The following is a 47,319-nucleotide window of genomic DNA, read 5'->3' as shown; positions in this document are numbered from 1 at the left end:
GGGCGTAGCTCAGTTGGTAGAGCGCTGGATTGTGATTCCAGTTGTCGTGGGTTCGATTCCCATCGTCCACCCCATATTCTTCAAAGGCGCCTCGATAGCTTCTGGCGCCTTTGTTTTAAGCGTTACGCGGACGTGGTGAAATTGGTAGACACACTGGATTTAGGTTCCAGCGGCGCAAGCTGTAAGAGTTCGAGTCTCTTCGTCCGCACCATGCTTCTGTAAAGCTGTACCGCAACATCGCAAGACCGCAATATGGTGGGCGTAGCTCAGTTGGTAGAGCGCTGGATTGTGATTCCAGTTGTCGTGGGTTCGATTCCCATCGTCCACCCCATATTTCAGAAAAGGCGCCTTGATCGTGAGATCGGGCGCCTTTTTGTTTTGGCGCTCGGCCTTCCATGCGCTGAAAATGTCGTGGCGAACGCCCTCGCCGCCAATTCACATCCGCCCCCTTGCAATCCTCTAGTGGCATCCCAATAAAAGCTGTTAGATTTCAGCCGGTTGAAACACCGGTCTTTTGGCCGGCAGAGGAACAGCCGAATGATCGCAAAAGAATCCCGTCAGGCCCTGGCGCTACAGCGCTTCGCAGAGGCCAACCCGCAGTTGCTCGAGGAGATCCGCGAGCTGGATGCGCGCGAGCAGGCCCAGCAAATCGAGTGGGCGTTCGAGGACGCGGCCGAGGAGCAGGGCGTTCAGCCCTGGGAATTGGCGCTGCAATTGATTGCCGAAACCCCGGAGCAGCTGCAGGCCATGCGCCTGGAGACGCACCGCGAGGTGGCCGAGGCGCTGGGGATGGAGTGGGAAGAATATTGCCAGTTCAACGAAATCGAACCTGAATAAAGGCAGCGATTTCGCCACTGGCAGTTGTTTGACAAGGTATTTCGGCTACAGGGCGCTACGGGCGCCGTGCGGCCCCTATTGGAAGCAGGCCTGGCGGTATGCCGTGCGGGCCATGAAAGTTAATCGACCGGCGTGGTTTCCCGTCGTCCCGAGTGGGGTGACTTCTGCTGCGCGACTCACTAGAATGCTTGCCCTTGATTCTGGAGTCGGGCTAACGCCGGCTAACGTCTGTGCAACGAGGAATATCCATGCAAGTTTCTGTTGAAAACACTTCCGCTCTCGAGCGCCGCATGACCATCGCCGTTCCGGCCGAGCGCGTCGAGAACGAAGTCAACAAGCGTCTGCAGCAGACTGCCAAGCGCGCCAAGATTGCGGGCTTCCGTCCTGGTAAAGTGCCGATGAACGTGATCCGTCAGCGTTTCGAAGCTGACGCCCGTCAAGAGGCTTTCGGTGACCTGGTCCAGGCATCCTTCTACGAAGCCATCGTCGAGCAGAAGCTGAACCCGGCCGGCGCCCCTGCTGTAGAGCCGAAGTCCTTCGAAAAGGGCAAGGACCTGGAATTCGTCGCCATCTTCGAAGTGTTCCCTGAGTTCACCGTTGCCGGCCTCGAGTCGATCAGCGTCGAGCGCCTGAGCGCCGAAGTGGCTGACGCCGACCTGGACAACATGCTGGAAGTGCTGCGCAAGCAGAACACCCGTTTCGAGGCTGTCGAGCGCGCCGCGCAGAACGACGACCAGGTCAACATCGACTTCGTCGGCAAGGTCGACGGTGAAGTGTTCGCGGGTGGTTCGGCCAAGGGCACTCCGCTGGTGCTGGGTTCCGGCCGCATGATCCCGGGCTTCGAAGAAGGCCTGGTTGGCGCCAAGGCTGGCGAAGAGCGCGTTGTCAACGTGACCTTCCCAGAGGACTATCAGAACCTGGACCTGGCTGGCAAGGCTGCCGAGTTCACCATCACCGTCAACAGTGTTGCCGCCCCTGTGCTGCCAGAGCTGAACGAAGAGTTCTTCGCCCAGTTCGGGATCAAAGAGTCGACCCTGGAAGGCTTCCGCACCGAAGTTCGCAAGAACATGGAGCGTGAACTGCGCCAAGCGATCAAGACCAAGGTGAAGAACCAGGTCATGGACGGTCTGCTGGCCGCCAACCCGATCGAAGTGCCAAAGGCTTTGCTGGAAAACGAAGTCAACCGTCTGCGCGTGCAGGCCGTTCAGCAGTTCGGTGGCAACATCAAGCCTGAGCAGCTGCCAGTTGAGCTGTTCGAAGAGCAAGCCAAGCGCCGCGTAGTGCTGGGCCTGATCGTGGCCGAAGTGGTCAAGCAGTTCGAGCTGAAGCCGGATGACGCCAAGGTTCGCGAGATGATCGAAGAAATGGCTTCGGCTTACCAAGAGCCTGAGCAGGTCATCGCCTGGTACTACAAGAACGACCAGCAGATGAACGAAGTCCGTTCGGTTGTGCTGGAAGAGCAAGTTGTAGATACTGTCCTGCAGAAAGCGACTGTGACCGACAAGTCGGTCTCGTACGAAGAAGCCGTAAAACCAGCTGAGGCACCTGCCGCTGCTGAGTAACGGGCTTCTCTCGTAGGAAACCCCCACAAGCCAGCCTTCGAGCTGGCTTGTGCGTATTCAAGCCATGACTATTTGGGAGTGAGCGCAGGACATGTCCCGCAATTCTTATATTCAGCAGAGCTCTGACATCCAGGCCGCAGGCGGCCTGGTCCCGATGGTTATCGAGCAGTCCGCCCGTGGCGAACGTGCCTACGACATTTATTCGCGCCTGTTGAAGGAGCGAGTGATCTTCCTGGTCGGTCCTGTAGAAGACTACATGGCCAACCTGGTAGTGGCGCAGATGCTGTTCCTGGAAGCGGAAAACCCGGACAAGGATATCCATCTTTACATCAACTCCCCAGGCGGCTCGGTGACTGCTGGCATGTCGATCTACGACACCATGCAATTCATCAAGCCGGATGTCTCGACCATCTGCATCGGCCAGGCCTGCAGCATGGGTGCCTTCCTGTTGACCGCCGGTGCCAAGGGCAAGCGTCATTGCCTGCCTAACTCGCGGGTGATGATTCACCAGCCGCTGGGCGGCTTCCAGGGCCAGGCTACCGACATCCAGATCCACGCCCAGGAAATCCTCAGCATCAAGGCGCGTCTCAACGAGCTGCTGGCCTATCACACCGGCCAGGACCTCGAGACCATCCAGCGTGACACTGAGCGTGACAACTTCATGAGCGCCTCGCGCGCGGCCGAGTACGGCCTGATCGACTCGGTCTACGACAAGCGGCAACTGGCCTCCTGAACCGGGGCGCCAGAGCAGGCAGGCGCGCAAACCGCCTGCCTGCGGACTTGAAAAAGCCCGCAATTGCCTTCATCTTGTGTTGCAAGCCTACCGGATTGGATCGATCGAATGACTGACACCCGTAACGGCGAGGACAGCGGCAAATTGCTCTATTGCTCCTTCTGCGGCAAAAGCCAGCATGAAGTGCGCAAATTGATTGCCGGGCCCTCGGTATTTATCTGCGACGAGTGCGTCGACCTGTGCAACGACATCATCCGTGAGGAGGTGCAGGAAGCCCAGGCCGAGAGCAGCGCGCACAAATTGCCTTCGCCGAAAGAAATCAGCGGCATCCTTGACCAGTATGTGATTGGTCAGGAGCGCGCGAAGAAGGTGCTTGCCGTAGCGGTGTATAACCACTACAAGCGCCTGAACCAGCGTGACAAGAAGGGTGACGAAGTCGAACTGGGCAAGAGCAACATCCTGCTCATCGGGCCGACCGGCTCGGGCAAGACCCTGCTCGCCGAAACCCTGGCACGCCTGTTGAACGTACCGTTCACCATTGCTGACGCCACCACCCTGACCGAGGCCGGTTATGTGGGTGAGGACGTCGAGAACATCATTCAGAAGCTGTTGCAGAAGTGCGACTACGATGTGGAAAAGGCCCAGATGGGCATTGTCTACATTGACGAAATCGACAAGATCTCGCGCAAGTCGGACAACCCGTCCATCACCCGTGACGTCTCGGGCGAGGGCGTGCAGCAGGCGCTGTTGAAACTGATCGAGGGCACTGTGGCCTCAGTGCCGCCGCAAGGCGGGCGTAAACACCCGCAACAGGAATTCCTGCAGGTTGATACCCGCAATATCCTGTTCATTTGCGGTGGCGCGTTCTCGGGTCTGGAAAAAGTCATCCAGGGCCGCTCCACCAAGGGTGGCATCGGTTTTGGCGCAGAAGTGCGCAGCAAGGAAGAGGGCAAGAAGGTTGGCGAGTCCCTGCGTGAGGTCGAGCCGGACGATCTGGTCAAGTTTGGCCTGATTCCGGAATTCGTCGGCCGTCTGCCGGTGCTGGCTACCCTCGACGAGCTGGACGAGGCTGCATTGATGCAGATCCTCACCGAGCCGAAGAATGCTCTGACCAAGCAGTATGCCAAGCTGTTCGAGATGGAAAGCGTCGACCTCGAGTTCCGCAGCGATGCGCTCAAGGCCGTTGCCCGCAAGGCCCTGGAGCGCAAGACTGGCGCCCGTGGCCTGCGTTCGATCCTCGAAGGCGTGCTGCTCGACACCATGTACGAGATCCCTTCCAAAAAGGATGTCAGCAAGGTGGTGATCGACGAGAGCGTCATCGAAGGCACCTCGCAGCCGCTGATGATCTACGAAAACAGCGAGCCGCAAGCCAAGGCCGCGCCAGACGCCTGATTCAGGCAATGGCCGGTGGCGGTTGCAAGCAAGAAGGGGGCCTACGGGCCCCTTTCTGCTTTTCCTGCGCTAGCGCTTGTAATTTCCCAGGCATGCCCCCACATTAGGTCCAAGCATCATTTCCACCGGTTTCCGGCCATAAGGCCGCTGTAGAGGCGAAATCATGAAGACAACCCTCGACTTGCCTCTTTTGCCATTGCGCGATGTCGTTGTTTACCCGCACATGGTTATCCCGCTGTTCGTGGGGCGCGAAAAGTCCATCGAAGCCCTCGAGGCAGCGATGACGGGCGAAAAGCAGATCCTCCTGCTTGCCCAGAAAAACCCGGCCGACGACGACCCGGGCGAGGACGCCCTGTATCGTGTCGGTACCGTTGCCACCGTACTCCAACTGCTGAAACTGCCTGATGGCACCGTCAAGGTGCTGGTCGAGGGCGAGCAGCGCGGCGCCGTCGAACGTTTCACCGAAGTAGAAGGGCACATCCGTGCCGAAGTCTCCCTGATCGACGAAACCGACGCCGCCGAGCGCGAGTCGGAAGTGTTCGTGCGCACCTTGCTGTCGCAATTCGAGCAGTACGTGCAACTGGGTAAGAAAGTCCCTGCCGAAGTGCTGTCTTCGCTGAACAGCATCGAGGAGCCAGGGCGTCTGGTCGATACCATGGCCGCCCACATGGCCCTGAAGATCGAGCAGAAGCAGGAAATTCTCGAAATTGTCGATCTGACTACCCGTGTCGAGCACGTATTGGCGCTGCTGGATGCTGAAATCGACCTGCTGCAGGTTGAAAAGCGCATCCGCGGCCGGGTCAAGAAGCAGATGGAGCGCAGCCAGCGCGAGTACTACCTGAATGAGCAGATGAAGGCCATTCAGAAAGAACTCGGTGATGGCGATGAAGGCCACAACGAAGTCGAAGAGCTGAAAAAGCGCATCGAAGCCGCTGGCCTGCCCAAGGATGCTCTGGCCAAGGCCCAGGCAGAGCTGAACAAGCTCAAGCAGATGTCGCCAATGTCGGCCGAGGCCACTGTGGTGCGCTCGTACCTCGACTGGCTCGTGCAGGTGCCTTGGAAAGCCCAGAGCAAGGTGCGTCTGGACCTGACAAAGGCCGAGGAAATCCTCGATGCCGACCACTACGGCCTGGAAGAGGTCAAGGAACGCATTCTCGAGTACCTTGCCGTGCAGAAGCGCGTCAAGAAAATCCGCGGCCCGGTGCTCTGCCTTGTTGGCCCGCCTGGCGTCGGCAAGACCTCGCTGGCTGAATCGATCGCTGCTGCCACCAACCGCAAGTTCGTGCGCATGGCCCTCGGTGGCGTGCGTGACGAGGCAGAGATCCGTGGCCACCGCCGTACCTACATCGGCTCCATGCCTGGCCGTCTGATCCAGAAGATGACCAAGGTGGGGGTGCGCAACCCGCTGTTCCTGCTCGACGAAATCGACAAGATGGGCAGCGACATGCGTGGCGACCCGGCCTCGGCACTGCTTGAAGTGCTCGACCCGGAGCAGAACCACAATTTCAACGACCACTACCTGGAAGTCGACTACGACCTCTCGGACGTGATGTTCCTGTGCACCTCGAACTCGATGAATATCCCGCCGGCGCTGCTCGACCGGATGGAAGTCATCCGCCTGCCGGGCTACACCGAAGACGAGAAGATCAACATCGCGGTCAAATACCTGGTGCCCAAGCAGGTCAAGGCCAACGGCCTGAAGAAGGACGAGCTGGAGGTCGATGTCTCGGCGATCCGCGACATCATCCGCTATTACACCCGCGAAGCCGGTGTGCGTGGGCTGGAGCGGCAAATTGCCAAGGTCTGCCGCAAGGTCGTCAAGGAACATACCGGGCAGAAGCTGGTCAAGGTCAAGGTGGCCAGCGAGCAGCTGGAGCACCTGCTGGGTGTGCGCAAGTTCCGTTACGGCCTGGCCGAGCAGCAGGACCAGATCGGTCAGGTCACCGGCCTGGCCTGGACCCAGGTGGGTGGCGAGCTGCTGACCATCGAGGCCGTGGTCATTCCTGGCAAGGGCCAACTGATCAAGACCGGCTCGCTGGGCGATGTGATGGTCGAGTCGATCACCGCCGCACAGACCGTGGTGCGCAGCCGCGCCCGCAGCCTGGGGATTGCCGCCGACTTCCACGAGAAGCGCGACGTGCACATTCACATGCCGGAAGGCGCCACGCCGAAGGACGGCCCAAGCGCGGGTATCGGCATGTGCACTGCACTGGTGTCGGCGCTGACGCAGATTCCGGTACGTGCCGACGTGGCCATGACCGGCGAAATCACCCTGCGTGGCCAGGTACTGGCCATTGGCGGGTTGAAGGAAAAACTGCTGGCGGCACACCGTGGCGGCATCAAGACGGTGATCATTCCAGAGGAGAATGTTCGCGATCTGAAGGAGATTCCGGAAAATATCAAACAGGATCTTCAGATCAAACCGGTCAAATGGATTGACGAAGTCCTGCAAATTGCGCTGCAATACGCCCCGGAGCCCTTGCCAGATGTGGCTCCTGAGATTGTCGCGAAAGATGAAAAGCGCGACGGCGATGCTAAGGAAAGAATCAGCACGCATTAGTAGTTTTTGGCTGGGGGGCTTTCCTTGACAGTTTTTTCGGGCCCTTGCTATAAAGCGGCACGCTATTGTCATCAAGCCACCCAGCGCACGTTTCATAAGCTTTTCATTACATACTTAGAAACAAACTCATTAGAGAAATAAGGGGACTTAGAGTGAACAAGTCGGAACTGATTGACGCTATCGCTGCATCGGCTGACATTTCCAAAGCTACCGCAGGTAAGGCTTTGGACGCTGTGATCGACTCCGTAACCGGTGCCCTGAAAGCAGGCGACGACGTCGTTCTGGTTGGCTTCGGTACCTTCTCGGTCAAGGACCGCGCCGAACGTACTGGCCGCAACCCTCAAACCGGTAAGGCCATCAAGATCGAAGCCGCCAAGGTTCCAGGTTTCAAGGCTGGCAAAGGCCTGAAAGACGCCGTCAACTAAGTCGTCTTTCAGCCGGCCCCGGCCTTGCCGGGTCCGAGCACGCTGAAGGCGGGGCGCAAACGTTCCCGCCTGACACGTTTGCTAAGAAAAGGCGCATCCTCGGATGCGCCTTTCTTTTATCAGGATTCTACCCACGCTCCGCGGTTGTCGACGCAGTGGTACAGCCGTTTCTGGGGGACGCATGCTGCAAAATATCAGGGACAATTCACAAGGTTGGATTGCCAAGACCATCATCGGCCTTATCGTCGTTTTGATGGCGTTGACCGGTTTCGAAGCCATTTTCCAGGCCGCCACCCATAGCCAGGACGCCGCCAAGGTGAACGGCCAGACCATCAGCCAGAACGAGCTGGGGCAGGCTGCCGACATGCAGCGCCGTCAGTTGATGCAACAGTTGGGCAAGGATTTCGACCCAGCGCTGCTGGATGACAAATTGCTGCGTGAAGAGGCGCTCAAGGGCCTGATCAGCCGCAAGTTGCTGCTGCAAGGCGCCGAAGATGCCAAGTTTGCCTTCTCCGAGGCTGCGCTGGATCAGGTGATCCTGCAAACCCCGGAGTTCCAGGTGGACGGCAAGTTCAGTGCTGACCGCTTCGACCAGGTCATCCGCCAAATGGGCTACGGCCGCATGCAGTTCCGCGACATGCTCTCCGAGGAAATGCTCATCGGCCAGCTGCGCACCGGCTTGGCCGGCAGCAGTTTTGTCACCGACCAGCAGGTCGATGCCTTCGCTCGCCTGGAGAAGCAGACCCGTGACTTCGCCTCCCTGACCTTCAAGGCCGACCCGGCTGCGGTCAAGGTCAGCGACGAAGAGGTCAAGGCGCATTACGAGCAGCACGCCAAGGAGTTCATGTCGCCTGACCAGGTGGTGATCGACTACATCGAACTGAAGAAGTCGGCGTTCTTCGACCAGGTCAAGGTGACCGACGAAGAGCTCAAGGCCCAGTACGAGAAGGAAATCGCCAACCTGGCCGAGCAACGCCATGCCGCGCACATCCTCATCGAGGTCAACGACAAGGTCACCGACGCCCAGGCCAAGGCCCGTGCCGAAGAGATCGAGCAGCGCCTGGCCAAGGGTGAAAGCTTTGCCGCGTTGGCCAAGGAGTTCTCCCAGGACCCGGGTTCGGCCAGCAGCGGTGGTGACCTCGGCTTTGCCGGCCCGGGTGTCTACGACCCGGCGTTCGAGGACGCGCTGTACAAGCTGCAGGACGGCCAGGTCTCGGCGCCAGTGCGCACCGAGTTTGGCTACCACCTGATCAAGCTGCTGGGTGTGCAGGCGCCTGAGGTGCCGAGCTTCGCCAGCTTGAAGGACAAACTGACCCGTGACCTGAAAATCCCGCTGGTCGAGCAGCGTTACGTCGATGCCAGCAAGCAGCTGCAGGATGCTGCCTACGAGGCTTCCGACCTGGCCCAGCCGGCTCAGGACCTGAACCTCAAGGTGCAGACCTCTGCAGCCTTTGGGCGCGAGGGTGGTGAAGGCATTACCGCCAACCGTTCGGTGGTGCAGGCTGCGTTCTCCGAAGAAGTGCTGGAGGAGGCTGCCAACAGCACCGCGATCGAGCTCGACCCGGAGACCACCGTGGTATTGCGCGTCAAGGAGCACCGCAAGCCGGAGCAACTGCCGCTGGAAGCGGTGGCCAGCAACATCCGCGAACACCTGGCCAAAGAGAAGGCGACTGCCGAGCTGAAGGCCAAGGCGGACAAGCTGATTGCCGGCCTGCGTGATGGCTCCATCGCCGCAGGCAGCGTGCACGAAGGGCAAGGCTGGAAGGCCTATGAAGCAGTCACCCGTGGCGAGGACGGTATTGATCCGGCCGAACTGCAGGCGCTGTTCCGCCTGGGCAAGCCGCAAGCCAAGGACAAGCCGGTGTATGGCAGCGTAGTGCTGCGTGACGGTAGCCTGGTGGTGCTGCAGCTCAAGGGTGTCAACGAAGGCGCTACCGCCACCGACGAAGAGAAGCAGCAGATCCGCCGCTACCTCGCATCGCGTGCTGGTCAGCAGGACTTCGCGGCGTACCGCAAGCAGCTGGAAGCCAATGCTGACATCACCCGTTACTGAGGTGGTTGCTGCATGAAGGAACAGGCCGCCTCGTGCGGCCTGTTTCGTTTCAGTACCTGTGGGGGCGGGCTACCGCGAAGAGAGCGGCACAGGTGCTATAGCGCTTAGCGCTTCACCCCTTCGTGGTTATCCAGCGTATCCCGCGCAATTTCCCGTCCCAGGGCAATCAGCTCGGGCGCCTTGTAGAACTCGAAGAATCGGCACACCCGTTTGGGCACGTTGATCAGCACGTCCGGTGGGTAGCCGGCGATCTTGTATTGCGCCAGCGAAGTCTGCATGACCTCGAAGCTCTGGTTGATCAGGTCCAGCAGCGAAGCAGGCCCCACGTTGTCGATGATGAACGAGCCGGTCGCCGATTTTGGCGCGCCCTCGCGTTCCGGTGCCGCCGCCGGTTGTTGGCCTTCCGGGTCGGCGGCATCTGCCAGCCAAGGGTTTGGCGGTGCCAGGCCATCGGCAGCGATCTCCTGTTCGATACGCATCAGCTCTTCCGCCGGCTTGCGCCGGAATGGCAGGCGAGAGCCCAATGAGCTCAGCAAGGAGTCAAAACGCATCTTGAACGCCGCAGGGCGCTCAATCACCGGTAACTGGTATTGCTTCTGATTGGTGGCGTTGAGGTTGACCGCGATGATCAGGTCGCAGTGGCTGGATACCACAGGCACAATCGGCAGCGGGTTGAGGATGCCCCCGTCGACCAGCATACGGTTGCCCTGCATCACAGGGGTGAACAGGCTTGGGATGGCCGCCGAGGCGCGCATGGCCTGGTGCAGGCAGCCTTCCTGGAACCAGATTTCCTGTTGGTTGGTGAGGTCGGTTGCAACCGCTGTATAGGGGATGCGCAATTGCTCGATGTTGATTTCGCCGACGATCTTGCGGATTTGCCCGAACACCTTGTCGCCACGAATGGCACCGAGGCGAAAGCTGACGTCGACCAGGCGCAGTACATCCAGGTAATCGAGGCTCTCGATCCAGTTGCGATAGTCGCTCAGCTTGCCGGCGGCATAGATGCCGCCAACCACTGCACCCATGGAGCAGCCGGCAATGCAGGCAATGTCGTAGCCGCGCCGCTCGATTTCTTCAATCACACCGATGTGTGCATACCCCCGGGCTCCGCCTGAGCCCAGTACCAGTGCCACGCGTTTGCTCATGAATATTCCCCGTCCAGTGCAACCATGGTCCTACAATGCACCCATCACAGGCTGTGCTTCAATGTCGATCGCGCTGAGCTACTGTAATAAAACCGGCCAGGCACAGTTGGTCGGGCAGGGCACTTTTCAGCTGCCGGGGCGTCGAACAGCCACTGTTTTTTCCATTGAGGTATTACTGATGAAAGCCTGGATCTGCCTTCCACTGATTGCCTTGGCCCTTGCTGGCTGCGCAGGCAAGACGGCCTACCGTGACAGCTGCGCGACCCAGCTGGATGCCGCCTGGAAGGAATTGGACCTGGCCAAGGCCGAAGGCTTTGCCGGTGCTGTCAGTTACTCCAAGGCTTTGTCGCTGTTGACCGGGGCCAAGACCCAGCAGCAGTTCGAAGGTTATGAAAGCTGCACGCGCAAAGCCGAAAAGGCGCGCTTCTACATTCGTGAGTCGCGCGCTGGGCGCTGACCGAGGAGCGTCGTATGTCTGCCATGCTAGACCATGTCGTTGCACAGACCCTGGCGGTGCAGGTGCGGCTGCTGGCTTGCCGGGAACGCCTGGCCGCTGATACTGACAGCGAGGCCTTGCACGACCTGCGCATCAGCCTGCGGCGCTTGCGCAGCCTGCTGAGGCCCCTGCGCGGGCTGCCTGGTGTGGAGCAGTTGGAGGAGGCCGCCAGCGCGTTGGGTACCCTGACCACGCCATTGCGTGACCGCGAGGTGCTGGCAGCGGAGCTGATCGGGCGCGGCCATACTGCAGCAGGGCAGCGGCGCCTGGAAGGGCGTGGCAGGACCTTTGCCAGTGTGGCTGCCAGCCCGCAACTGACCCGGGTGCTGGCGATTGTGGACGCGTTTCCGTTGTTCTTGCGGGCGGCAGGCCGTGAGGGGCTGGTCAAGTCGCTGGACAAGCGCATTGACAAGCGCCTGGTCAAGCAGTGGCGTAGGCTGCACGAAGCCCTGCAAGACCCTGCTCACGACCGCCACCGCCTGCGCTTGCTGATCAAGCGTGCGCGCTATGGCGACGAAGCCTACCCGCAGCTCGACCATGCCGGGAAAAAACTGCAGCGCCTGCTGAAAAAGGCACAGGCAGACCTGGGCGGCTGGCATGACCGCCTGCAGTGGTTGCTGCAGGCACGCGACCATGCTGACCTGGCCCCTTGCAAGGCCGCGTGGGAGCAGGAACTGCACGAGGCGGAACGCACGGCGGATGTGACGCTGGATGCCCTGCTGCGCGCGCTGGCGCGTCGCTAGCCCGAACATTGACCGATATGCGGGCTGATCGCCTGGAGTTTGCTGGCTACGATGGGCAGACCTTATCGCTGTGGGCAGGAGCCAGCCAATGAACTTCAACCAACTGCTTGACGCCGTGCGGGCCAATCCGGATGCCGTCAGTATCCCGCCTGGCTGGGCCCAGGGTCGCGCCGCCTTTGGCGGCCTCATGGCGGCCATGGTTTATGAGGCCATGTGCCTGAAACTGTCCGACAGCCGCCCTGTGCGCTCGCTGGCCATCAGTTTCGTCGCGCCTGCTGCTGCCGATGTGCCAATCCGTTTCGAAGTGGAGGTGCTGCGCGAAGGCAAGGCGGTCAGCACATTGCTCGGCCGCGCCGTGCAGGATGGCCAGGTGGTGACCCTGGTGCAGGGTAATTTCGGTGCAGGCCGGCCTTCAGTGGTCGAGGTGCCAGCGTTACCGGCGATGGAAATGCCAGCACTCGATGACGCAGCGCCCGAGTTGCCGTATATCAAAGGCGTTACTCCGGAGTTCATGCGGCACGTGGCCTTGCGCTGGGCAGTGGGTGGGTTGCCATTCAGTGGCAATCAGTCGCGCAAGATGGGCGGTTGGGTGCGCTTGCGCGATGTGGCTGAAGAACAGGTCAATGAGGCGCATTTGCTGGCGTTGGTCGATGCCTGGCCACCCAGCCTGATGCCCTTTCTCAAACAGCCCGCAGCAGGCAGCACCCTGACCTGGACCATCGAGTTCATTCAGCCCACGGCGAAGCTGTCGACCCTGGACTGGTGCCGCTACTGCGTGGAGACCGAGCATGCGCGGGAGGGTTATGGGCATGCTGCGGCGGCGTTGTGGACGGCGGAAGGCGAATTGCTTGCCCTGAGCCGACAGACTGTGACCGTGTTTGCCTGATCAATCTTGGGAGCGCTGCGCGCTCCTTTCGCGACACAAGGCCGCTCCCACAAGGATCTCGCAATTTTCAGATTGCGCGTGATTCCTGTGGGAGCGGCCTTGCGTCGCGACTGGGCTGCAAAGCAGCCCCATGGCATCAATGGCGGTGTTTGTGCCGCTCCCGCCAGGCCTTCCACCAGGCCCCGCTCAGCACAAAGCGCGGAAAGGTAATGAACTGCTCTGTCAGCAGGCGCTGCACGGCATCCTGGCGGTTGGCAAAGGGTTCGGGCTGCTCTACCTCCAGGCGGTGGCCATGGCGCTGTAAGCCAAGGCCGGCAATCAGGGCGATCACGCCAACGGCGATCTGGCCCAGGTCCAGGGCGAAGAGGCCCGACAAAATCAGCAGGGCGCCCAGTATGAACAGCGGCACCGCAATCAGGTGCAGCACCAGATTGGCGGGGTGACGGTGGTTATTGTGATAGCCGCGCCATTGCCAGGCGGGCAGGTTGGGCAGGCGTTTGCTCATGGGCAATTCCTCTCGGTCATGCCCAAAGTCTAGTGCGGTTGCCGGGCGCAGGCCAATCGAGGCAGGCTATGGCGACTATAGCTTGAGCTGGCCAATGGCCCTGTTCAGTTCGCCGGCCAGGGTCGCCAATTCGCTACTGGTATTCGCCGAGCCCACCGTCTGCTGCACGGTCTGTTCGGTGACATCGCGGATGCTCACCACCGCCCGGTTCATTTCCTCGGCCACCTGGCTTTGCTGCTCGGCCGCCACGGCAATCTGGGTATTGCTTTCGCGCATTTGCGCCACAGCTCCGGTAATCTCGGCCAGTGCTTCGCCGGCCTCCTTGGCCTGGCGCACGCAATCGTCTGCCTTGAACGAGCTTTCCTGCATGAATTCCACGGCATCGCGGGTGCCTGATTGCAGGGCAGAGACCATGGTGGTGATTTCGTCGGTTGAGGTTTGCACGCGCTTGGCCAGGTTACGTACCTCATCGGCCACCACAGCAAAGCCGCGGCCCAGATCCCCGGCGCGCGCCGCTTCGATGGCCGCGTTGAGCGCCAACAGGTTGGTCTGCTCGGCGATGCTGTGGATCACACCGACCACGCTGTTGATTTTCTGGCTGTCGTCAGCCAGTTGGCGAATCATTTCAGCGGTTTGCTGAACACCGCTGGAAAGCCCGGAAATCGAATCCTGCACCCGGCTGACCACCTCTTGGCCGCTGCCGGCCAAGGTGTCGGCGGTTTGTGACAGGTCACGGGTGGCACCGGCATGCTGGGCAATATGGTGCACCGTCGCCGACATTTCGTTGATGGCGGTGGCGGCCTGATCAGTCTCGCTCTGCTGGCCGAGCATGCCGTGGCGGACGTTGCTCATGCTGGCGGCCAGGCGTGCGGCGCCCGAGTCCAGCTGTGCCGCAGTGTGGGCGACGGTGCTGACCACGCGGTGGTAGGTGGCCTGCATGGCATTGAAGGCGCCGGCCATCTGGCCGACCTCGTCGCCGCAGGCCAGCGGCACACGGGCAGCAAGGTCGCCGGTCTTTTCCACGTGCAGCATCACATCCTTCAACGTATTGAGCTGGCTGAGCAGGAAGCGGATCAGCAACTGCGAGGCGCCGAGCATGGCCAGCATCAGGATCAGGACGCACACCGCGTAGTTGCTGAAGCGGTCGAAAAATACCTGACGCAGGCTTGGCGACTGCGCCAGTACGGCCACCTGCTGGTCGCCGTTGCGCAAGACCTGCGCACCGCGCAACGGGTTTTCGCCGAGGATCCAGGCGCTCGGCAGCTCGACCCAACCTTGGCCGCTGCGCAGGCTATCGAGCGCTTCACCGGCGAAAATCGGCGTCTGCCCGGCCGACCAGCTGATGACGTTGGCCGTGCGTGGCAATGCTTGCCCGGCAGGCCAGGCAGCCAGCAGCTGGGCTTGCGCTGCCGCCTGCGCCTGCGCCGCTTCGGCGCGGGCGCGTTGCTCAAGGTGTACGGCGTAGAGCACCAGCAGCAGGGTCGTGACAAAGGCCACCGCATTGACGGCCCAGAATTTGTACTTCAGGGAAACATTGCTAAGCCAGGCACCCATGGGCAGGTCTTCTCTGAGTTGAGCGGAAACAGTATTCGCAAGGTGCCATCATTGTGCCTGCATCTACTCAGCCAGATGTTGACCCATATCAACAGCCCGCGCACAGGGCTCAGGGGAGCCGGAAAAACGCCCGCGCCGTTGCGGTGGTATGCGCCGCCGTGTGCTCGACCGATTCGCCCCGATGCAGCGCCACTTCGCGCAACACCTCCGGCAGAAATGCTGGCTCGTTGCGCCCATTCTTCGGCTTGGGCCGCAGGCTGCGTGGCAGCAGGTAGGGGGCATCGCTCTCCAGCATCAGCCGCCCTTCGGCAATGTTGCCTACCAGTGGATGCAGGTGGGTGCCACGGCGTTCATCGCAGATCCAGCCGGTAATGCCAATGTGCAGGTCCATGTCCAGATAGGCGAACAGCGCCTCGCGCTCGCCGGTAAAGCAGTGCACCACCGCGCCGCTCAGGTGGTCGCGGTAATGCTTGAGGATCGAAAGCAAGCGCTCGCTGGCGTCGCGCTCGTGCAGGAACACCGGCAGGCGCAGCTCTGCGGCCAGCGCCAACTGGGCTTCCAGGGCTTGTTCCTGCAGTGGGCGAGGGGAGAAGTCGCGGTTGAAATCCAGGCCGCATTCGCCCACGGCGCGCACGCGCGGCTCATTCAACAACTGGCGTAACTGGCGCTCGCTGCCGGCATCCCAGGACTTGGCATCGTGGGGGTGCACGCCCGCTGTGGCGAACAGGTGCGCACCGCTTGCATCCAACTGCTGGCACAGCTCCAGCGCCTGTTCACTGACTGCCAGGCTGGTGCCTGTCAGCACCATTTGTGTGACCCCGGCCTCAAGGGCGCGCTCGACGATTGCCGCCTGCTGGTCGTGGAAACTGCTGTTCGTCAGGTTGACGCCGATATCGATCAGTTGCATGGTGCTATCTCGTGCCGCGGGGCGGCCAGCATAGCAAAATCCGCGTTTTTCTGAAAAAACCAAGAACTTCATGCTGTTGCCGTGGTCTTTTACCGTCATTTCTCACTTGGCGGTTCAACCCATGGATACCGCCCAACCACCACGGACACGTTTTGGCATGCTGCGATGCTGGCTTGTTTTTCTGCTGACGCTGGGCCTGACCCTGACCGGCCCGGCCCAGGCGCGCGCGCCGGGGCCGCAGCAGAACATACCACCCGCCAAGGTGCGTGACCTGCAGCAGGTTCGCACCAGCAAAGTGCTGCGGGTGCTGGTCAACCAGAGCCGTAACAGCTCTGGCGAGGTCAAGGGCGAGCCAGTTGGCATCGAGTACTATCGCCTGCGTGCCCTGGAGCATTACCTCAATGCCCGCAACGCGGACGACCAGCAGATCCAGCTAAAGCTCATCCCACGTGCCAAGGAGCAGTTGCTGGGCGCTCTGGCCCGCGGGGAGGGTGACCTGGCTGCGCCGGGCGAGCTGCTCGACCCTGGCACGGTACGCGGGGTCAGCAGCACTGCGCCGATACTCGACCAGGTGCCGTTGACGCTGGTGGGGCGCAAAGGCGAGCGAAGCTTCAGCAAGGTCGAACAGCTGTCCGGGCGTACCGTGGCCTTGACCAGCGCGAGTGCCGCCGGCCCGCTGATCCAGCAGGTCAACCAGCAACTGGCGCTGCGCAAGCGGCCGCCGATCAAGGTGGAGTGGGTTGACTCCACGTTGGCGGTGGAGGATGTACTGGAAATGGTGCAGGCAGGCATCTACCACCTTACCGTTGTCGAACAGCCGATTGCCCGGCGCTGGGCGCGGGTTATGCCGCGCCTGCGGCTGGACAGCCGTGTGCGCCTGGGGCCACCGCAAGCCATGCGCTGGTATGTGGGGCGCGATGCGCCGCAGCTGTTGGCCACGGTCGATCACTTTCTGCGAGGTTACCGCGCGCCAGACAATCAGGATGCCGCGTTCGAGCGCATCTACCGGCGCCAGTACCGGGTGCACAACCCATTGGCCAGCAAGGACCGCCAGCGGCTGGCCTCGGTGCGGGCAGTGCTGCAGAAGCATGGTCAGGCGCAGCAGATCGACTGGCTCAACCTGGCGGCGCTGGCTTTCAAGGAATCGACGCTCAACCCGGCCGCACGCGGCACGGGCGGTGCCCATGGCCTGATGCAGATTACCCCTTCGGCGGCCCAGCGCGTGGGGGTAAGCAACACCGCCACGGTAGATGGCAATGTACAGGCCAGCGCACGCTACCTGGCCCTGATTCGGCGTAAGTTCTTTGCCAGCCCCAGAATCAACGAGCGTGAGCGCATGGCCTTTGTGCTGGCGGCTTACAACCTCGGCCCCGAGCGCGTTCAGGCCATGCGCGCCGAAGCCCGGCGGCGCGGCCTTAACGGCAATCAGTGGTTCTTCCAGACCGAACGCATCGCCATGGAGCAGGTAGGCATGGGGCCGGTCAACTTCGTCAACAGTGTCAACAAGTACTTTTTGGCATTCAACCGCGAGCGGGCCGTGCTGGAGCGCGTAGCGAAGCGTTGATAAATGATTTTGCTGGCGTGCTTTTGCTTGCAGCTTGCAGCTTGCAACTTGTAGCTCATCGCTCTAGCATACCGCCTGCGCCGATTTAAACAGCTACTTGCGGGGCGCAGGAAAGCCCCACCTCCGGGCCATCCGAAATACCGCTAAAGCGCTGGTTCGGTGACGCCTCCCACCGCTGCCCAGCGGGATTCGCGAGGCGGAGAGAAGCTCCATGAGTTGTCCACGTACCAGTGTCTGTTTGAGCCCTTTGCCTGCCAGCCAGGCCACCCGCACACCGCGCATTCTGCTCGGTGGTCAGCATCAGCCCACCCTTTTGCGTCATCTCGAAGGCCTGTCCCGGCGCAAGGGCCAGGCGCGTGCCTTTCTGATCCAGTTCGCTGAAATCGGCTGCCACCTGGCGCAATACGGCAATGACCGTTTCGACCTGGCCGTAATTCAGGCCCCGGCGCCGGGCGAGGCCGCAGAAGTCATTGGCCACCTCACCCGCATCGCGCGCCAAGGCCTTATTACCCGCCGCTGAGGAGTGCGCTGTTGAGTACCAACATCATCACCACGCAAGGCCATGAGGCGCTGAAGAAAGAACTGGACCACCTGTGGCGGGTATATCGCCCGGAGATCACCCAGAAGGTTGCCTGGGCCGCGTCGCTGGGCGACCGCAGCGAGAATGCCGACTATCAGTACAACAAGAAGCTGTTGCGCGAAATCGACCGCCGGGTGCGTTACCTGCGCAAGCGTCTTGAAGATGTAAAAGTGGTGGCCTACTCGCCTCAGCAGGAAGGCAAGGTATTTTTTGGTGCCTGGGTCGAAGTCGAGAATGACGATGGCGAGACCATGAAATTTCGCATTGTCGGCTATGACGAGATCTACGGGCGCAACGATTACATCTCGATCGACTCGCCCATGGCGCGCGCCTTGCTCAAGAAGGAGGAGGGCGATGAGGTAGTGGTGCACACGCCTACCGGTGAAGCGACCTGGTATGTCAACAGTATCAGTTACGGCCAATAAATTGATGTTACCTGCACCGCCCACCAGCAGCGCCCCCGCCAGCGGCAACGCCAGCAGCCACGGGTGCGGGCTCCACTGCAAGTCGAAGGCATAGCGGTACAGCACCAGGGTAATCAGTTCACAGCCCACTGCGGCCAACAATCCGCTGGTTGCCCCCAGCAAGCCGAACTCGATACGCCGTGCCTTGACCAGCAATGGCCGCCCGGCCCCCAGCGCACGGAGCAAGGCACCCTGGCGAATGCGTTCATCCAGCGTTGCCTGCAAACCGGCAAACAGCACCGCCAGCCCGGCAGCCAGCACAAAGACCAGTACATACTCCACTGCCAGGGTCACCTGGGCGAGGATGCTGCGCAGTTGGTCGAGCAAGGCATCCACCTGCAAGATGGTCACTGCCGGGAATGCCCGTGACAGCGCCACCACGTCCAGGTCGTGGCCCGGCGCCAGATAGAAGCTGGTCAGGTAGGTGGTCGGTAGCCCCTGCAGCGTGCCGGGCTGGAAGATCATGTAGAAGTTTGGCTGGAAGCTGTCCCAGTGCACGCTGCGAAGGCTGCTGACCCGCGCTTGGCGCTGCTGGCCGCCGATGTCGAAGGTCAGCAGGTCGCCCATTTTAAGCTTCAGGCTGCTGGCCAGCTCGGCCTCCACCGAAACGCCAGGGGTCTCGTCGTCGGCGGGCAAGGCTTGCCACCAGTTGCCGGCGGTCAGTGCATTGCCTTCGGGCAGCTCGGCGGCCCAGGTCAGGCTGAGGTCGCGCTGCACGGCGCGCTCACCCGCCGAATCCTTGCTGACGATTTGCTGTACCGGTTGCTGGTTGATTTGCACCAGGCGCCCGGGCGTTACCGGGTATAGCGGTGCTGAAGTGGCATTGACCTGATGCAGCCGTTCAGCGAACGGTTCACGGTCATCCGGCAGGATGTTCAGGGCGAAATGGTTGGGGGCATCCTTTGGCAACTGAGCTTGCCAGGTGTCGAGCAGTTCTGCGCGTAGCAGGGCGACCAACCCCATGGCGAGCAGGATCAGGCCGAAGGCCAAGGCCTGGCCGGCGGCTGCCGTGGGGTGGCGCAGCAACTGGCCCAGCCCCAGGCGCCAGGCCAGTGGTGCGCCGGCCAACAGCCGGCGCAGGCTGCGCAAACCGAGCAAAAGCAAGCCACCGAGCAGTAGCGCGGCGACCAGCCCGCCACCGAGCAGGGCGAAGGTGAGCAGCAGGTCAAGGCTCAGGCGCCACATGATCAGGCCCAAGGCAAACAGTGCGGCGCCGTACACCAACCAGCTGCTCGGTGGTATCGGCAACAGATCACGGCGCAGCACCCGCAGTGGCGGGACTTGGCCCAAGGCAGCAATCGGCGGCAGGGCGAAGCCGGCCAGTGCAACCAGCCCGGTGCCGATGCCAGCCAGGGCAGGGACGATGCCGCCGGCCGGCACCACGCTCGGCAGCAGGCCGTGCAGCAAGCGGAACAGGCCCAGCTGTGCCAGCCAGCCGAGCAGGGCGCCGGCAAAGGCGGCGACCAGGCCGAGCATGGCCAACTGCAGGCAATACAGGCCCAGTGCCTGGCGGCGTGAGAGCCCCAGGCAGCGCAGCAGCGCGCTGGCATCCAGGCGCCGAGCGGCATAACGGCTGGCCGACAGGGCCACGGCGACCCCGGCCAGCAGCACCGCCACCAGACTCGCCATGTTCAGGTAGCGTTCGGCCTTGCCCAAGGCGCCACCGATCTGCTGGTTGCCATCGCGTGTGTCGCGCAAGCGCTGGTTGGCGGCCAGGTCTTTTTCCACGGCCTGGCGGTATTGGGCCAGTGCCTCGGCATCGCCGCGCCACAGGTCGCGGTAGGTAACCCGGCTGCCAGGCTGGATAACACCGGTGGCTTCCAGGTCGGCCAGGTTCATCATCACCCTTGGGGTAAGGCTGTAGAAGTTGTTGGCGCGGTCCGGTTCGTAAGTAAGCACACGGCTCATGCGCAGGGTTTTCATGCCTACGTCGATGCTGTCGCCAATCGCCAGCCCCAGCGCCGCCAACAGGCGGGGCTCGACCCACGCCTCGCCAGGTGCCGGGCCGCCACCAGGTATTTCCTCTGCATAGGGCGCCGGTGCGCTGCGTACCTGCCCGCGCAATGGGTAGGCAGCGTCGGCGGCCTTGACGCTGGACAACTGGATGCCGTTGTCGCCGCCCACCACACTGGTGAACTCGATCACCTGCGCGTGGCGCAAGCCAAGTGCCGTGCCGGTAGCGATCTGTTGCTCGCGAGCGGGGGCACTGCCCTGTAGCACCAGGTCGGCGCCCAGGAATTCGCTGGCGCGCAGTTGCATGGCGCCATTCAGGCGTGCACCGAAGTAGCCGATGGCGGTGCTGGCTGCCACCGCCACCAGCAGGGCGAAGAACAGCACGCGTACTTCGCTGGCGCGAAGGTCGCGTAGCAACTGGCGCAGGGCCAGGCCGTACAGGCGGGACAACGGCATATGTTTCATCAAGCCTCCACCGGGGCCACCAAGCGCCCCGCATCCAGGCGGATCTGGCGGCGGCAGCGTCGGGCCAGGCGTTCGTCATGGGTGACCAGCACCAGGGTAGTACCGCGCTCTTTGTTCAGTTCAAACAACAAGTCGCTGATGCGCTCGCCTGTGTGGCTGTCGAGGTTGCCGGTGGGTTCGTCGGCAAACAACACCGCAGGCTGCGCGGCGAAGGCGCGGGCGATGGCTACCCGCTGCTGTTCGCCGCCCGACAGTTGGCGCGGGGTGTGGCTCAGGCGCTTGCCCAGGCCGACCCGTTCCAGCAGGCTGCGCGCCTGTTCGCGGGCGTCGCGGCGGCCGTCCAGTTCCAGTGGCAGCATCACGTTCTCCAGCGCATTCAGGCTGTCGAGCAGCTGGAATGACTGGAACACAAAGCCCACATGTTCGGCACGTACCCGGGCGCGCTGGTCTTCATCCAGTGGCCCCAGGTCGGTGCCGGCGAGGAGGACTTTGCCCGCGCTGGGCTGGTCGAGGCCGGCGAGTAGGCCGAGCAGGGTCGACTTGCCCGAGCCCGAGGCGCCGACGATGGCCAGGCTGTCGCCTTTGGCCAGCTCGAGGGAGAGTGCGTGGAGGATGGTAAGGTCACCTTCCGCGCTGGGGACCACTTTGCTAAGGTTCTGCGCAACGAGTATGTTGGGGCCCATGGAGAATCCGATGCGAGTGTGGTGGTTGAGTGCCGGTCTGGCCCTGTATTGCCTGGCCCAGAGCGCGGCGGCGGGAACACTGCTGGTTGTTGGCGATAGTATCAGCGCCGGTTTTGGCCTGGATACCCGCCAGGGTTGGGTCACCCTGTTGCAGACCCGTCTCAAGGACGAAGGTTTCGACGACAAAGTGATCAATGCGTCAATCAGTGGCGACACCAGCGCAGGTGGCCAGGCGCGGCTTCCGGCGCTGCTTGCCGCGCATAAACCGGACCTGGTGGTGCTGGAGCTGGGCGGCAACGATGGCCTGCGGGGGCAGCCGCCCGCGCAATTGCAACAAAATCTTGCCTCGATGATCGGGAGCGCGCGGCAGGCCGGCGCCAAGGTGCTGCTGCTGGGCATGCGCCTGCCACCCAATTACGGCGTGCGCTATACCACCGCTTTTGCCAAGGTGTATGAGCAGCTGGCCGCGGACATGCAGGTGCCGTTGGTGCCGTTTTTCCTCGAAGGGGTAGGAGGGGTGCCCGAATTGATGCAGGCCGATGGCATCCACCCGGCCCAGGGTGCCCAGCAGCGCCTGCTGGAAAATGCCTGGCCGGCGATAAAACCCTTGCTGTGATGCTTTAAACGGGGCGGGCTTTCGGCTAATGTTGCGCCCCCCGTTTCGAGTGCACCCGATGCCGCGCCCTGCCTGGTCCCTGTATGCCTATCAACTGATCGAGCCCGACGAGCAGCTCGACCTGTTCGCCTGCCAGGAAATCCGTGTCCACCTGGTGGCCCGCCAGCTTGAGCTGGGCGTGCCGGTAGACCGTACCTTGTGCGGCGGTCTGCTGCCAGCGCAGCCGCGTTGGTCAGGGGTGCCGCGCGCGATCTACCGCGACAGCCGCCTGTGTGACTTGTGCCGTGCCATCCTCGACGCTCAACGGCGCGGCATGCGCCCGGTCTGGCCAGAGCTGCAAGCCAGCTGAACGGCACGCACCTTTCATCATCTGAAACGCTTGCATCGCGCCAATGCCTCCCGCTTGCATCGGTGCGGGTGTACAATCGATCCTCTTGACCCACCTTTCGAAGGATTTACCGGATGTTGCCGCGCTTTCCTGCCGTCACCCGTAGCCTGTCCCTGGCCGCCCTGCTGGTAGCGGGCCCCGCTGCTGCGCTGGAGCTGCCACTGCCACCGCCCGGTGAAGACATCGTCGGCCAGGTGCATGTGATCAAGGCAAAGTACGAGGACACGTTCGCCGACATCGGCACCGCCAACGACCTCGGCTACCTGGAAATGATTGCCGCCAACCCGGGTGTCGACCCTTGGCTGCCGGGCGCCGGTACCGAGATCATCCTGCCGACCCGCTACGTACTGCCGCCGGGCCCGCGTGAAGGCATTGTCATCAACCTGGCCGAGTACCGCCTGTACTACTACCCGAAAGGGCAGAACGTGGTGCATACCTTCCCGCTGGGCATTGGCCGTGAGGGTTGGGGTTCGCCGATCGCCAACACCAAGATCACCGCCAAGACGCCGAATCCGACCTGGACGCCACCCGCTTCGATCCGCAAAGAGCACGCGGCGGACGGTGACATCCTGCCGACTGTGGTACCGGCTGGCCCTGATAACCCGCTGGGGCCGTTCAAGTTTACCTTGGGCGTGCCGGGCTACTTGATCCATGGATCGAACAAGAAGTTCGGCATTGGCATGCGTACCAGCCACGGCTGCTTCCGGATGCTCAACAACAACGTGCTGGAACTGTCGAAGATGGTGCCTGTGGGCACTCCGGTGCGCATCATCAATGAGCCTTACAAGTTCGGTATCAGCGGCGGCAAGGTCTATCTGGAGGCGCACACGCCGCTGGACGATCAGGGTAACCCTTCGGTGGTCGACAAACACACCGCAGTTATCAATGCGCTGCTCAAGCGTGAAGACTTGGCCAATAACCTGCGCATGAACTGGGACATGGTGCGTGACGTGGTGGCTGCAGAAGATGGCATGCCGGTAGAAATTGCCGTGCCGGTCGAGACCCAGGGTGGCGCGCCAATGGTGTCGAGCATTCCGCCTGAACTGCAGTAAGGTAATTGCGACACATCACGGCCCGCCTAAGTGCGGGCCTTTTCGTGAATGTCGGGCGTGTTTGCCTGGCTGGCAGGCAATAAAAAAGCCGACCCACAAGTGGGTCGGCTTCTTAACAATCCGTGAGGATTATTACTTGCGGCTGGCTTTGTCCAGCATACGCAGAGCGCGCTCGTTGGCTTCGTCAGCGGTCTGCTGAGCCTTCTGAGCGGCTGCCAGTGCGTCGTCAGCCTTACGGTAGGCTTCGTCAGCACGAGCTTGAGCGCGAGCTGCTGCGTCTTCAGTCGCAGTCAGACGAGCTTCGGTTTCTTTGGATACGCTGCTGCAACCGGTAGCCAGAACTGCGGCCAGAGCCAGAGCAGAGAATTTCAGAACGTTGTTCATCGTGTTCCCCTTCAAGGACTTTCTATTAAAGAGCCATCTCTCAGGAAAGAGAAACTGGCCGGCGTACATAGTACCCATTACTTGTAGTAAGTAAACTGACTGAGCGCAAGAACTGCAAAAAAAATGTGGCTAGACGCCGTCCCGACAAGATTTGCGACGCGCACGTGAAAAAAACGTGCACGGTTCCCAAGCTGTTGTAGTACAGGAACTTTTTTGTTGAACTAACGGTGACTTTAACTGTCTTTGGACGTCTTAAGCCCTACAACATCCGGCGGCTATTGAGCGTACAGGGAAGAGTCGCTCTCTCAGCATTTTCACCCTTTTTTAGCCACCGCCACCTTGAGCAATCCCATTCGCGGCGCCTACTATCTTGTGAGTGCCAGAGGCTTCGAACGATTACAATCGTCCAGAGGTCGAAGGGGCAACAGGTGGCGTCGAGGATTTTGCGCCGGATAAACCACCATCGGTTAAGGTATGGGTCTGCCGAGAAGACCTGCGAGGAGTAGTGATGAGCGAAGCGCTGACCATCCACCATGACCAGGCCGGTCATCAGTTCGAGACCAACGTGGACGGTCATCGTGCCTATCTTACGTACATGGATCTGGGCAAGCAGACGCTGGACATCTATCGCACCTTCGTGCCCAACGCCTTGCGGGGCCGCGGCATTGCTGCCGCACTGACCGAGCGGGCTCTGGAGTACGCTGAACAGATGGGCTACACGGTGATCCCGTCCTGCTCATATGTGGAACGCTACATGGAGCGCCAGCAGCGGCACTCGAGCAAGGCCTGACGCACCCCTAAAAAAGCGGGGCCGCTTCGCGCCCCATCGCGGCACAAGGCCGCTCCTACAGGAAATCGCATAGACCTGTGGGAGCGGCCTTGTGCCGCGATGGGGCGCGAAGCGGCCCCGCTTTTTCTACATCACTCAGCCACGCTTACGCTGCGGCAGCACATCCTTGAGCTTGGCGTGCATGCTGCGCAGGGTCTTCTCGGTCGCCGACCAGTCGATGCACGAGTCGGTAATCGAGACGCCGTACTGCAATTCGTTCAAATCTTTCGGAATCGACTGGCAGCCCCAGTTCAGGTGGCTTTCGACCATCAGGCCGATGATCGACTGGTTGCCTTCCAGAATCTGGTTGGCAACGTTCTCCATTACCAGTGGTTGCAGGGCCGGGTCCTTGTTGGAGTTGGCGTGGCTGCAATCGACCATGATGTTGGCCTTGATCTTGGCCTTGGCCAGGTCCTGCTCGCACAGGGCGACGCTGACCGAGTCGTAGTTAGGCTTGCCGTTACCGCCGCGCAGTACCACGTGGCCATACGGATTACCCTTGGTGGTGACGATCGACACGCCGCCTTCCTGGTTGATGCCGAGGAAGCGGTGTGGCTTGGACACCGACTGCAGGGCATTGATGGCAACGGTCAGGCCGCCATCAGTGCCGTTCTTGAAGCCGACCGCCGAGGACAGGCCTGAGGCCATTTCGCGGTGGGTCTGCGATTCGGTGGTGCGGGCGCCGATGGCCGACCAGCTGATCAGGTCTTGCAGGTATTGCGGGGAAATCGGGTCCAGTGCTTCGGTAGCGGTCGGCAGGCCCATTTCGGCCAGATCCAGCAGCAACTGACGGCCGATGTGCAGGCCATCCTGGATCTTGAACGAGTCATCCAGGTACGGGTCGTTGATCAGGCCTTTCCAGCCGACGGTGGTGCGCGGCTTTTCGAAGTACACACGCATGACCAGGTACAGCGTATCGGACACTTCTTCGGCCAGTACCTTCAGGCGCTCGGCGTATTCGTGGGCGGCCTTGATGTCGTGGATGGAGCAAGGGCCGACCACGACGAACAGGCGATGGTCCTTGCCGTCGAGAATATTGCGCACCACTTCACGGCCGGCAGTCACGGTCTGCAGGGCCTTGGCGCTGAGGGGGATTTCCTTCTTGAGCTGATCGGGGGTGATCAGGGTCTCGTTGGAGGCAACGTTCAAGTCATCGATCGGTAAATCAGCCATCGTGTTACTCGTCAGGTCACGGGTGCCGGCCGCCAACTATCCCCGTGCGGCCCAGCAGCAAGAATAATCGCAGCGGGGAGCCGAACCTTAGCGCGTTACGGGTGGCGCGACAATGGGCGCAAGTCCCGTCAGCGTGCTGTTTTACCTGCTCCTTTAGCGCGCTGGTGTCGATGGGCTACCTGACAGTGCGCAAGCGGTGTAAAAAGAAGGCTGATATTTCCCGGGAGGTCCGCATGCATCCGCACACACCACGCATTGGCATCATTGGCAGTGGGGCTATCGGTGGCTTCTATGGTGTGATGCTGGCTCGCGCGGGTTTCGACGTGCATTTTCTGCTGCGCAGCGAGTATCAGGTTGTACGCGAACAGGGGTTGGCGCTGGACAGTGCGGTGCACGGCAAGCTGCTGATGAAGGTGCAGGCCTATGCCAATGCCGCAGATATGCCGGCTTGCGACTGGTTACTGGTCGGTGCCAAGGCCACCAGCAATGACCAGCTGGCGCCTGTGATCGTGCAGGCTGCTGCGCCGGGCGCCAAGGTTTTACTGCTGCAAAACGGCCTGGGTGTGGAAGAGCAGCTGCGTCCGGCATTACGTGGCGACATGCACCTGCTCGGCGGCCTGTGCTTCATCTGCGTCAACCGCCACGCGCCGGGTGTAATTCGTCACCAGGCCCTGGGGGCGGTCAACCTGGGCTATCACAGTGGGCCGGCCCGTGAGGGTGGTGCCGCAGTTGTCAGGGAAGGTGCCGGGTTGTTTCAGGCGGCGGGCATCGATTCGCAGGCCATGCCGAACCTGGACTTGGCGCGCTGGCAGAAGCTTGTATGGAACGTGCCTTATAACGGCCTGTCGGTGCTGCTGGGTGAAGGCACCACCGGGCTGATGGCAAGCAGCCACAGCCGTGCCCTGATACAGGCCTTGATGGCTGAGGTGGTGCAAGGCGCTGGCGCCTGCGGGCACGTATTGCCCGAGGGCTATGCCGAGCACCTGTTCCAGATGACTGAGCGCATGCCCGACTACTGGCCAAGTATGTATCACGACTATGCCCTCATGCGCCCGTTGGAACTGCAGGCTATCTATGCTGAACCGCTGGCGCGTGCACGTGCGGCAGGCTGCAGCTTGCCACGCACCGAAATGTTGTACCAGGCACTGAGTTTTCTCGACGACAGCGATCGACCCCGCTGAGCTGGCTTTGACCCCGATGGCGCGATTTTGCGGGGCCTCCAGCCCGTGCCGGTAGCGCGCCGGACGGCAAAGCGTGTGTCCGGTGCGCTGCTAAGCTGAAGCTTGCTCTGCCGCTGCGGCAGTCGAGGAGGTCGAATGATCCGCTCCATGCTGTACGCCACCGACCTCGGTGTCTACGCCCCTTTTGTGATGCAGCACGCGCTGGCCTTGGCGCGCACGTTCAATGCCGAGCTGTATGTGATCCATGCGGTGGAGCCAATGGGGCAATTCGCCGAATCCCTGCTGCAAAGCTATCTCGATGAGCAGACGCTTGACCAGTTGCACAGCCAGGGGGTGAGCACGGTGATGGCCAACATTGAGCAGCGCGTGCTGGAGAGCTTCCGCGATGAGCTGGGCGAGGAGGCCGACCTGGCAGTGATCAAAGCGGTGCGGGTACGCCAAGGTGACCCCGCGCAGGTGATCCTTGACCAGGCGCAGCGGTTGAGCGTTGACCTGTTGATTTTCGGCAGCCACAGCGCCGGTGCCGGTGTGGATGTGCCCTTGGGGCGTACGGCGGTGCGGCTGCTGCAGCTGTCGCCGGTGCCGGTGTACATGGTGCCGTTGGCGCAGCATCTGGGGCGTAGGAAAGTGTGAAGATGGCCGTAGGCTGTTTGCGGGGGCATGTAACAAAATAGTTCTAGATTTATTTCCAGAACCACTAATATAGTTATATATCGTCGCTGCCTGCTGCCGCGGACTCATCGCTGAACCGAGGGGAACCTATGAAGCTTCAACAACTGCGCTACATCTGGGAAGTGGCGCACCATGACCTCAACGTCTCCGCGACGGCGCAGAGCCTGTATACCTCCCAGCCTGGTATCAGCAAGCAGATCCGCCTGCTCGAAGACGAACTGGGTGTTGAAGTCTTTGCTCGCAGCGGCAAGCACCTGACCCGTGTCACGCCGGCCGGTGAGCGCATCATCAATACCGCCGGCGAAATCCTGCGCAAGGTCGAGAGCATCAAGCAGATCGCCCAGGAATTCTCTAACGAGAAGAAGGGGACGCTGTCCATCGCCACCACCCACACCCAGGCGCGCTATGCCTTGCCGCCGGTGATCAGCAGTTTCATCAAGCAATACCCGGAAGTGTCGCTGCACATGCACCAGGGTTCGCCCATGCAGATTGCCGAGATGGCTGCGGACGGTACGGTCGACTTCGCCATTGCCACCGAGGCGCTGGAGCTGTTTGGCGACCTGATCATGATGCCGTGCTACAAGTGGAACCGCTGTGTTGTGGTGCCCCAGGGTCATCCGCTGGCCAAGCTGCCGAAACTCACCCTCGAAGCAGTTGCCGAATACCCGATCGTGACCTACGTGTTTGGTTTCACCGGGCGCTCGAAGCTGGACGAAGCCTTCAACCACCGTGGCCTCACGCCAAAAGTGGTGTTTACCGCGGCAGACGCCGACGTGATCAAGACCTATGTGCGCCTTGGGCTGGGCGTGGGTATCGTCGCGGGTATGGCCGTGGACGCCAAACTCGACAATGACCTGGTGGCCCTGGATGCCAGCGAGCTGTTCGAGGCCAGCATCACCAAGATCGGCTTCCGCCGTGGCACCTTCCTGCGTGGCTTCATGTGCGACTTCATCGAGAAGTTTGCCCCGCACCTGACTCGCGAAGTGATGGCCAAAGCCATTCAGTGCCATAACAAGCAAGAGCTCGAAGAGCTGTTTGCCGGTGTTGAGCTGCCGGTGCACTGATCCACGATTGCAGGGGGCTGCAAAGCAGCCCCGGCTATCTCAAGCCTTGCTGATCAGGTTGCCTGCGTGCAACCCGCATTCCTTCTGCGTTGACTCTTCCCACCACCAACGCCCTTCGCGCTCATGCTGGTTTGGCAGTACCGGGCGGGTGCATGGCTCGCAGCCGATGCTGATGAAGCCGCGCTCATGCAGGCTGTTGTATGGCAGCTCAAGCATGCGGATATAACCCCACACTTCTTCACTGCTCATCTGCGCCAGCGGGTTGAATTTGTAGAGGGTGCGCTCGGGCGTGGAGAAAGCGCTGTCGATTTCCAGTGCCGCCACCTGGCTGCGGGTGCCTGGGCTCTGGTCGCGGCGCTGGCCGGTAGCCCAGGCGCTCACGGTGGCCAACTTGCGGCGCAGCGGCTCGATCTTGCGAATACCGCAGCACTCGCCGTGGCCGTCCTTGTAGAAGCTGAACAGGCCCTTTTCCTTGACGAACGGGTCGAGTTTGGCACGGTCGGGGCTGAGCAGTTCAATCGGCAGGTTGTACTGCTCGCGCACCTGGTCGATGAACCGGTAGGTCTCCGGGTGCAGGCGGCCGGTGTCGAGGCTGAACACCTTGACCTGCTTGTTCAGCTTCCAGGCCATGTCGACCAGCACCACGTCCTCGGCGCCGCTGAAGGAAATCCACAGGTCATCACCAAAATGCTCGAAGGCGAGCTTCAGAATATCCTGTGGGGACTTGTTGGCGTAGGTCGCGGCCAGGGCGGCGACGTCGAAGGGTTGGCTCATCAGGCGGTTTCCATCTTGGCTGTGGCGCTGTGCGCTCGTAGTGAGGTGATGGTAACAAAAAAACGCGGGCTAGACGGACTCACAGGCCCTGCAAGGTCTGCATCAGCACCCGCACCTTGGCGATCGACTCTTCATATTCGGCCTGCCACTCGGAGTCGGCCACCACGGCACCGCCGCCCCAGCAACTGACCTGGCCGTCTTTGACCAGCAGGCTGCGAATGGCAATCGAGCTGTCCATCTCGCCGCGCACGTCCACATACAGCAGCGAGCCGCAGTACAGCGCCCGGCGCGCCGGCTCCAGCTCGTCGATGATCTGCATGGCGCGAATCTTCGGCGCCCCGGTGATCGAGCCGCCGGGGAAGCTGTCGCCGATCAGGTCCAGGGCATCCTTGTCGCTGGCCAACTGGCCGGTGATGCTGCTGACCAGGTGGTGGACGTTAGGGTAGCTCTCCAGGCTGAACAGCTCCGGCACCTTCACCGAACCGATCTTGCAGGTACGCCCGAGGTCGTTGCGCAGCAGGTCGACGATCATCAGGTTTTCCGAGCGGTCTTTGGGGCTGTGCAGCAGCTCTTCGGCATTGCGCTTGTCTTCAACCGGGTCGTGGGCGCGTGGGCGCGTGCCCTTGATTGGTCGGGTCTCAACCTGGCCCTGGCTGACGCGGATGAAGCGCTCAGGCGAAAAGCTCAGCAACGCGCTGCCGTCGGCCAGTTGCTGGTAGCCGGAAAACGGCGTCGGGCAGGCTTGCCGCAGGGCCTGATAGGCCCGCCAGGGGTCACCTTGGCAGGGTGCGCGGAAGCGTTGGGTAAGGTTGATCTGGTAGCAATCGCCGGCCTGGATGTAGCGTTGTACCTGGTCGAAGGCGGCCCGGTACTGTTCAGGCTGCAGGTCGCCGGCCATCGGCGCGCGCAACTGGAAGTCGCCAATTGCGGTGCTGCTGGCGCTTTCGAAAAGCGTGATCAGGCGTTCACGTTCGCTGTCTGCCAGGCTTGGGTGGAACACCAGTTGACTGGTGCCATGCATATGGTCACTGACCAGTGCCCAGGCATACAGACCCAGTTGTGCGTCGGGCAGGCCAAGGTCGTCCACAGCCAGGCTGGGCAGGTGTTCCAGGCGGCGGCCGAAATCGTAGCTCAGGTAGCCGATCAGGCCCCCGGCGAAGGGTAGCGCGCTGCCTTCGGGCAGTTGCGCATGGCCCAGTTGCGCCAGGCCGGCGCGCAAGCGTTGGAGGAAGGCGCGGCCTTGTTCACCGGGGTGCGCTTGAAGCTGCTGCAGCGGCCACGCGCTGAGCAGGTCGAAGCGGCCGCGTTCGGCGCCGGGGCGGGCGCTGTCCAGCAGAATCGCCCCAGGGGCCTGGCGCAGGCGGGCGAAATACGCGGCAGGGTCGGGCTGGTAGGGCAGGGGGTAAAGCGTACAGGTCGGCATCAGTGTGGACGGCGATGTAAAAGCGAGGAGGGCGATTGTAGACCTGTGCAGGAAAAGCGCCTAGCACTGGGCGCGACATTCAACAGAGGGTTTGGCCCATTCGCAGCACAAGGCTGCTCCTACAGGTGAAACGCAGCCCTGGAAACCTGCGCAGTAACTGTAGGAGCAGCCTTGTGCTGCGAAAGGGCTGCCAGGCAGCCCCGGCACTTCAGCGGTTAGGCACGTGCCCGAACAAACCCTGAGCTACCCGAACCCGCTGTTCGGCATCTTCGGTGATGCCGTCCTTGGCCAGTGCTTCGATGTGCGCCTCGATGGCATGTGTGCGCTGGGTCAGGCCGCAGTCGTTGGCAATCTGGATGTTCAGGCCCGGACGGGCGTTGAGCTCCAGAATCAGTGGGCCCTTCTCCTGGTCCAGTACCATGTCCACACCGATGTAACCCAGCCCGCACAGTTCATAGCAGCCGGCGGCCAGTTTCATGAAACCGTCCCAGTTCGGCAACTGCACGCCATCCACTGCGTTGGTGGTATCCGGGTGCTTGCTGATGATGTTGTTCAGCCAGGTACCGCGCAGGGTTACGCCGGTGGCCAGGTCAACGCCTACGCCGATGGCGCCCTGGTGCAGGTTGGCCTTGCCGCCGGACTGGCGGGTCGGCAGGCGCAGCATGGCCATTACCGGGTAACCCATCAGTACAATGATGCGGATGTCCGGCACACCTTCGTAACTGATGCTTTTGAAGATCTGGTCGGGGGTAACCCGGTACTCGATCAGCGCCCGGTCGCGGTGCCCGCCCAGCGAGTACAGGCCAGTGAGGATGCTCGAAATCTGGTGCTCGATTTCCTCATGGCTGATGATCTTGCCCGATACCGTGCGGTAGCGGTCCTCGAAGCGGTCGGCGATCACCAGGATGCCATCACCGCCGGCGCCTTGCGCCGGCTTGATGACGAAATCACTGCGCCCGCCAATGATCTGGTCGAGCTTCTCGATTTCTTTCTCGGTTTCGATGATGCCGTACATTTCCGGCACATGGATGCCGGCCGCCAGGGCGCGCTCCTTGGTGATGATCTTGTCGTCGACGATCGGGTACAGGCTGCGCTTGTTGTACTTCAACACGTAGTCCGCGTTGCGCCGGTTGATACCCATGATGCCCCGGGCCTCCAGGGCTTTCCACGTCTTGATCAGGCCAAACATCAGGCGTCAGCCTTCTTCAGGAATGCCTTGAAGCGGAGAAGTTCGGTCAGGCGGTAGCCACGGTAGCGGCCCATCGCCAGCATGAAGCCCACCAGGATCAGCAGCACGGCCGGGAACGTGAACACGAAGTACACCAGCTCGGGCACCATCATCAGCAGGTGCGCCACCGAGGCGGCAAACAGGGTGCCAATGGCCACTTTCATGGCATGGCCACCGCCACGCTCTTCCCAGGTGATCGACAGGCGCTCGATGGTCATGGTCAGGATCACCATCGGGAACAGCGCCACCGACAGCCCGCGCTCAAGGCCGAGCTTGTGGCTGAACAGGCTGATGGCTGCGATCAGCACCACGACGAAGGTCAGCACCACCGACAGGCGTGGCAGCATTTGCAGCTTGAGGTGTTCAAGGTACGAGCGTAGCGACAGGCCAAGGGCGGTAATCACCGTGAACAGCACGATGCCGAAGCCTAGCTGCGTTTCGCGGAACGCCAGGGCGATCAGCACCGGGGTGAAGGTACCCAGGGTCTGCAGGCCGACCAGGTTGCGCAGGACCAGAATCACCAGCACGCCGATCGGGATCATTACCATGATCATGAAGGTTTGCTGGGTCTGCAACGGCAGGCCGTACAGCGAATACTCGAGGAAGTCGGCGTCGGTGTTCTCGTCGGTCAGCTTGGCCAGGCGGATGGCGTTCATCTCGCTGTTGTTCATGCTGAAGGTAACGTTGGCCTTCTTGCCGCCATCGACGGTGATCAGGTTGTCGTCACCGGTCCACCACAGCAGGCGATCGTTGGGCAGGCCTTGTTCACCGGTGTCGGGGTTGAAGTACAGCCAGTCGTTACCGTTGAAGCTGCGCAGCCATAGCTCCGGGGTTTGCGGGGTGTCAGCCACCAGGCGGATGGTGTGCACCTTTTCCATCGGCACGTGGGCAATCGACAACAGCAGGTCGATGACCTGAGCTTTCTTCATCGGTGAGGTGTCGCCGGCCAGCAGCAGCTTGACGTTGTCGTCGTTGAGGTTGTTGACCCGCTTGATGGTCTCGCTGACGAAGGTCTCGACGTCGGCGGAGTGCTGGCGAATCGGCGCCATCAGGGCTTCGGCGGCGATCTTCTCGGGGCCTTCGATAGCCAGGCTGTCCCGGAAGGTCGGGCCTTTGACCGTGGTCTTTTCGTTGCTGTAGCGCTTGGTAAGCACCAGGCGGTAGTAGAGGGTCTGGTTGCCGCTGGCGCGACGGGCCGACCAGGTGACCTTGCGGTTGCCGTCGGCGCGGTTGACGCTCACCCCGTAATTGTTGGAGATGAAGCTCTCGTTGAGGCTCACGTAGTCGCGGTTCAGTGGTGGCACGAACATCTGCACCTTGACCGGGTCCTTGGTGCTGGCCACAAACTCGACCTTGGCGTCGATGTTCCACAGGTCGTCGGTTTCGTCTTCGGTCACCGGAATGCCGAGGAAGAAGATCTGATAGGCCGTGACCGCCACGCCCAGTAGCACCAGTACGGTGATCAGGACTTTCAGATGGAGGGTAAGAGAGCGCATCGGGATTACTCTGCTTTGGGAGCGTCGGTGGCACAGGCAGGTTTGCCGGCCGCATATTTAAGGCTTGGGTCGACCAGCGCGTCGAAGTGCTTGAGCGCCTCGGAGCCGATCAGCAGCGGGAACTGGAAGGCGCTGCGGTCGGTGAGGTTGACTTCGATGGTGCGCATGGCCTGGCCCATGCAGATTTCAAGTTCGATGACCGGGCGTGCCGTGTAGGCCTTGCCCGATTCGGCATCATAGTCGCCGGCCCGGCGCTTGATCTTGCTCACGCGTGCCAGCGGACGCTCGATCGGGTGCGAATGGGCAGCATCGATGGCCAGGTAGAAGCGCACCCAGCTTTCGCCGTTGCGCTTGAAGCGCTTGATGTCACGGGCGCTGAGCGAGGCGGTCTTGGCACCGGTGTCGAGCTTGGCAGCCACTTCCAGGTCCAGGTCGCCCAGCCGTGCATATTCGTTCAGGCCATAGACGGTCTTGCCCGCAGCTTGGCCAAGGGCCGGCAGCAGGGTGAGGCATAGCAGCAATAAAACGGGTGTAAGTCTCATAATCCTGGCGCGGTGCAGTGCAAGGTTCTAGGCAAGGTTCTGGTCAAGGCGACTGGCAACGACTGCGCAACCTTCCTCTTGTATCTGTCAACAAGCATGAATGTATGACAGACAGGCTATCCATACCCCAACGGAGGCGCGGCATTCTATCACGCCGACGTCTTGACGCCAGCGGTGCGCGATCTGACATCACCTGGGCGGGGTTAGTTCGTTCTTAGACGATTGTCGACAATATTCATTTTTTCTTTGACTGGGTCGCTTTATTTCGCTAACTTCTGGCGAATAGATTTTCAAGGTGTCGACAATATGCAGGACCTTTCCACCCCCAGCCCGGTGCTGACAGACGAAACGGAAACCTTGTCTGAAAACGTCTTCAGGCGCATCCAGGCGGCCATCGTCAAGGGCGAAATCGCCCCCGGCAGCAAGATTTCCGAGCCGGAGCTGGCGCGCACCTACGGCATCAGCCGCGGGCCGCTGCGCGAGGCCATCCACCGCCTGGAGGGCCAGCGCCTGTTAGTGCGCGTGCCGCATGTTGGGGCGCGCGTGGTGTCGTTGAACCACGCCGAGCTGATCGAGCTCTACGAAATTCGCGAGTCGCTGGAAGGCATGGCCTGCCGCCTGGCTGCCGAGCGCATGAGCCAAGGCGACATCGACGAACTGCGCCGGGTGCTCGATACCCATGAGCGCGATGCTGCGTTTCAGGCCGGCCTGGGTTACTACCAGCAGGAAGGCGACTACGACTTCCATTACCGGATCATCCAGGGCAGCGGCAACCAGACCTTGGTCAAGATGCTGTGCGGCGAACTGTACCAATTGGTGCGCATGTATCGCATCCAGTTCTCTGCCACGCCCAATCGGCCACGCCAGGCGTTTGCCGAACACCACCGCATACTCGATGCCATCGCCGACCGTGACGGCGAGCTGGCCGAACTCCTGATGCGCCGCCACATCGGCGCGTCCAAGCGCAACATCGAGCGTCACTATCTGGACGCCCACAACAACAGCCCACGAGGTGAGAAATGACTGTGAAGAGCACCCCCGGTCAGCGTTTTCGCGATGCCGTTGCCGCCGAGCATCCACTGCAGGTGGTTGGCGCCATCAACGCCAACCATGCGCTGCTGGCCAAGCGCGCCGGCTTCAAGGCCATTTACCTGTCCGGTGGCGGTGTGGCCGCAGGCTCGCTGGGCCTGCCGGACCTGGGCATCACCGGCCTGGACGACGTGCTCACCGATGTGCGCCGGATTACCGACGTGTGCGACGTGCCGTTGCTGGTGGATGTCGACACCGGCTTCGGTGCGTCGGCTTTCAACGTCGCCCGCACCGTGCGCTCGATGAGCAAGTTCGGCGCTGCCGCCATCCATATCGAGGACCAGGTTGGCGCCAAACGCTGTGGCCACCGCCCGAACAAGGAAATCGTCAGCCAGCAGGAAATGGTCGACCGCATCAAGGCGGCCGTCGATGCCCGCAGCGACGACAGCTTCGTGATCATGGCGCGTACCGATGCCCTGGCCGTCGAAGGCCTGAACGCAGCCCTTGATCGCGCCGAGGCGTGCATCGAGGCTGGCGCCGACATGATCTTCCCGGAGGCCATCACCGAGTTGCAGATGTACAAGACGTTCGCTGATCGGGTGAAGGCACCGATTCTGGCCAATATCACCGAATTCGGCGCCACGCCGCTGTATACCACCGAAGAGCTGGCCTCGGTCGACGTGTCTCTGGTGCTGTACCCGCTGTCGGCGTTCCGAGCCATGAACAAGGCGGCCGAGAACGTATACACCGCGCTGCGCCGCGACGGCACCCAGAAAAACGTGATCGACACCATGCAGACCCGCATGGAGCTCTACGATGCCATTGGTTATCACGCCTTCGAGCAGAGCCTCGACGCGCTGTTTGCCCAGAAAAAAGGCTGAGCAACACCCCGAATTAGCCAGAGCAAATCCATAACAAGTTCAAGAAAGGAGAAACACCGTGGCCGAAGCGAAAGTACTCAGTGGCGCAGGTCTGCGCGGTCAGGTGGCCGGCCAGACCGCACTGTCGACCGTGGGCCAGGCCGGTGCCGGGCTGACCTATCGCGGTTACGACGTACGTGACCTGGCAGCAGGTGCCGAATTCGAAGAAGTCGCTTACCTGCTGCTGTACGGCGAACTACCCTCCCAGGCCGAGCTGGATGACTACAAGCGCAAGCTCAAGGGCCTGCGTGACCTGCCGCAAGCCTTGAAAGAAGTCCTGGAACGTATCCCGCGTGACGCTCACCCGATGGACGTGATGCGCACCGGTTGCTCGGTGTTGGGCACCCTGGAGCCAGAGCTGACCTTTGAAGCCCAGCGTGACAAGACCGACCGCTTGCTGGCGCTGTTCCCGGCAGTGATGTGCTACTGGTACCGCTTTACCCACCATGGCGTACGCATCGACTGCACCAGTGACGAAGACACGCTCGGCGGCCACTTCCTGCATCTGGTGCACGGCAAGAAGCCGAGCGAGCTGCACGTCAAGGTCATGAATGTGTCGCTGATCCTCTACGCCGAGCACGAGTTCAACGCCTCGACCTTCACCGCCCGCGTCTGCGCGTCGACCTTGTCCGACCTGTACTCCTGCGTCACGGCCGCCATCGGTTCGCTGCGCGGCCCGCTGCACGGGGGGGCCAACGAGGCAGCGATGGAGTTGATCGAGCGTTTCCAGAGCCCGCAGGAAGCCACTGCCGAGCTGCTGCGCATGCTGGAGCGCAAGGACAAGATCATGGGCTTTGGCCACGCCATCTACAAAGAGTCCGACCCGCGCAACGAGGTGATCAAGGGCTGGTCGAAGCAGTTGGCTGACGAAGTGGGCGACACCGTGCTGTACCCGGTTTCCGAAGCCATCGACAAGACCATGTGGGAGCAGAAGCGCCTGTTCCCCAACGCTGACTTCTACCATGCGTCGGCGTATCACTTCATGGGCATTCCGACCAAGCTGTTCACCCCGATCTTCGTCTGTTCGCGCCTGACCGGCTGGGCGGCGCACGTCTTCGAGCAGCGCGCCAACAACCGCATCATCCGCCCGAGCGCCGAGTATGTCGGCGTCGAGCAGCGTCAGTTCGTGCCCATCGAGCAGCGCTGACAGACCGAACCTGTGGGGTGGCCTGGTCCGGCCTCATCGCCGGCAAGCCAGCGCCTACAGGTGTTGCACCGCCCTTGAGGCTTGCGCTGCACCTGTAGCAGCTGGCTTGCCGGCGATGAAGCCGGACCAGCCAACACAGGACAGCAATTAGAAAGCTATCCACGACCGTACCGTGACCGAGCCTGATAACGATATGAACACAGCATTTCGCAAGCACCTGCCAGGCACCGACCTGGACTACTTCGATGCCCGTGCGGCGGTCGAGGCGATCAAGCCCGGCGCCTACGACGGCCTGCCTTACACGTCCCGCGTGCTCGCCGAGAACCTGGTGCGCCGCTGCGACCCGGCAACCCTCGACGCCTCGCTGGGCCAGCTGATCGAGCGCCAGCGCGACCTCGACTTCCCATGGTTCCCGGCCCGCGTGGTGTGCCACGACATCCTCGGCCAGACCGCGCTGGTCGACCTCGCCGGCCTGCGCGATGCCATTGCCGAGAAGGGTGGCGACCCAGCTGCCGTCAACCCGGTGGTACCGGTGCAACTGATCGTCGACCACTCGCTGGCAGTGGAGTGCGGTGGCTTCGACCCGCAGGCCTTCGAAAAGAACCGCGCCATTGAAGACCGCCGCAACGAAGACCGCTTTCACTTCATCAACTGGACCAAGAAGGCGTTCAAGAACGTCGACGTGATCCAGCCGGGCAACGGCATCATGCACCAGATCAACCTGGAGAAGATGTCGCCTGTCATCCACAACGACCGCGGTGTGGCCTACCCGGACACCTGCGTCGGCACCGATAGCCACACCCCGCATGTTGATGCCTTGGGCGTGATCGCCATCGGCGTGGGCGGCCTGGAAGCAGAGAACGTGATGCTCGGCCGCGCCTCCTGGATGCGCCTGCCGGAAATCGTCGGCGTCGAGCTGACCGGCAAGCTGGCACCGAACATCACCGCCACCGACCTGGTGCTGGCCCTGACCGAATTCCTGCGCAAACAGAAGGTAGTTGGCGCCTATCTGGAGTTTCACGGTGAAGGTGCCCGGGCCCTGACCCTGGGCGACCGCGCCACCATTTCCAACATGGCGCCGGAATACGGCGCCACCGCAGCGATGTTCGCCATCGACCAGCAGACCATCGACTACCTGCGCCTGACCGGCCGTGAAGAGCAGCAGGTCAAGCTGGTGGAAACCTATGCCAAGGCCACCGGCCTGTGGGCTGACAGCCTGGGCGGCGCCGTCTACGAGCGCACCCTGCGCTTCGACCTGGCGAGCGTGGTGCGCAATATGGCCGGCCCGTCCAACCCGCACGCTCGCGTGGCTACCAGCGACCTGGCAGCCAAAGGCATCGCCGGCAGCTGGGAAGAGGTGCCTGGGCAGATGCCGGACGGCGCGGTAATCATTGCCGCGATCACCAGCTGCACCAACACCAGCAACCCGCGTAACGTGATCGCCGCTGGCCTGATTGCACGCAATGCCAACAGGCTGGGGCTGGCCCGCAAACCGTGGGTCAAGTCGTCGCTGGCGCCAGGTTCCAAGGCTGTGCAGCTGTACCTGGAAGAAGCGGGGCTGGAGAAGGAGCTGGAGCAACTCGGTTTCGGCATCGTCGCCTTCGCCTGCACCACCTGCAACGGGATGTCCGGTGCCCTGGACTCGGCGATCCAGCAAGAAATCATCGACCGAGACCTGTACGCCACCGCCGTGCTGTCGGGCAACCGCAACTTCGACGGGCGTATCCACCCGTATGCCAAGCAGGCCTTCCTGGCCTCGCCGCCGCTGGTGGTGGCCTATGCCATTGCCGGTACCATCCGCTTCGACATCGAAAAGGATGTGCTGGGCGTGGTCGATGGCAAGGAAATCCGCCTCAAGGACATCTGGCCGAGTGATGAAGAGATTGATGCCGTGGTGCGTGCTGCGGTGAAGCCAGAACAGTTCCGCAAGGTGTATATCCCGATGTTCGCCATCGAGGAAGACCGTGGGCCGAAGGTGGCGCCGCTGTATGACTGGCGCCCGATGAGCACCTACATCCGTCGCCCCCCGTACTGGGAAGGCGCATTGGCGGGTGAGCGTACCCTGCGCGGCATGCGCCCGCTGGCGGTACTGCCGGACAACATCACCACCGACCACCTGTCGCCGTCCAACGCCATCATGCTCGACAGCGCCGCCGGTGAGTACCTGGCGAAGATGGGCTTGCCGGAAGAGGACTTCAACTCCTACGCCACTCACCGTGGCGACCACCTGACCGCTCAGCGTGCCACCTTCGCCAACCCCAAGCTGTTCAATGAAATGGTGCGCAAGGAAGACGGTAGCGTGAAGCAGGGCTCGCTGGCGCGTATCGAGCCGGAAGGCAAGGTCACCCGCATGTGGGAGGCAATCGAGACTTACATGCAGCGTAAACAGCCGCTGATCATTGTTGCCGGCGCCGACTACGGCCAGGGTTCGTCCCGTGACTGGGCGGCCAAGGGCGTGCGCCTGGCGGGTGTCGAGGCCATTGTCGCCGAGGGCTTCGAGCGCATACACCGCACCAACCTGGTGGGCATGGGTGTATTGCCGCTGGAGTTCAAGCCAGGCACCGACCGCAAGACTCTGGGCCTGGACGGCAGCGAGACCTATGACGTGATTGGCGCGCGTACGCCACGGGCGACCCTGACGTTGGTGGTTACCCGCGCCACTGGCGAGCGCCTGGAAGTGCCGGTGACCTGCCGCCTGGACACTGCAGAGGAGGTGTCGATCTACGAAGCGGGCGGCGTGCTGCAGCGCTTTGCCCAGGACTTCCTCGAAGCGACCGCCTGAACATGAATCGGGGGCCGCATTGCGGCCCATCGCGACACAAGGCCGCTCCCACAACGGGCGGCGCAGTACCTGTGGGAGCGGCCTTGTGTCGCGAAAGGGCTGCATAGCAGCCCCAGGGTATTTCACCGGACTATCAGGATGCCCAAGACAATGGCACATGTACCCCAGATCAAAATCCCCGCTACCTATATCCGTGGCGGCACCAGCAAGGGCGTGTTCTTCCGCCTGCAAGACCTGCCCGAACAGGCGCAAATCCCCGGCCCCGCGCGCGACGCACTGCTGCTGCGGGTCATTGGCAGCCCTGACCCTTACGGCAAGCAGATCGACGGCATGGGCGGCGCGACGTCGAGCACCAGCAAGACCGTGATCCTGTCGCAAAGCATCAAGCCTGAGCACGATGTCGACTACCTGTTCGGCCAGGTCAGCATCGACAAGGCCTTCGTCGACTGGAGCGGCAACTGCGGCAACCTGTCCGCCGCAGTGGGTTCGTTCGCCATCAGCAGCGGCCTGGTCGACCCGGCGCGCATTCCGCGCAACGGCATCGCCACGGTGCGTATCTGGCAGGCGAATATCGGCAAGACCATCATCGCCCACGTCCCGATCACCGAAGGTGAAGTCCAGGAGACCGGCGATTTCGAGCTCGACGGCGTGACCTTCCCGGCCGCCGAGGTGCAACTGGCGTTTCTTGACCCGGCAGCCGATGAAGACGGCGACGGCGGCGCCATGTTCCCTACCGGCCAGCTGATTGATGACCTGGAAGTGCCGGGTGTCGGCACCTTCAAGGCGACCTTGATCAATGCTGGTATCCCGACCATTTTTATCAACGCTGCCGATCTCGGCTACACCGGTACCGAACTGCAGGACGCCATCAACGGCGACCCTCAGGCGCTGCTGCGGTTCGAGACCATTCGCGCCCATGGCGCCGTGCGCATGGGGCTGATCGACAACGTTGAACAGGCTGCCGGGCGTCAGCACACACCAAAAGTGGCGTTCGTTGCGCCACCGAGCACCTACACTGCGTCCAGTGGCAAGTCGGTGCAGGCAAGTGATATCGACCTGTTGGTGCGGGCCTTGTCGATGGGCAAGCTGCACCATGCCATGATGGGGACGGCGGCGGTGGCGATCGGCACTGCGGCGGCCATTCCGGGCACGCTGGTCAACCTCGCCGCTGGTGGGGGCGAGCGTAGCGCTGTGCGTTTTGGCCACCCTTCGGGCACCCTGCGGGTCGGGGCCGAGGCGCGGCAGGTGGGGGGGGAGTGGACAGTAACCAAGGCAATCATGAGCCGCAGTGCTCGCGTGCTGATGGAGGGCTGGGTTCGCGTGCCTGGCGACAGCTTCTAAAGCACCACTGGCGCTCGGCTTTAGTTCGTTGGGGCTGCACCGCAGCCCCGGCAATTCTGAAGGGAGCTGGATATGAGCGCCAACGTAGACCTCAACGACCGCCCGGACTACGACCGGGTGCTGCAAACCCTGGCCGACTACGCCCTCGGCTACCGGGTCGAGTCCCTCGAGGCCCTGGACACCGCGCGCAATTGCCTGATGGACACCCTTGGCTGCGGCCTGCTGGCCCTGCGCTTCCCTGAATGCACCAAGCTCCTCGGCCCTCAGGTGGAAGGCACGCTGGTCCCCAATGGTGCCCGCGTCCCCGGCACCGCCTACCGTCTGGACCCGGTCAAGGCTGCCTGGGACATCGGCTGCACGGTGCGCTGGCTGGACTACAACGACACCTGGCTGGCCGCTGAATGGGCTCATCCCTCGGATAACCTTGGCGGTATCCTGGCTGTTGCTGATCACCTGTCCCAGAAACATGTAGCCGCAGGTGAGGCACCGCTGCTGATGCGTGATGTGCTTGAGGCCATGGTCATGGCGCATGAGATCCAGGGTGTGCTGGCACTGGAAAATTCATTCAACCGCGTCGGCCTCGATCATGTGATTCTGGTGAAGGTGGCTTCAACCGCCGTGTGTGCCAGGCTGATGGGGGCCAATCGCGAGCAGATGCTCTCGGCCTTGTCCCACGCCTTTGTCGACGGTCAGGCCCTGCGTACCTATCGCCACGCGCCCAATGCAGGTTCGCGCAAGTCCTGGGCCGCTGGTGATGCTTCCAGCCGGGGCGTGCGCCTGGCCGATATCGCCCTGCGCGGGGAGATGGGCGTGCCGAGCGTGCTCACGGCCCCTCAGTGGGGCTTCTACGACGTGTTGTTCAGCCATACCAACAAAGACCTGGCACTCAAACCTGCCGGGCAGCAGGCGCTGCGTGTGTCGCAGGCCTTGGGCAGCTACGTGATGGAAAACGTGCTGTTCAAGGTCAGTTTCCCTGCCGAATTCCACGCCCAGACCGCCTGCGAGGCGGCGGTAACCCTGCATCCACTGGTACGCAACCGCCTGCATGAAATCGACCGTATCGTCATCACCACTCAGGAGTCGGCGATCCGCATCATTTCCAAGAGTGGCCCGCTGGCCAATGCTGCCGATCGTGACCACTGCCTGCAGTACATGGTGGCGATACCGCTGATCTTTGGTCATTTGATGGCCGAGCATTATGAGGATGCCTTCCATGCCAACCACCCGAGCATCGACCGCCTGCGCGAGAAGATGGAGGTGGTCGAAGACCCGCGCTTCAGTCGCGAGTATCTGGAGCCGGACAAGCGCTCGATTGCCAACGCGCTGCAGGTGTTTTTCAAGGATGGCAGCAGTACCGCGCAGGTCGTGGTGGAGTACCCGATCGGGCACCGGCGGCGGCGCGGGGAGGGCATACCGCTGCTGGAGGCCAAGTTCAGGGCAAACCTGGGGACGCGATTTGCCCGTCAGCGGTGTGCGCAGATTGTGAATGTGTGCAAGGACCAGCAGCGGCTGGAGGGGATGGCGGTGCACAGGTTTGTGGATTTGTTTGTGATCTGAGGTTGCCAGTACAGCCTGAAACAAAAAAGCCCCGGCATCGCTGCCGGGGCTTTCTTTACAACCTGTAACTCAGCTTAGGCCTGAACCACCGGGATCTTGGCGTTGGCTGCCGCTTCGCGGAACTCGGCGATCTGGTCGAAGCTCAGGTAGCGGTATACATCGGCAGCCATGCTGTCGATGTCTTTCGCGTACTGCATGTACTCTTCGACGGTCGGCAGCTTGCCGATGATCGAAGCGACAGCAGCCAGCTCGGCCGATGCCAGGTACACGTTGGTAGCATCGCCCAGACGGTTCGGGAAGTTACGGGTCGAAGTGGAGACCACGGTCGAACCGGTCTGCACACGCGCCTGGTTACCCATGCACAGCGAGCAGCCTGGCATTTCCATGCGCGCACCGGCCTTGCCGTAGATGCCGTAGTAGCCTTCTTCGGTCAGCTGGTGAGCATCCATCTTGGTTGGCGGAGCCAGCCACAGGCGGGTCGGGATACCGCCCTTGACCTTCTCCAGCAGCTTGCCGGCAGCGCGGAAGTGGCCGATGTTGGTCATGCACGAACCGATGAACACTTCGTCGATCTTCTCGCCCTGTACCGAAGACAGCAGGCGGGCGTCGTCCGGGTCGTTCGGCGCGCAGAGCACGGGCTCTTTGACGTCGGCCAGGTCAATTTCGATGATTTCGGCGTACTCGGCATCGGCGTCGGCCGACAGCAGCTCAGGGTTGGCCAGCCAGGCTTCCATGGCCTGGGCGCGGCGTTCCAGGGTGCGGGCATCGCCGTAGCCTTCGCCGATCATCCAGCGCAGCAGGGTGATGTTGGACGTCAGGTACTCGGCAATGGCCTTCTCTGGCAGCTTGATGGTGCAACCGGCAGCGGAACGCTCGGCCGAGGCGTCGGACAGCTCGAAGGCTTGCTCGACGGTGAGTTCGTCCAGGCCTTCGATTTCCAGGATGCGGCCGGAGAAGGCGTTTTTCTTGCCTTTCTTCTCGACGGTCAGCAGGCCTTTCTGGATGGCGTAGTAAGGGATGGCATGCACCAGGTCACGCAGGGTGATGCCGGGTTGCAGTTTGCCCTTGAAGCGCACCAGGATCGACTCTGGCATGTCCAGCGGCATGACGCCGGTGGCGGCGGCGAAGGCCACCAGGCCGGAACCGGCCGGGAACGAGATGCCGATCGGGAAGCGGGTGTGCGAGTCGCCGCCGGTACCGACGGTGTCAGGCATCAGCATGCGGTTCAGCCAGCTGTGGATGATACCGTCGCCTGGGCGCAACGACACGCCGCCACGGGTGCGGATGAAGTCTGGCAGGGTGTGGTGGGTGGTGACGTCGATCGGCTTCGGATAGGCCGCGGTGTGGCAGAACGACTGCATGACCAGGTCAGCGGAGAAGCCCAGGCACGCCAGGTCTTTCAGCTCGTCGCGGGTCATCGGGCCAGTGGTGTCCTGGGAACCGACGGTGGTCATCTTCGGCTCGCAGTAAGCACCTGGGCGCACGCCCTGGCCTTCTGGCAGGCCACAGGCACGGCCAACCATTTTTTGCGCCAGAGTGAAGCCCTTGCCGGAATCGGCAGGCTGCTCGGGTTTCTTGAACAGGTCGGAAGCACCCAGGCCCAGCTCGGCGCGGGCTTTTTCGGTCAGGCCACGGCCAACGATCAGCGGGATACGGCCGCCAGCGCGGACTTCGTCCAGCAGCACTTCGGTTTTCAGCTCGAAGTTGGTGACCAGTTCGTCGCTGCCGTGACGGCGTACTTCACCTTTGTAAGGGTAAACATCGATGACGTCGCCCATGCCCAGGTTGGTGCAGTCGAATTCGATCGGCAGGGCGCCGGCGTCTTCCATGGTGTTGTAGAAGATCGGGGCGATCTTGGTGCCGAAGCAGAAGCCACCGGCGCGCTTGTTCGGCACGTACGGAATGTCGTCGCCGAAGAACCACAGTACCGAGTTGGTAGCGGATTTACGCGAGGAGCCGGTACCGACCACGTCACCTACATAGGCAACCGGGAAGCCCTTGGCCTTGACGGCTTCGATCTGTGCCAGCGGGCCGACCGAACCAGGCTGCTGCGGCTCGATGCCGTCGCGGGCCATTTTCAGCATGGCCAGGGCGTGCAGCGGGATGTCAGGGCGCGACCAGGCGTCCGGAGCAGGCGACAGGTCGTCGGTGTTGGTTTCGCCAGGCACCTTGAACACGGTCAGGGTGTACTTCTCGGCGATGGCCGGGCGGGCGGTGAACCACTCGCCGGCAGCCCAGGAGTCCAGCACGGCCTTGGCGTGAGCGTTGCCGGCCTTGGCTTTTTCGGCCACGTCGTGGAAGGCATCGAACATCAGCAGGGTGTGCTTGAGCTGTTCGGCCGCGACGGCGCCCAGTTCGGCGTCATCCAGCAGTGCGACCAGCGTTTCGATGTTGTAGCCGCCCTGCATGGTGCCCAGCAGTTCGGTGGCGTGCTTGCGGTCGATCAGTGGCGACTTGGCTTCGCCCTTGGCAACAGCAGAGAGGAAAGCGGCCTTGACGTAGGCAGCTTCGTCGACCCCTGGCGGTACGCGGTTGGTGATCAGGTCTACGAGGAAGGCTTCTTCGCCGGCCGGCGGGTTTTTCAGCAGCTCGACCAGGCCTGCAGTTTGTTCGGCGTTCAGCGGCTGGGGCACGATACCCAGGGCGGCACGCTCTTCGATGTGTTTGCGGTAGGCTTCAAGCACAGTTATTTCCCTCATCAGTGGTCCCTAAAGGGGGTCCGGGACGCTTATCCAGCATTCAATGCACCCATGCGCTGCGCCGGCTTTGTGGGCCGCCCAGCCAGAGTCGCAAAGAATCCTTACAGAAGCTGCTTTCAAAGTTTTACGCCTGCAGAACGGGGAGCTGATGAGGGCTGGCACGGGCATGCGAGGGGTGCATGGCCCGGGCCAACGCCGTTCTACCGGATTAACTGTGCTCGTGACGCTTTGAAAACAGCTTCCAACGGACATTGTTGCCTTCGAAAAGGCCGGATGATTCTACGGCAAAAAAAGCCCGAAGGTAAGGCGGTGAACATGACTTTAACGAGTGACCCTGGTTAGACAAAGGGCTAACATGGGCCGGTGTTCCACCGCCAAGCTGTTGTTTTTCATGTCCAACAAGTCCATCAAAACCCCTTGCGTCGGCCTGTGCTCCACGGTGTACGGAGACACGGTGTGCCGTGGCTGCAAGCGTTTTCACCACGAAGTGATCAACTGGAACGGCTACGACGACGCGCAGAAGCGTGCGGTGTGGCTGCGCCTTGAGCAGTTGCTGGTACAGGTGATGATGGCCAAGCTGGAAGTGTTCGACAAAAGCCTGTTGCGCCAGCAACTGGAGCAGCGCTCCATCCGCTTTGTCGATCAGCAGTCGGAATATTGCTGGGCTTACCAGCTGATAGCCCGCGGGGCGCGGATGATCCGTGACCTGGAGGCCTACGGCATGGTGTTGCTGCCGGAGTTCCGTGGCTGGGAACTGCCGCAACTGCGCGACGCCATCGATCGCGAGTTCTTCCTGCTTTCAGAAGCGCATTACCAGCGCTACATCGCCCCCAGCTTCCTGCGCGATGCCATGGGCAGCGCGCAGGGCCAGTGAGCAGGGCGAATCAGTCGCCGGTATATTCGCAACCACTGGTGCAGGTTTCGTGGATGCGCACCTTCGACAGCTCTGGCATCAGCGGCTTGACCTGGTCCCAGATCCACTTGGCGATCACTTCGCTGGTCGGGTTTTCCAGGCCAGGGATGTCGTTCAGGTAATTGTGGTCCAGTTGCTCGTAAATGGGCTTGAAGATCGCCTTGACCTCGGCGAAGTCGCGGATCCAGCCCGTGTGCGGGTCGAGCGGGCCGGTCAGGTGCAGGCCGACCTTGAACGAGTGGCCATGCAGGCGGCCGCATTTGTGCCCTTCAGGGACGTGGGGCAGGCGATGGGCCGATTCGAATGTGAATTCCTTGAAAATTTCCACGCTGTCATAACTCTGTGTGAATCAATAATGCGCGCAGTCTACCAGCATGGCCGTTACAAGGCTTGCAGGCGTTCATGCAGCCGCCCGGTGGCGACCAGCTCCAGCAGCTCGTCGCCCAGGCGCTGGCTTTCAGCGATGGCCTTGTACCAATAGCGCTTGCGGCCTGGTGCATCGCCCAGGAAGCGCTTGAAGTCGTTGCGGTCGGGCAGCTTGCCGTAGGGCAAGGCGGCCAGGTATTGCGGCGAAGGGGTCATCAGCAGCACGTTCTGCAGGC

Annotated in this window: 42 protein-coding genes, 2 tRNA genes and 1 pseudogene (1 of these 45 running past the window's edge); 29 read left to right on the top strand and 16 right to left on the bottom strand. The window is 62.0% G+C overall.

Annotated elements, in window-relative coordinates; genetic code table 11:
• The first annotated feature begins 126 nt into the window (after nt 1-126).
• From AC07XM_RS05100 to AC07XM_RS05060, 9 genes are all read left to right on the top strand, one after another.
• Nucleotides 127-211, top strand: a tRNA-Leu gene (locus AC07XM_RS05100).
• A 44-nt stretch (nt 212-255) separates the two neighbouring features.
• A tRNA-His gene (locus tag AC07XM_RS05095) sits at nt 256-331 on the top strand.
• 206 nt (nt 332-537) lie between these two features.
• Nucleotides 538-837 carry a DUF6388 family protein gene (locus AC07XM_RS05090; protein WP_016485883.1) on the top strand — a complete coding sequence of 100 codons (300 nt, stop codon included), beginning with the start codon at nt 538-540 and terminating at the stop codon, nt 835-837.
• A gap of 248 nt (nt 838-1,085) precedes the next feature.
• Nucleotides 1,086-2,399, top strand: coding sequence for a trigger factor (gene tig / locus AC07XM_RS05085; RefSeq protein WP_016485884.1), 1,314 nt, complete (start codon nt 1,086-1,088; stop codon nt 2,397-2,399).
• A 91-nt stretch (nt 2,400-2,490) separates the two neighbouring features.
• Nucleotides 2,491-3,132, top strand: a complete 642-nt coding sequence (gene clpP, locus AC07XM_RS05080) for an ATP-dependent Clp endopeptidase proteolytic subunit ClpP (RefSeq protein ID WP_012271562.1) — start codon at nt 2,491-2,493, stop codon at nt 3,130-3,132.
• 108 nt (nt 3,133-3,240) lie between these two features.
• Nucleotides 3,241-4,524 (top strand): ATP-dependent Clp protease ATP-binding subunit ClpX, encoded by a 1,284-nt coding sequence (gene clpX / locus AC07XM_RS05075; protein ID WP_016485885.1) that lies wholly within the window; start codon nt 3,241-3,243, stop codon nt 4,522-4,524.
• 163 nt (nt 4,525-4,687) lie between these two features.
• Nucleotides 4,688-7,084: an endopeptidase La gene (gene lon, locus AC07XM_RS05070; RefSeq protein WP_060518931.1), complete on the top strand. Its 2,397-nt coding sequence runs from the start codon at nt 4,688-4,690 to the stop codon at nt 7,082-7,084.
• A 152-nt stretch (nt 7,085-7,236) separates the two neighbouring features.
• Entirely contained in the window at nt 7,237-7,509 is a 273-nt protein-coding gene (locus AC07XM_RS05065) for an HU family DNA-binding protein (RefSeq protein WP_016485887.1), read from the top strand.
• Nucleotides 7,510-7,690: 181 nt separating this feature from the next.
• Nucleotides 7,691-9,562: a SurA N-terminal domain-containing protein gene (locus AC07XM_RS05060; protein ID WP_102689533.1), complete on the top strand. Its 1,872-nt coding sequence runs from the start codon at nt 7,691-7,693 to the stop codon at nt 9,560-9,562.
• Between the two features lie 104 nt (nt 9,563-9,666).
• On the opposite strand, the gene AC07XM_RS05055 is transcribed toward AC07XM_RS05060, so the two are convergent.
• Nucleotides 9,667-10,707 (bottom strand): patatin-like phospholipase family protein, encoded by a 1,041-nt coding sequence (locus AC07XM_RS05055; protein WP_016485889.1) that lies wholly within the window; start codon nt 10,705-10,707, stop codon nt 9,667-9,669.
• A 178-nt stretch (nt 10,708-10,885) separates the two neighbouring features.
• Here AC07XM_RS05055 and AC07XM_RS05050 point away from each other — a divergent pair, with 178 nt between their 5' ends.
• From AC07XM_RS05050 to AC07XM_RS05040, 3 genes are all read left to right on the top strand, one after another.
• Nucleotides 10,886-11,164, top strand: a complete 279-nt coding sequence (locus AC07XM_RS05050; RefSeq protein ID WP_003250254.1) for a lipoprotein — start codon at nt 10,886-10,888, stop codon at nt 11,162-11,164.
• A 14-nt stretch (nt 11,165-11,178) separates the two neighbouring features.
• Nucleotides 11,179-11,946: a CHAD domain-containing protein gene (locus AC07XM_RS05045; protein ID WP_024717591.1), complete on the top strand. Its 768-nt coding sequence runs from the start codon at nt 11,179-11,181 to the stop codon at nt 11,944-11,946.
• A gap of 88 nt (nt 11,947-12,034) precedes the next feature.
• A complete protein-coding gene (locus tag AC07XM_RS05040; RefSeq protein WP_016485890.1) occupies nt 12,035-12,832 on the top strand; it encodes an acyl-CoA thioesterase in 798 nt (265 codons plus the stop codon).
• 136 nt (nt 12,833-12,968) lie between these two features.
• Here the strand turns inward: AC07XM_RS05040 and AC07XM_RS05035 are convergent, their stop codons facing one another.
• The 3 genes from AC07XM_RS05035 to AC07XM_RS05025 form a co-directional block, all read right to left on the bottom strand.
• Complete coding sequence (locus tag AC07XM_RS05035; RefSeq protein WP_016485891.1) at nt 12,969-13,337, bottom strand: Mpo1-like protein; 369 nt, start codon at nt 13,335-13,337, stop codon at nt 12,969-12,971.
• A 75-nt stretch (nt 13,338-13,412) separates the two neighbouring features.
• On the bottom strand, nt 13,413-14,891 hold the full coding sequence (locus AC07XM_RS05030) for a methyl-accepting chemotaxis protein (RefSeq protein ID WP_060518920.1): 1,479 nt from the start codon (nt 14,889-14,891) through the stop codon (nt 13,413-13,415).
• Between the two features lie 109 nt (nt 14,892-15,000).
• A complete protein-coding gene (locus AC07XM_RS05025) occupies nt 15,001-15,798 on the bottom strand; it encodes a TatD family hydrolase (protein ID WP_016485893.1) in 798 nt (265 codons plus the stop codon).
• A gap of 157 nt (nt 15,799-15,955) precedes the next feature.
• On the opposite strand from AC07XM_RS05025, the gene AC07XM_RS05020 reads away from it, so the two are divergent.
• The 3 genes from AC07XM_RS05020 (at nt 15,956) to greB (ending at nt 18,367) form a co-directional block, all read left to right on the top strand.
• Entirely contained in the window at nt 15,956-17,362 is a 1,407-nt protein-coding gene (locus AC07XM_RS05020; RefSeq protein WP_016485894.1) for an MltF family protein, read from the top strand.
• A gap of 211 nt (nt 17,363-17,573) precedes the next feature.
• Nucleotides 17,574-17,882, top strand: a complete 309-nt coding sequence (locus AC07XM_RS05015) for a hypothetical protein (protein ID WP_016485895.1) — start codon at nt 17,574-17,576, stop codon at nt 17,880-17,882.
• Nucleotides 17,883-17,893: 11 nt separating this feature from the next.
• Nucleotides 17,894-18,367, top strand: coding sequence for a transcription elongation factor GreB (gene greB / locus AC07XM_RS05010; protein ID WP_016485896.1), 474 nt, complete (start codon nt 17,894-17,896; stop codon nt 18,365-18,367).
• A 9-nt stretch (nt 18,368-18,376) separates the two neighbouring features.
• Here the strand turns inward: greB and AC07XM_RS05005 are convergent.
• Together AC07XM_RS05005 and AC07XM_RS05000 are read right to left on the bottom strand one after the other, a co-directional pair.
• Nucleotides 18,377-20,824: pseudogene (locus AC07XM_RS05005) on the bottom strand (ABC transporter permease); the annotation flags it as partial.
• On the bottom strand, nt 20,824-21,507 hold the full coding sequence (locus tag AC07XM_RS05000; protein WP_016485898.1) for an ABC transporter ATP-binding protein: 684 nt from the start codon (nt 21,505-21,507) through the stop codon (nt 20,824-20,826). The gene AC07XM_RS05000 and the pseudogene AC07XM_RS05005, both read right to left, overlap by 1 nt.
• Before the next feature lie 10 nt (nt 21,508-21,517).
• Here AC07XM_RS05000 and AC07XM_RS04995 point away from each other — a divergent pair, with 10 nt between their 5' ends.
• The 3 genes from AC07XM_RS04995 to AC07XM_RS04985 all read left to right on the top strand — a co-directional run bounded on the left by AC07XM_RS04995 (nt 21,518) and on the right by AC07XM_RS04985 (nt 23,563).
• Nucleotides 21,518-22,123, top strand: a complete 606-nt coding sequence (locus AC07XM_RS04995; protein ID WP_016485899.1) for an arylesterase — start codon at nt 21,518-21,520, stop codon at nt 22,121-22,123.
• A gap of 58 nt (nt 22,124-22,181) precedes the next feature.
• On the top strand, nt 22,182-22,472 hold the full coding sequence (locus tag AC07XM_RS04990; RefSeq protein ID WP_016485900.1) for a hypothetical protein: 291 nt from the start codon (nt 22,182-22,184) through the stop codon (nt 22,470-22,472).
• A gap of 113 nt (nt 22,473-22,585) precedes the next feature.
• The gene (locus AC07XM_RS04985) at nt 22,586-23,563 is read left to right on the top strand and encodes a L,D-transpeptidase family protein (protein ID WP_016485901.1); all 978 of its coding nucleotides are present in this window, start codon (nt 22,586-22,588) and stop codon (nt 23,561-23,563) included.
• Between the two features lie 132 nt (nt 23,564-23,695).
• Here the strand turns inward: AC07XM_RS04985 and oprI are convergent, their stop codons facing one another.
• Nucleotides 23,696-23,947, bottom strand: coding sequence for an outer membrane lipoprotei OprI (oprI, locus tag AC07XM_RS04980; RefSeq protein WP_003259780.1), 252 nt, complete (start codon nt 23,945-23,947; stop codon nt 23,696-23,698).
• A gap of 508 nt (nt 23,948-24,455) precedes the next feature.
• Here oprI and AC07XM_RS04975 point away from each other — a divergent pair.
• A complete protein-coding gene (locus AC07XM_RS04975) occupies nt 24,456-24,737 on the top strand; it encodes a GNAT family N-acetyltransferase (protein WP_003250290.1) in 282 nt (93 codons plus the stop codon).
• A gap of 135 nt (nt 24,738-24,872) precedes the next feature.
• On the opposite strand, the gene AC07XM_RS04970 is transcribed toward AC07XM_RS04975, so the two are convergent.
• Nucleotides 24,873-25,949: a 3-deoxy-7-phosphoheptulonate synthase gene (locus AC07XM_RS04970; protein ID WP_016485902.1), complete on the bottom strand. Its 1,077-nt coding sequence runs from the start codon at nt 25,947-25,949 to the stop codon at nt 24,873-24,875.
• Nucleotides 25,950-26,182: 233 nt separating this feature from the next.
• Between AC07XM_RS04970 and AC07XM_RS04965 the strand changes: the two genes are divergently transcribed.
• The 3 genes from AC07XM_RS04965 to cysB all read left to right on the top strand — a co-directional run bounded on the left by AC07XM_RS04965 (nt 26,183) and on the right by cysB (nt 28,866).
• Complete coding sequence (locus AC07XM_RS04965) at nt 26,183-27,130, top strand: putative 2-dehydropantoate 2-reductase (RefSeq protein ID WP_060518840.1); 948 nt, start codon at nt 26,183-26,185, stop codon at nt 27,128-27,130.
• Nucleotides 27,131-27,265: 135 nt separating this feature from the next.
• A complete protein-coding gene (locus AC07XM_RS04960; protein WP_016485904.1) occupies nt 27,266-27,763 on the top strand; it encodes a universal stress protein in 498 nt (165 codons plus the stop codon).
• A gap of 128 nt (nt 27,764-27,891) precedes the next feature.
• Nucleotides 27,892-28,866, top strand: coding sequence for an HTH-type transcriptional regulator CysB (cysB, locus tag AC07XM_RS04955; protein WP_016485905.1), 975 nt, complete (start codon nt 27,892-27,894; stop codon nt 28,864-28,866).
• 39 nt (nt 28,867-28,905) lie between these two features.
• Here the strand turns inward: cysB and AC07XM_RS04950 are convergent, their stop codons facing one another.
• The 5 genes from AC07XM_RS04950 to rloA all read right to left on the bottom strand — a co-directional run bounded on the left by AC07XM_RS04950 (nt 28,906) and on the right by rloA (nt 34,329).
• Nucleotides 28,906-29,640 (bottom strand): phosphoadenylyl-sulfate reductase, encoded by a 735-nt coding sequence (locus tag AC07XM_RS04950; RefSeq protein ID WP_016500538.1) that lies wholly within the window; start codon nt 29,638-29,640, stop codon nt 28,906-28,908.
• Nucleotides 29,641-29,719: 79 nt separating this feature from the next.
• The gene (pabB, locus tag AC07XM_RS04945) at nt 29,720-31,063 is read right to left on the bottom strand and encodes an aminodeoxychorismate synthase component I (RefSeq protein ID WP_016485907.1); all 1,344 of its coding nucleotides are present in this window, start codon (nt 31,061-31,063) and stop codon (nt 29,720-29,722) included.
• 208 nt (nt 31,064-31,271) lie between these two features.
• Nucleotides 31,272-32,252, bottom strand: coding sequence for an alpha-L-glutamate ligase-like protein (locus AC07XM_RS04940; RefSeq protein WP_023048389.1), 981 nt, complete (start codon nt 32,250-32,252; stop codon nt 31,272-31,274).
• The gene (gene rloB / locus AC07XM_RS04935) at nt 32,252-33,787 is read right to left on the bottom strand and encodes an osmotic stress tolerance membrane protein RloB (protein WP_016485909.1); all 1,536 of its coding nucleotides are present in this window, start codon (nt 33,785-33,787) and stop codon (nt 32,252-32,254) included. The genes AC07XM_RS04940 and rloB overlap by 1 nt, the downstream gene beginning before the upstream one ends.
• Nucleotides 33,788-33,792: 5 nt before the next feature.
• The gene (gene rloA, locus AC07XM_RS04930) at nt 33,793-34,329 is read right to left on the bottom strand and encodes a retropepsin-like aspartic peptidase RloA (RefSeq protein WP_016485910.1); all 537 of its coding nucleotides are present in this window, start codon (nt 34,327-34,329) and stop codon (nt 33,793-33,795) included.
• Between the two features lie 306 nt (nt 34,330-34,635).
• Here rloA and AC07XM_RS04925 point away from each other — a divergent pair, with 306 nt between their 5' ends.
• The 6 genes from AC07XM_RS04925 to prpD all read left to right on the top strand — a co-directional run bounded on the left by AC07XM_RS04925 (nt 34,636) and on the right by prpD (nt 43,105).
• A complete protein-coding gene (locus AC07XM_RS04925) occupies nt 34,636-35,352 on the top strand; it encodes a GntR family transcriptional regulator (RefSeq protein WP_016485911.1) in 717 nt (238 codons plus the stop codon).
• Entirely contained in the window at nt 35,349-36,239 is an 891-nt protein-coding gene (gene prpB, locus AC07XM_RS04920) for a methylisocitrate lyase (protein ID WP_016485912.1), read from the top strand. The genes AC07XM_RS04925 and prpB overlap by 4 nt, the downstream gene beginning before the upstream one ends.
• A 58-nt stretch (nt 36,240-36,297) precedes the next feature.
• Nucleotides 36,298-37,425, top strand: a complete 1,128-nt coding sequence (prpC, locus tag AC07XM_RS04915; RefSeq protein WP_102689238.1) for a bifunctional 2-methylcitrate synthase/citrate synthase — start codon at nt 36,298-36,300, stop codon at nt 37,423-37,425.
• Between the two features lie 193 nt (nt 37,426-37,618).
• Complete coding sequence (acnD, locus tag AC07XM_RS04910) at nt 37,619-40,207, top strand: Fe/S-dependent 2-methylisocitrate dehydratase AcnD (RefSeq protein WP_102689237.1); 2,589 nt, start codon at nt 37,619-37,621, stop codon at nt 40,205-40,207.
• 150 nt (nt 40,208-40,357) lie between these two features.
• On the top strand, nt 40,358-41,548 hold the full coding sequence (gene prpF, locus AC07XM_RS04905; protein WP_070086792.1) for a 2-methylaconitate cis-trans isomerase PrpF: 1,191 nt from the start codon (nt 40,358-40,360) through the stop codon (nt 41,546-41,548).
• Nucleotides 41,549-41,620: 72 nt separating this feature from the next.
• Nucleotides 41,621-43,105, top strand: a complete 1,485-nt coding sequence (prpD, locus tag AC07XM_RS04900; RefSeq protein WP_016485916.1) for a 2-methylcitrate dehydratase — start codon at nt 41,621-41,623, stop codon at nt 43,103-43,105.
• A gap of 74 nt (nt 43,106-43,179) precedes the next feature.
• Here prpD and acnB read toward each other — a convergent pair whose 3' ends face one another.
• Nucleotides 43,180-45,789 (bottom strand): bifunctional aconitate hydratase 2/2-methylisocitrate dehydratase, encoded by a 2,610-nt coding sequence (acnB, locus tag AC07XM_RS04895; protein ID WP_016485917.1) that lies wholly within the window; start codon nt 45,787-45,789, stop codon nt 43,180-43,182.
• A gap of 406 nt (nt 45,790-46,195) precedes the next feature.
• Here acnB and AC07XM_RS04890 point away from each other — a divergent pair, with 406 nt between their 5' ends.
• Nucleotides 46,196-46,678 carry a DUF1289 domain-containing protein gene (locus tag AC07XM_RS04890; protein WP_161775554.1) on the top strand — a complete coding sequence of 161 codons (483 nt, stop codon included), beginning with the start codon at nt 46,196-46,198 and terminating at the stop codon, nt 46,676-46,678.
• Between the two features lie 10 nt (nt 46,679-46,688).
• Here the strand turns inward: AC07XM_RS04890 and queD are convergent, their stop codons facing one another.
• Nucleotides 46,689-47,045: a 6-carboxytetrahydropterin synthase QueD gene (queD, locus tag AC07XM_RS04885; protein WP_012271598.1), complete on the bottom strand. Its 357-nt coding sequence runs from the start codon at nt 47,043-47,045 to the stop codon at nt 46,689-46,691.
• A gap of 53 nt (nt 47,046-47,098) precedes the next feature.
• A protein-coding gene (locus tag AC07XM_RS04880; protein WP_016485919.1) for a patatin-like phospholipase domain-containing protein crosses the window boundary here: on the bottom strand, nt 47,099-47,319 show its 3' portion. 859 nt of this gene lie beyond the right edge of the window; only the last 221 of its 1,080 coding nucleotides appear in the window; its start codon lies off the right edge, out of view; the stop codon is at nt 47,099-47,101.

It is taken from the genome of Pseudomonas sp. GW460-LB5 (assembly GCF_059423245.1).
Note: the sequence above shows the minus strand (reverse complement) of the source record. Positions and strands in the feature narration are given on the sequence as shown.

Excerpts from the sequence above, each read along its gene's own strand:
- prpD (WP_016485916.1), top strand. The coding sequence starts at position 41,621 with ATGAGCGCCAACGTAGACCTCAACGACCGCCCGGACTACGACCGGGTG.
- AC07XM_RS04940 (WP_023048389.1), bottom strand. The coding sequence starts at position 32,252 with ATGTTTGGCCTGATCAAGACGTGGAAAGCCCTGGAGGCCCGGGGCATC.
- cysB (WP_016485905.1), top strand. The coding sequence starts at position 27,892 with ATGAAGCTTCAACAACTGCGCTACATCTGGGAAGTGGCGCACCATGAC.
- AC07XM_RS04990 (WP_016485900.1), top strand. The coding sequence starts at position 22,182 with ATGCCGCGCCCTGCCTGGTCCCTGTATGCCTATCAACTGATCGAGCCC.
- oprI (WP_003259780.1), bottom strand. The coding sequence starts at position 23,947 with ATGAACAACGTTCTGAAATTCTCTGCTCTGGCTCTGGCCGCAGTTCTG.
- acnD (WP_102689237.1), top strand. The coding sequence starts at position 37,619 with ATGAACACAGCATTTCGCAAGCACCTGCCAGGCACCGACCTGGACTAC.
- AC07XM_RS05000 (WP_016485898.1), bottom strand. The coding sequence starts at position 21,507 with ATGGGCCCCAACATACTCGTTGCGCAGAACCTTAGCAAAGTGGTCCCC.
- lon (WP_060518931.1), top strand. The coding sequence starts at position 4,688 with ATGAAGACAACCCTCGACTTGCCTCTTTTGCCATTGCGCGATGTCGTT.
- AC07XM_RS05015 (WP_016485895.1), top strand. The coding sequence starts at position 17,574 with ATGAGTTGTCCACGTACCAGTGTCTGTTTGAGCCCTTTGCCTGCCAGC.
- clpX (WP_016485885.1), top strand. The coding sequence starts at position 3,241 with ATGACTGACACCCGTAACGGCGAGGACAGCGGCAAATTGCTCTATTGC.
- clpP (WP_012271562.1), top strand. The coding sequence starts at position 2,491 with ATGTCCCGCAATTCTTATATTCAGCAGAGCTCTGACATCCAGGCCGCA.
- tig (WP_016485884.1), top strand. The coding sequence starts at position 1,086 with ATGCAAGTTTCTGTTGAAAACACTTCCGCTCTCGAGCGCCGCATGACC.
- AC07XM_RS05040 (WP_016485890.1), top strand. The coding sequence starts at position 12,035 with ATGAACTTCAACCAACTGCTTGACGCCGTGCGGGCCAATCCGGATGCC.
- rloB (WP_016485909.1), bottom strand. The coding sequence starts at position 33,787 with ATGCGCTCTCTTACCCTCCATCTGAAAGTCCTGATCACCGTACTGGTG.
- AC07XM_RS05050 (WP_003250254.1), top strand. The coding sequence starts at position 10,886 with ATGAAAGCCTGGATCTGCCTTCCACTGATTGCCTTGGCCCTTGCTGGC.
- AC07XM_RS05035 (WP_016485891.1), bottom strand. The coding sequence starts at position 13,337 with ATGAGCAAACGCCTGCCCAACCTGCCCGCCTGGCAATGGCGCGGCTAT.
- AC07XM_RS04950 (WP_016500538.1), bottom strand. The coding sequence starts at position 29,640 with ATGAGCCAACCCTTCGACGTCGCCGCCCTGGCCGCGACCTACGCCAAC.
- AC07XM_RS04890 (WP_161775554.1), top strand. The coding sequence starts at position 46,196 with ATGTCCAACAAGTCCATCAAAACCCCTTGCGTCGGCCTGTGCTCCACG.
- AC07XM_RS05020 (WP_016485894.1), top strand. The coding sequence starts at position 15,956 with ATGCTGCGATGCTGGCTTGTTTTTCTGCTGACGCTGGGCCTGACCCTG.
- rloA (WP_016485910.1), bottom strand. The coding sequence starts at position 34,329 with ATGAGACTTACACCCGTTTTATTGCTGCTATGCCTCACCCTGCTGCCG.
- prpF (WP_070086792.1), top strand. The coding sequence starts at position 40,358 with ATGGCACATGTACCCCAGATCAAAATCCCCGCTACCTATATCCGTGGC.
- AC07XM_RS05090 (WP_016485883.1), top strand. The coding sequence starts at position 538 with ATGATCGCAAAAGAATCCCGTCAGGCCCTGGCGCTACAGCGCTTCGCA.
- prpB (WP_016485912.1), top strand. The coding sequence starts at position 35,349 with ATGACTGTGAAGAGCACCCCCGGTCAGCGTTTTCGCGATGCCGTTGCC.
- AC07XM_RS05045 (WP_024717591.1), top strand. The coding sequence starts at position 11,179 with ATGTCTGCCATGCTAGACCATGTCGTTGCACAGACCCTGGCGGTGCAG.
- AC07XM_RS04965 (WP_060518840.1), top strand. The coding sequence starts at position 26,183 with ATGCATCCGCACACACCACGCATTGGCATCATTGGCAGTGGGGCTATC.
- AC07XM_RS04995 (WP_016485899.1), top strand. The coding sequence starts at position 21,518 with ATGCGAGTGTGGTGGTTGAGTGCCGGTCTGGCCCTGTATTGCCTGGCC.
- AC07XM_RS05030 (WP_060518920.1), bottom strand. The coding sequence starts at position 14,891 with ATGGGTGCCTGGCTTAGCAATGTTTCCCTGAAGTACAAATTCTGGGCC.
- pabB (WP_016485907.1), bottom strand. The coding sequence starts at position 31,063 with ATGCCGACCTGTACGCTTTACCCCCTGCCCTACCAGCCCGACCCTGCC.
- AC07XM_RS05055 (WP_016485889.1), bottom strand. The coding sequence starts at position 10,707 with ATGAGCAAACGCGTGGCACTGGTACTGGGCTCAGGCGGAGCCCGGGGG.
- AC07XM_RS04985 (WP_016485901.1), top strand. The coding sequence starts at position 22,586 with ATGTTGCCGCGCTTTCCTGCCGTCACCCGTAGCCTGTCCCTGGCCGCC.
- AC07XM_RS04970 (WP_016485902.1), bottom strand. The coding sequence starts at position 25,949 with ATGGCTGATTTACCGATCGATGACTTGAACGTTGCCTCCAACGAGACC.
- AC07XM_RS05060 (WP_102689533.1), top strand. The coding sequence starts at position 7,691 with ATGCTGCAAAATATCAGGGACAATTCACAAGGTTGGATTGCCAAGACC.
- AC07XM_RS04960 (WP_016485904.1), top strand. The coding sequence starts at position 27,266 with ATGATCCGCTCCATGCTGTACGCCACCGACCTCGGTGTCTACGCCCCT.
- AC07XM_RS04975 (WP_003250290.1), top strand. The coding sequence starts at position 24,456 with ATGAGCGAAGCGCTGACCATCCACCATGACCAGGCCGGTCATCAGTTC.
- AC07XM_RS04925 (WP_016485911.1), top strand. The coding sequence starts at position 34,636 with ATGCAGGACCTTTCCACCCCCAGCCCGGTGCTGACAGACGAAACGGAA.
- AC07XM_RS05025 (WP_016485893.1), bottom strand. The coding sequence starts at position 15,798 with ATGCAACTGATCGATATCGGCGTCAACCTGACGAACAGCAGTTTCCAC.